This is a genomic window from Kitasatospora sp. NPDC096128 (genome assembly GCF_040303105.1).
GTDB lineage: Bacteria > Actinomycetota > Actinomycetes > Streptomycetales > Streptomycetaceae > Kitasatospora.
The window spans coordinates 319,182-364,920 of the sequence record NZ_JBEOSP010000001.1 but is presented as its reverse complement, the minus strand read 5'-3'; the positions used below and the strand labels follow the sequence as shown (position 1 = coordinate 364,920).

Sequence of the window (45,739 nt, the reverse complement as noted above, 5' to 3'; positions counted from 1 at the left end):
GGGGGTGTGGGTGGGTGGGGCGGCGGCGCGCCGGGCGGGGCCGCCACGGTGGGGTGGCGGCCGCGCCCGCGGTGCGGGATGGTGCGCAGTGGTGCGGGACCCGCGGAGTGCTCCGCGGGGCGGTGCGGGGCTACGAGGTCTTCAGCAGCGACCAGTTCTGGTACGGCCGGCCGTTCGGCTGCTGCAACTCCAGCAGCCAACCACCGTAGTACCAACGGTCGCTGAGCCCGAGCACCAGGCCGGAGCCGTCCGCCGTGAGGGTGAACCCGCCGTCGGTGGGGGTGAGTTGCCACTTCTGCCCGGCGGCGTCGGAGCACGGCTGCTGCGCCAGGTACTGTCCGGCGACCGGGTTGCCGCCGAGCTGCAGGCACTTGCCGGAGCGCGCGGACTTGATCCGCACGGCGCCCTGGCCGGCGTCCTCGAACTGCCACTTCTGGTTGGCGTAGCCGGTGCGCTGGTAGCCGATCGCCACGGTGCCGTCGTTCATCGAGCTGCCCCACAGGTCGGCCGCCTGGCCGGTGAGGCCGTTGACCATGGTGTAGCGGGTGCCGGGCTGCGGGCGGCCGGCGTCGGCGAGGGTGTGGAAGCTCGCCGCGCGTCCGGGCTTGCCGACCGTTCCGGCGGCGTCTCGGACGGCGACGGCCACGGTGTAGCCGGTGCCGGGAGCCAGCCGGACCAGGCCGACCACGGTCGAGCGGACGGTGCCGATGGTCTGACCGTTCAGCTGGACATCGTAGCCGGCGGCCGACGGGACGGGGTTCCAGCTCAGCATGACCGAGTTCTGGGTGATCTGACTGACCGTCATCTCAGGGCTGGTGCCGCCCGTGGTCGGGGTCGCGGTCGGCGAGGGGGAGCCGGTGGGCGTGGCGGTGGGGCCGCCGGTGGGCGTCGGGGACGGCGAGGGCGTGCGGGTGGGCGTGCCCGTAGGCGTCGGTCCCGAGGTCGGGGTGGGGGTGGGGTTCGGACCGGTGCCGCCGCCACCGCCGTTGCCCGCGATGAGGAAGCGGTTGTTGGCGACGTTCCAGTGCGTGGCCAGGTAACTTCCGGGCGCGGGCGCGGTGTTGTAGTAGTCGTCGTGGCCGCAGTCGAGCCGGTCGTCATGCGCGCGGTCCGGGCAGACGACCCGCATCTTCGGGTAGTAGGGGGCGTCCGAGTAGCACATCAGGTCCCAGGTGTCGGTGCAGTGCCCGGCCTTGCTGGAGTTGGGCGCGCTGTTGTTCACCGCGCCCAGGTTGTGCCCGAGTTCGTGCGCGGCGGTGTGCCCGCCCCAGCAGCCCGAGTCGGTCCGGCCGTACGAGGGGCCGAAGTTGCTCAGGTTGTCCTGCCCGGCGCGCTCGTCGCCGGCGAAGGTGCCGATCCCGCAGTACACCTTGGCGTCGGTGAACATCATGTACTTGCGGTCCTTGCGGTTGAACCCCTGCGCGGCCAGGGCGCGGTTGCTCGCGTTGAAGTCCTGGATCTCGGAGTCGGAGATCTGGACGTTCAGCACCGAGGCGGTGCAGTCCGGTTCGGTGACGAAGCGGACGTGCCGCACCCCGCCGGTCTCGGCGGCGCTGGCGTTGTAGATGACGTCGACGTCCGCGGCCCACTTCTTGAACGAGGGCAGGTACTGGGCGAACCGGTCGTTGCCCGGGGTGTGCACGTACACCACCTGGACCCGGTTGCCGCTGCTGCCGTCGCCCTCGCAGACCAGGCCCGACCCGGCGGCCGGTCCGGCGGCCGGGGCCGCGGCGTCCTGCGGGGCCGCGCCCGCACCGGCGTCGCCGAGCAGCGCCTTCTGGGTGGCGTCGAGGACGGGCGCCGCGCCCTTCAGCAGGTCGGCGGCGGCGGGCGGCTGGGCGGCGGACGGCGGGGTGAGCGCGGGCGCCTGGGCGGCCGGGGCGGCGACCGGGGGGACGTCCTTGTGGATGTCCACCTCCTTGGGCGGCGCGTCCGGGCCGTGGCTGCACTGGGCGCTGCCGGTGACCTCCAGCATGTTGCCGCAGCGGTCGCTGGTCGGCAGGTTCAACCCCGCGTAGACCAGGCCGCGGTCGGGCTGGTCCTTGGGTATCGCCTTGGGCGCGGCCGCCTTCTCGTCCCGCTTCGGGGCGGGCGCCCTGGTGGCACCCTCGGCGGTGCCGGTCTCCCCCGACCCGCCGTCGTCCGCGACCGCGTCGACCGGTGCGTCCGCCGCCGTGACGGTGCTGCGCATCGCCCCGGGCTCCAGCGCGGTGCGCAGGCCCAGTGTGCCCGCTACCAGCCCGGCCGCGACCGCCACGGCGACCAGGGCGCTCCTGCGGGTGAGCCTGCGGCGCCTGCGCCGGCGGAGTTCGCTGCTCCGGTGTCCCATCGCGTTCCTTTCCTCGTGCGACGGTCCGGGCCCTGTGGTGAGGGGCTCGGACCTTCCGACACGAGGGAGAGCGGCCGGGGCCACCGGGAATAACAGAAACCTTTTGCGAAAGTCCTGGGCCCGTTCGAGCCGACGACCCGGCGGAGGACTCTTGGGACAGGGGTGGCAAGCCGCGCGGGCAGCGAAGTGCCGGGGAGCGCACTCGGGGGGTACGCGCTCCCCGGCACGGGGGTGGTGGCGGCCACCCGGCCGGAGCCCCGGGGCCTGCGACCCCGGCGGTCGTGTCGAATGCTAGACCTCCCGCGAAGCCGTGGCCAGCGTCCGGGGAGGGGAAGTTCGCAAACCGGATACACCCTCGTCGCAACGGATATGACGATCCGTCATGCGACTCACTCCCCTCCTCAGGCCGCCACCTTGAACCGGCCCGCGCCACCGTCCGCCGGGCCGGTCGCGGGCCCGCTCACCGGGCCGATCGCCGCACCGCTCACCGGGCCGGTCGCCGCACCGTTCGCGGGCCGGTCCACCGCACCGTCGGCCGACCCCGGCAGCGGGCCGCAGCCGCCGCGCAACCGGGCCAGCCCGGCGGCGAGCACCGCGCGGTCCCCGGCGAGCCATACCCGCAGCGCGGCGGAGAGCGCGGCGCTGGCCGGGCCCGCCGCCGGCCCGCCGGTGCGCACCAGCCGCTCGCCGAGCAGCGGCAGCAGGTCCGCGACCGGGGCGGGCAGCCAGAGGGTGACGGCGAAGGGCGCGGGCCGGGCCAGGACCCGCAGCAGCGGCAGCACCGAACCGTCGTCGTGCAGCAAGGGGATGACCTCCAGCAACCCGTCGACCGCGACCCCGGAGAGGTCGCCGCCGTGGCCGCGCGCGAGGTCCCGCAGCAGCGCCCGCTCGGCGGCGGTGATCCGGACGGTCAGCATGACCTCGTCGTCGCAGTCCATGGTCCCGTTTCCCCTGTCGTGGAGTTGGTGAGTCCGGAGGGCGGTGGAGCCTCGCGGATCAGTTCCGCGCCGAGGGGGTTCCTGCCCCGCCGAGGCCGTCCGCTACCGGCGTTATCAGGCCGTAGTGGCCGTCGTAGCGGCGGTAGAGCACCCGGGACCGACCGTCCTCGGGGCCGGTGTGGCAGATGAACGGGCGCGCGGTGAGCCAGAGCCGGCGGGCCGCCTCGGCGAGGTCGAGCACGGGCACCGCGTCGCCGCCCGTGGGCCAGAGCTCCACCGCGCCGCTCAACGGGCAGCGGTGCACCAGGCCGTCCCGTCCGGTGTCGGCATCCAGGAACAGATGGAACCGCCGGTCCAGTGCCAGCAGTTCGCGGGCCGCCTGCTCGGGCGTCCGGCGGGCGAGCACCACCGCCTTGCGCCGGGCGATCCGCCGCCCGGCCAACGGACGGTCGACGTACTGCGGGCGGTACGCGCTCTCGTGGACGGCGGCGAGCCCTATCTCCCCCACTTCGCGCAGCCGCACCGCCCGGCCGGCCAAGGTGCCGAGGACCAGATCGACGGCCTCCCGGGCGGCGCCGGCGGCCAGCTGCACCCGGACCGGGCCGGGGTCGTCCAGTTCGACGTCCGCCTGGGCGAGCGCCGGCCGGGTGAGCGCCCGGTCGCGGGTGCGGGTGAGCCGCAGTCGCAGCGCGCGGGCGTCGGGGCCCAGGATCGCGGCGGTGGCCTGCGCCCGGGCCCGGGCGTACTCGGCGTCCTCGCGGGGCAACTCACCACGGATCTCCACCCGGACGTCGAGGGCGGGCCGGTGGCGCAGACGGGTCATCAGGTTCCTCCTTCTCCGTACACCATGCTGGCCCGCGCGCGGCCGCGCGGCGAGGGTCCAAAGACCCTCCCGCCGGGGTGCCGCACGACCCACCCGGATCCGGGCATCGGCGCAGGTCAGAGCGGTTCAGCGGGCCGTCGTCGGCAGTGCCCGGTCGGACCGGGCGGCGGGGGCCGCGATGATCGTCCGTTGGAGTGATCCGAGCACGTTCGACGCAACGCCCGCCGGACCGGCGCGTTTCCCATGGCGTGCGCCCTCTGCCCCCTGGCGTACGCGGGGTCCGCATTCGCCGGGCCCCGCCACCCGGCCGGCCCGCCGGTGCCCTCCCCCGGTACCGCCGCACCGGCCCCTCTGGTGAGAGGAAGTGTCATGGCCCTGCCGACCAACGCCCTGCTGGCAGAGACACAGAAACGAATCGTCCCCCCGAGACCCACGCCACCCGCCGCACCCGCCCCCCGCGCCGCCGTCCCCCCGCTCGCCCCCGGCGCACTGCCCGGCCTCGGCCACGCCGCCGCCCTGCTGCGCGACCCGCTCGGCTTCCTCGGCTCGCTGGCCCGCCACGGCGGCGTGGTCCGCATCCGGCTCGGGCCGCGCACCGTCTGCGTGGTGACCGACGCCCGGCTGGTCCACGCCCTGCTCGTCGCCCTCGCCCACGACTGCCCGCGCGGCGCCGTCCAGGACACCCTCAAGACCGCCTTCGGCGACGGCCTGCTGATGTCCGAGGGGCAGGCCCACCGCGACCGGCGCCGGATCATCCAGCCGGCCTTCGGCCCGGACCGGATGGCCGGGTACCTGAGCGTGATGCACCAGGTCACCGAGGACCGGGCCGGGCGCTGGCGCCCGGGCCAAGTCCTCGACGTGGCCAAGGAGATGAACCACCTCGCGCTGGAGATCGTCACCCGCTCGCTGTTCGGCGCCCGGCTCACCGCAGACGCCACCCTCGCCTTCCACCGGGCCCTGCCGGACCTGGTGAAGGGCCAGATCGTCCAGTCCCTCTACCCCCACCCGGCCCTCGCCCGGCTCCCGCTGCCCGTCAACCGGCGCTTCGACGCCGCCGTCCGAGTACTCAACCGGGTGGTCGACCAGGCCGTCAACGGCCGTCCCGGACAAGCCCGTTCGATCGAGAGCGGCGGCACCCTGCCCGCCCTGCTGCGCGCCGCCACCGACCCGGCCACCGGTCGGCCGCTCACCGAGGCGGACGTCCGCTCCGAGGCCATCACCATGTTCGGCGCCGGCACCGAGACCGTCTCCACCACGCTCACCTGGCTGCTCGACGAACTGCTGCGCCACCCCGAGGTGGAAGCCCGCGTCCTCGCCGAGCTGGACGAGCACCTGCCCGCCGGCACCACCCCCACCCCCGAGGCGCTCGCCCGGCTCACGTACACCCGCGCCGTCACCCAGGAAGTCGTGCGGCTGCACGCGCCCAACGCCTTCCTGATGCGCACCGCCCGGGTGCCGGTCGACCTCGGCCCGTACCGGATTCCGGCCGGCACCGAACTGCTGTACAGCCTCACCGCGCTGCACCGCGACCCGCTGCGCTACGACGAGCCGCTGAGCTTCCGGCCCGAACGCTGGCAAGACGACGGCGGGCTCGGACGGCACTCCTTCCTGCCCTTCGGGGCGGGCAAGCACAAGTGCATCGGCGAGGCCTTCGCCTGGGCCGAACTGACCGTCGCGGCCGCGGCCATCCTGCGCCGCTGGCGGCCGGTGGCGGTCCCGGGGGCGCGGGCCCGGGAGGTGGTGTGGACCACCGTGCAGGCCCACGGACTGCGGGTCCGGCTGGCAGCCCGCACGGACGGGGTTGCGGCCGCGGCCGTGCGTGACATGCCGGAGGGCGCCGCCACCGGGAAGGTCCCCGCGCCGACCCGGACGGACCGGCCACGCCCGGCGGGCTGCCCGTTCACCGGCGCCGCGGCCGATCCGGGCACCCCCGGCGCCCTACCCGGCACTCCAGCCGCCGTACCGCTGCCGCGCCGCTCCGCCGAACTGCGCGCCGCCGCCGACCGGCACGCCGACTGGGCGGTCCGCCACGGCCTGCTCACCCCGACCGAGCTCCCCGGCTACCGGGCCTACGCCCTGCACGAGCTGATCGGCCACGCCTTCCCGCGCGCCCGCGGCACCGAGCTGGACCTGCTGGTGGACATGCTGGGCTGGTTCACCGTCCTGGACGACCGCTTCGACGGCCCGCCCGGCCGCCGGCCGGCCGAGGCCCACGCCCTGGTCGACCCGCTGATCTCCGCCCTCCACGGCGACGCCCGCCCCGAGCCCCCGGGCGACCGGCTCGTCACCGCCTGGCAGGAACTGTGGGACCGGCAGAGCCGGTCGGCCTCTCCCGCCTGGCGCGCCAGAGCGGCCCGCGAGTGGCACGCCTGCCTGGCCACCTTCCCCGCCGAGGCCGAACACCGCGCCCGCGGTACCGTCCCAGCCCTCGGTCTCGGCCTGGCCGAGACCATGCGGCTGCGCCGCCACGGCAGCTGTCTCTACCCGTTCATGAACATACTGGAACGGGCCCACGGCGCCGACGCCCCCGCCGCCCTGCACGCAGAGCCCGCACTGCACCGCCTGCGTGCCAACACCGCCGACGCCGCGACGCTGATCAACGACCTGTACTCGCTGGAACGCGAGGAGCGGCAGAGCGCCGCCGCCTTCAACACCGTCCTCACCCTGCAACGGGTCCGCGGCTGCACCCGCAGCCGGGCCGTCCGCGCGGTGCGCACCCGGGTCACCACGCTGCGCCGGGAGAACGAACAGCTCTGCCGCGAGCTGGGCCGCCGCCACCCGGCGGGGCGCTGGTACCTGGACGGCACCCGGGAGCTGGTCGCCGGCGTGCAGGCCTGGACCAGCACCAGCGACCGCTACCTGGTGCCGGGCGGCCGGGGCTGACGGAACGCGCCCCCGACGACGACCGGGCGGCCGTGCTACTTGCGGTCGCCGAGCGCGAACAGCAGCAGGACGAAGCCCGCGAACAGGTGGGTGGCGAAGATGTAGATCCCCGCGCGGATCAGCATCGCCTTGCGGCGGCGCTTCTCCTCGCTGGTGCCGTCGGCGCTGCCGGTGCTGCCGGTGCTGCCAGCACTGCCGGTGCTGTCGGCGCTGTCACTCATGGAACTGCTCTCCTCGGGTCGGTCACGGTCGCCGCCGGTGGGCGCGAGGCCCCGGCTCCGGGCTGCGGGCCGCCGGCTGCGGGCTCAGCGGGGCGACCTGCCGCCGGCGGCGCGCAGCTCGGTGAGCAGCGCCCCCTGGTCGGTGATCAACTCGGTCAGGATCCGCCGCGCCGCGCGCAGCAGCTCGGCGACGTCCGGGGTGCTGAGCGCGTACACCACCGTGTTGCCCTCGCGGGTGGCCGTGACCAGCTGGGTGCGGCGCAGCACCGCGAGTTGCTGGGAGAGGTTGGACGGTTCGATCTCGATCTCCGCCAGCAGCTCGCGCACCGGCCGGGGGCCGTCCTGGAGCAGTTCCAGCACCCGGATCCGGACCGGGTGGCCGAGGGTGCGGAAGAACTCCGCCTTGGCCTGGTACAGCGGGACCGGCATGGCCCGTTCCCTCCCTCGATCCGGCTCGGTGGCGACCTGGTCGCCCGGCCGGGCGGGGTCCGTCCGCGGCCGGTAGGCATCATCGCGACAGATGAAGATTTCTTCAAGTCGTCACAGTGGAAGGTGACCACTCCCACATCGACGGCCGGATCGGGACGGCGAAGGGCCGGACCCGGGAGGCTGCCAACTCCCGGGCCCGGCAGTCTGGATGACGAGCCGTCAGCAGGCTACAGGCAGATCCAGGGTGACCGGGGCCGGTCCGCGCAAGCTCCCCTCCACCGAGAAGGAGGCGTGCACGACCGACCCGCAGGGCACAGTGGCGCTCACCCCGTCCACCCGGACGGTGCTGACCCTGAACTCGGTGCGCCCGGCCACCGCACCGAGCGGTCCGACTCCGGCCAGGTCGGCCGACAGCCGGGTGAGCAGCTCCTGCGGCGCCGGGGGCCACGGCGTCCCGGGCGAGGGCGGCCCCGCCAGCCCGATCTGCCCGTACAGCACGACGTCGCCACCGCTGACGTCCGCGCAGACCTTGGTGGACAGTCCGGCCTGCAGGCCGGACCACCCGCAGGTGGTGACGGTGTCGGACTCCTGCCCGGCGGCGAGCGCCGGCACCGGCGCGCCCAGCAGAGCCAGGGCACCGGCCGTGCCCGTCGCGATCCGGATGATGCGGTTCATGACTCCTCCTTCGGAGGGTGTTTCGGAGGGATTCGAGGATTCGGGCCGCGGAATGCGTCATTGCACATATGACATTTCATCCGTGCCACGACCACGACTCTGCCATGTGATTCAAACCCTGAAGGACCATTTCCCCTTCGAACCAGCGCCTCCGACCGAAAGCACGCCTACGATGGCGCGTTCCCGTCCGACCAGGCGAACCGCCGCACCACCCCGGGCGTCGGCCCGCTGAACCCGGGGTGAACCGCCCACCCAGCGCCCGACTGTCGCCCACCCGGCGCCCGACTGTCGCCCACCCGACGCCCACCCAGCGCCCGGCCGTCGCCCACCCGACGCCCGGGCCGAGGAACAGGCCCGCCGTCAGCCCAAGTCCTCCCGCAGCGCGTCCACCCGGGCGACGGCCTCCGCGAAGGCGGCGCGGTCGAGGCCGCCGGAGTCGAGGGCGGCCGCCAGGGCCGTGGTGGCGTCCTCGCCCTGCCGGGCGTCGCGGGCGGAGCAGAGGATGAGGTCCATCCCGGCCGCCGCGGCGGCGACGGCGCGCGGGCCGGTGGGGCCGTACGGGGTGAGGGCTTCGGCCTCCAGGGCGTCGGTGACGGTGACACCGTCGAAGCCGAGGCGCTCGCGCAGCTCGCCCTGGATCACGGCGGGCGACATCCCCGCCGGACGGTCCGGGTCCAGGGCCGGGTAGACCGCCCAGGAGGCCATCACCAGGCGCACGCCCGCGGCGATGGCGGCCCGGTACGGGGCCTCGTCGCGGGAGCGCAGCCGGTCCAGCGGGACGGGCAGGGTGACGGGCCGGGCGTCGGTGTTCTCGTCACGGGCGGCCGCGCCCAGACCGGGGAAGTGCTTCGCGGTGGCCGCCACCCCGAGGCTCTGCTGGGAGACGAGGAAGGCACTGCCCAACTCCCCCACCCGCGCAGGGTCCTGTCCGTAGGAGCGCTCGTAGCGGTCGATGAAGTTGCCGGGGGTGTCGTAGACGTCGAGCACCGGGGCGAGGTTGACGTTCAGCCCGGCCCCGGCGAGCGTACCGGCGGCGCCGGTGCCGGAGTCCACGGCGGCGCCGAGCGGATCCGGGGCCGATCCGGTGCGGCGGGCGGAGAGTTCGGGCGCGCCGGGCAACCGGCGGACCTTGCCGCCCTCCTGGTCGGTCATCAGCAGCAGCGGGCGCGCCTGCGGGGCATCAGCCGCAGCCTGCTTCAACTGGGCCACCGCATCGGCTAGTTGCTCCGGGCTGGTGATGTTCTCGCCGAACAGGATCACCCCGGCGGCCCGGCCCTCCCGGATCGCCCGCAGCACTCCGGGCGGCGGGGTCGGGCCGGGGTAGGAGAGCACGATGCGACGGCCCGCGAGCTGCCGGGAGTCCTGCTGTCCACCGGTCATCGCCGGGCTCCTCTCGCCGGGGAGTTCGCCGCCGCGGGTCACCGACCCGGCGGGGACCGGGCCGAGCGCGGCCGCCGCCACCAGCAGCACCGACGTCAACTGGGCGAGGCGCCGTAACGGGGCCATCCATGCCTCCAGGGTCAGCAACGGCATACGGTCCGTCAGCGTACCCAGGAACCCGCCGCCCGGCAGCACGGAAAACCCCGCGACCGCACCGGCCCCGGGCACCTAGGGTGCCCGCATGTTCGATCACCTGGAGATCCGGCCGGCGGAGCGCGGCGCCCGCTGGCCCCTGGCACGGCTGCTGGTCAACGCCGAGGACGTCATCGCCGAGTCGGTCGGGCCCGAGGGCCGCAGCCGGTCATTGTCGGCCCTCTTCCCCCTCACCCGTCCGAGCCCGCTGCGGGCGGGCCGCCGGCCCCGCCGGGTGAACCTGGGCGAGCCGGACTGCACCGGCGGCTGCTGCGGATACCTCTCCGCCGTCGTGCAGCGGATCGGCGACGTCGTGCTCTGGTCCGACTGGGAACTGCCCGTCGACGCGACCCGCCCGCTGGAGTACACCTTCGAGGCCGCCCGGTACGAGGCCGAACTGGACCGCGCCGAGGCCGACCCCTGGTGGCGGGAGAGCGGCTGAACGCCCGTCTCTCCTCTACCCCCCGGCCTGCTGGTAGAGCGTCACCAGGATGCCGTGCACCGGCTCGCCCTCGGCGTCCTCCTCCGCCTCGTCGACCAGCGCGGCCAGCACCTCGGCGAGCCGCGCCGCCTTCGCCGGGCTGAGCCGGAGGTGGCGCAGGGTCAGGAGGTGGTCGGCGGGCGAGCGGTCCAACTCCTGGGCGACGGCTCCGAACAGCGCGGCCGTGCCCTCGGCCTGCGGTTCGGCGACGTTGAGCCGCTCGGCGCTCCGCCGGTAGTACTTCTCGGTGCCGCCACGCACCGTTCGCGTTCCCGCGCCCTGGACCAGCCCCGCCTCGCACAGCACCTTGAGGTGGTGGGAGACGCCGCCCTTGTTCACGCCCAGCTGCGCGGCGAGCCGACTGATCGTCGACGGGCGGGCGCTCAGGGCGAAGAGCAGGCGCTGGCGCACGGGATGGGCGAGTGCGGTGTGCTGCAGGGACGTGCTGATCTGCTGGACGTCTTGGTCCGGTCGGTGGCTCACCGAATCAAGCGTTAAGTACGTTTGACGCTTTGGCAAGCCGCTGGTCTACTCCCTCCCATGACCTCCACCACATCGCTTCCCGCACTGGACGTCGCCGCCGTCGTCGAGTCGATCGCCGACCTGGTCCGCGAGAACTACGTCTTCCCCGATGCCGCCCGGCAGCTGGCGGACCTGCTGCGGAGCCGGAGCGCCGAGGACTCCTACCGGACCGAATCCGCCGAGGAGTTGGCCGAGGCCGTCACCGCCGACCTGCGGTCCGTCAACGGCGACCTGCACCTGGCCCTCAAGCACCACGCCGTACCGGTGCCGCGTGAGCAGGGTGCCGCGGCGCTCGCCGCGATGCGGCGGGAGTTCGACGCCTCCCTGGGCGGTGTCCCGCGGGTGGAACTGCTCGACGGCGGGGTCGCGGTCCTGGAGATCGGACCCAAGATGTTCCCGCTGGAGGGGGCCGCGCAGCCGCTGGCCGCGGCGCTCTCACTGGTGGCGCCCGCCCGCGCCCTCATCCTGGACCTGCGTCGCAACACCGGCGGCGATCCGGACACGGTCGCCTTCGTCTGCGGCTACCTGCTCGACGGCCGCACCCACCTCAACACCATGCTCTCGCGGCAGGGGGACGTGGCCGAGCAGTCCTGGACGCCCCCCTTCGTACCGGGTGCCCGCTTCGGCAGCAGCAAGCCGCTCTACGTACTGACGAGCGGGAACACCTTTTCCGCGGGCGAGGAGCTCGCCTACGACCTGCAGCAGCTCGGGCGCGCCGAGACCGTCGGCGAGGCCACCCGGGGCGGCGCGCACCCGCGCGACGGCTGGACGGTGCACCCGCACCTGGAGCTGAGCGTGCCCGTCGCCCGCGCGGTCAACCCGGTCTCGGGCACCAACTGGGAGGGCACCGGCGTCCAGCCCGACGTCCCGTGCGACGCCGAGGCCGCGCTCGGCCGCGCCCTGGCCCTGGCCGTGGCGCGCCTGGCGTAGGGCGCCGCTCATCCCGAGGACGACCGGCGCCCCGCCGACCGCACCAACTCCCCCAGCACGGCCACCCCTTCGGCGATCCCGCCCGGTGAGCCGGCCGCGTAGCCGAGCACCAGGCCCGGCGGGCAGGGGAGGCGGGCATGCCAGGACAGCGGCTGGACCTTGACCCCGCGGGCGAGCGCCGCAGTGGCCAACTCCACGTCAGTGAAGCCGAGTTGTTCCGACAGGGTGAGCATCAGGTGCAGCCCGGCGGCCGCGCCGTGCACGGTGGCGGTGGGCAGGTGGGTGCGGATGGCGGCGATCATGGCGTCCCGGCGGCGGCGGTGACGACGGCGCAACAACCGAAGGTGGCGCTCCAGTTCGCCGGACTCCATCAGCCGGGCCAGCACCAGTTGGGGCAGCACCGGGTTGCCGAGGTCGGCGAAGCGCTTGGCGTCGAGCACGGCCGCCCGCAGTCGCGGGGGCACCAGCAGCCATCCGGTGCGCAGGGCGGGGGCGAGCAGTTTGGAGATGCTGCCCGCGTAGCAGACCCGGTCGGGCAGTTCGGCCCGCAGGGCGGGGACGGGCGGTCGGTCGTAGCGGTGTTCGGCGTCGTAGTCGTCCTCGATGACCAGCCCGCCTTCGCCCGCCCAGCGCAGGAGTTCGCGGCGCCGCTCGCCGCCGAGGACGACGCCGGTCGGGTACTGGTGGGCGGGGGTGAGCAGGACGGCGGGGGCGCCGGTGGCGCGCAGCGCGTCGACCCGGATGCCCTCGGCGTCGACCGGGACGGGCGGGGTGGCCTGGAGCCAGTGGGCGAGGTGCTGGCGGGCGCCGAGCGAGCCCGGGTCCTCCACCGCGACCTCGGTGATGCCCACCCGGCCGAGGGCACGGCCGAGCAGCGCGAGCGCCTGGGCCGTGCCGGCCACCACCAGCACCTCGTCGGGGTCGGCGCGGATGCCCCGGTTGCGGGCCAGCCAGTGGGCGACGGCCTGCCGCAGGACAGGGGCGCCGCGGACGTCGCCGTAGCCGAGGTCGGACGCGGCGAGGCCGTCGAGGACGGCCCGTTCGGCGCGCAGCCAAGCGGCACGGGGGAAGGCGGCGAGGTCGGGCACGCCGGGGGTGAGGTCGATCCGGGCGGGGGCGGCGCGCAGCTGGTCGAACACCTCGGCGTCGGGGTCGTCCCGGAACAGCGGCGGAGCCTCACCCAGGACGGCCTGCGGGGCGGGGTACGGGACGGACTGCGGGACGGCGGGCGGGACGGCGGGCGCCGGGCCGAGCACGACCGTGCCGCCCCTCCCCCGCCCGGCCAGCTGCCCCGACTCGGCGAGCCGCCGGTAGGCGTCGGTCACCACCCCGCGGGAGACCCCGAGTTCGGCCGACAGCACCCGGCTGGCGGGCAGCCGGCTGCCCGCCGGGAGCCGCCCGTCGGCGACGGCCTCGCGCAGTCGGCGGGCCAGCCAGTCGGTCAGGCCCCCGGACGGGGCCTCGGCGGTGTCGAGCTGGAGGAAGTCGGCACCGGTCTCCCCGGTCTCCGCAGCTGAGCCGTCCAAGCCGTCCGAACCGGTCGGCCGAGCCGCTTTGGACCTGTGGTTCCCGGTGTCTTTGGACCTGTTCACCGGACCATACTGGCGCGAGGGTGGAGCCATGACCACCGAAACCAGCGCTCACCCCGCCACCCCCTACGTCCACGGCTACTCGGACACCGAGGCGCAGCGCCTCGGCGACCAGGCCGACACCCTCGCCGAGTTGCTGCACGCGGGCACCGCCTACCCGGCGGGCAGCCGGGTGCTGGAGGCGGGCTGCGGGGTGGGAGCGCAGACGGCGCACCTGCTGGCCGCCAGCCCTGGCGTGCTGCTGACGGCGGCGGACGTCTCGGCGGAGTCGCTGGCCCAGGCCCGGGCCCGGATCACCGCCGCGGCGCCGACCGCCCGGGTCACCTGGCACCACGGCGACCTGCACCGACTGCCCTTCCCGGACGGCACGTTCGACCACGTCTTCGTGTGCTTCGTGCTGGAGCACCTGCCCGACCCGGCGGCCGGACTGGCCGCGCTGCGGCGGGTGCTGCGGCCGGGCGGGACGATCACGGTGATCGAGGGCGACCACGGCTCGGCCTTCTTCCACCCGGAGACCCCGGCGGCCCGCCGCACCGTCGACCACCTGGTCCGGCTCCAGGCCGGGTCGGGTGGCGACGCCCTGGTGGGGCGTCGGCTGTACCCGCTGCTGGCTGCGGCCGGCTTCGCGGACGTGACGGTCCGCCCCCGTACGGTCTACGCCGACGGCGGCCGCCCGGCCCTGGTCGAGGGCTTCACCCGGCGGACCTTCGTCCCGATGGTCGAGGCCGTCCGGGCGGAGGCCCTGGCCGCCGGGCTGAGCACCCCGGAGGACTTCGACCTCGGCATCGCCGACCTGCGCCGGGCGGCCGAGCCGGGCGGGACCTTCCACTACACCTTCTTCAAGGCGGTCGCGGTCAACCCCGGCTGGGGCCGGGCCACCGGATCCGCCTCGGGCTCGTCCGTCAGCGGCACCGATGGCCTCAGCGGTCCGGCAGCAGGCCGAGTTCCGTCATCCGGTCGGTGATCACGTCCACGCAGGCGGGGATGCCGGGCGGGGGCTCCGGCGATGCGTCGCGGATCGCCTTGATCGCGTGGACGTGCCGCCGCGCGGCGAGGTGTTCGTCGACCGTGCGGCGGACGGCGGCGGGGAGTGCGGACCAGATGGCGTCGTCCATGGCCGCCATCCAAGGGGAGGGCGGCCGGGCGCGGCAAACGATTTAGGACAGGCCCCGACGGCAGGTCAGCCGGAGGTGTCGTCCCCGAGGTCGGCGAGCAGGGCGCGCATGGCGTCGATCAGCGCGGCCTTGCGGGTCTCGTCGAACCCGGCCAGCATGCGGTGCTCGTTGGCGATGTGGTCGGGGAGGGCACGGTCGATCAGGGCATGGCCCTCGGGAGTGAGTTCGACGTCGCGGCTGCGGCGGTCCTGGTCGCTGCGGGTGCGGGTGACCAGACCGCGGGCCTCCAGGCGGTCGAGGCGCTGGGTGATCGCGCCGGAGGTGACCATGGCGGACTGCATCAGGCCGGTGGGGGTGAGGCGGTAGGGCGGGCCGCTGCGTTTGAGGGTGGCGAGGACGTCGAAGGAGGGCGCGTCCAGACCGTGTGCGGCGAAGGTGCGGTTGAGTTCGGCGTCCACCAGGCGGTAGAGGCGCTTGATCCGGCCGAACACCTCCATCGGGGAGACGTCCAGGTCGGGGCGCTCGGCGTGCCATTGCGCGACGACGCGGTCGAGATGATCTGCCACGGGTCCAGGGTAGGCGATGCCGACCGGATTCCTTAGCAATGAGGTAACTGTGAGCCACATCACCGGTGGAATCCACCGAAGAATGCCTTAGCACTGAGATACATTGCCTTAGTGCTAAGCAATCGCCTCGCCGTCGTGCTGATCACGGCCCTCGCCCCCGCCGTCTGGGGAACCACCTACCTCGCCACCACCGAACTCCTCCCGCCCCACCGTCCGCTCCTCGCCGCCGTCATCCGCTGCCTGCCCGCCGGGCTGCTGCTGATCGCCCTCACCCGCACCCTGCCGAAGGGCGGCTGGTGGTGGCGCGCACTCGTCCTCGGCGCCCTCAACATCGGCGCCTTCCAGGCTCTGCTGTTCATCGCCGCCTACCGCCTCCCCGGCGGGATCGCCGCCACCGTCGGCGCCGTCCAGCCCCTGATCACCGCCGGACTCTCGGCCGGGCTGCTCGGCGACCGGCTCACCCTGCGCACCGTGCTCTCCGGCATCGCCGGCGTGGCGGGCGTCAGCCTGCTGGTGCTGCGCGCCGACGCCCGGCTGGACGCGGCCGGGGTGGCCGCCGCCCTCGGCGGGGCGGTGGTGATGGCCTTCGGCGTCGTGCTCTCCAAGCGCTGGGCCTCCCCCGCGCCGCTGCTCGCCACCACCGGCTGGCAACTCACCGCCGGCGGGCTGCTGCTGGTGCCGGTCACCCTGCTCGGCGAGGGCGCCCCGCCCACCCGCTACACCGCCGACAACCTGCTCGGCTACGCCTACCTCTGCCTGATCGGCGCGGCCCTCACCTACGTGATCTGGTTCCGCGGCCTGCGCGCGCTTCCGCCGACCTCGCTGTCCTTCCTCTCCCTGCTCAGCCCGGTGGTCGCCACCCTGGTCGGCTGGCTGGCGCTCGGACAGGACCTCAGCCCGCTGCAGGCGCTCGGCGCGGCGGTCGTGCTCGGCTCGCTGATCGTCGCCCAGACCCAGCGGACCCGCCCGGCCGCCGCGGCCCCCGCCGGATCGGGGCCGGACCTCCGCCCGGACCCGCTGCGCGAGAACGCCTGACTCCGCACCCCCGCCCGCGCTGGCCGGGACCGGCTGCTGCTGGACGCCGAGGGCGACTCGGCGATCTCGATGGAGGACCTCGCCGTCGTCCTGCTCGACGAGGCCGAGCGGCCCGTGCACCGGCGCACCCGCTTCACCGCCGCCTACTGAGAACCCCACCTACTGAAAACCCCGCTGCTGAACACCCTGCCTACTGAAGCCTCCTGAGGCCCGTGGTGCTGGATACCCCCCGCCCGGGGGTGTATCCAGCACCACCCCGAACACGGTGTCCTGCATCATCGTGCGTCAACCGCCCGGTCGGACAGGATCGTTCCCGTGAACACCACCGCATCCCGCAGCCGCCGCGCGGCCGTCGTCGCCGCCACCGCGCTCCTCGCCGGCCTCGCCCTGCCCGCCACGGCGAACGCCGACTCCGGCCGCAACCCGGGCGACGCCGGGCGCACCCCCGCCCGCTACGCCCAGCAGGCCCTCGACTGGCAGCCCTGCGCGGGGCAGCCCGCCCTGGAGTGCGCCACCATGGCCGTGCCGCGCGACTGGCACCACCCCGGCGTCGGGGCCGATCTGACCATCGCCGTGTCCCGGCACCGCGCCACCGACCCGGCGCACCGCAAGGGCACGCTGATGGAGACGGCCGGCGGCCCTGGCGGGCAGGGCCTGCTGCGGCCGATGGACCTCGTCCAGGGCGCCCCCAAGGTGGCCGCCGCGTACGACATCGTCAGCTTCGACCAGCGCGGCGTCGGCCGCAGCACCCGTGCCGAGTGCCAGACCCCGGAGGAGTTCCAGGAGTTCCTGGCCGGGGACTACCGCGACCAGTCCCCCGAGGCGATCGACCGGGTCATCGCCAACTCCCGCAAGCTGGTCGAGGGTTGCGAGAGGAACAGCGGCGACCTGTTGCCCTTCCTGACCACCGAGCAGACCGCCCGCGACATGGACCTCTACCGCTCGCTGCTCGGCGAGAAGCGGATCAGCTACTACGGCGCCTCCTACGCCACCATGATCGGCGCCTACTACGGGACGCTCTTCCCGCACCGGGTCGAACGGATGGTGCTGGACAGCAACATCGGCTTCGAGGGCACCTGGGAGCAGTACGAGCTGGGGCAGCCGATGAGCTTCCAGCGCCGGTTCGAGGAGGACTTCCTGCCCTGGATGGCCGCCCGGGACGCCATGTACCACTGGGGCTCGACCCCGGCGGAGGTCGGGGCGCACTGGGAGCAGCGCCGCGCCGCCCTGCACGACCAGCCGATCACCGACGGGTCGTTGACGCTCGGCCCGAACCAGCTGGACAACGGCACGATCAACGCGATCTACAGTGAGAAGGCCTTCCCCCTCCTGGCGAGCGGGCTGACCGCCCTGGACGACTGGCAGGGCGCCGATCCGACCGCCAAGGAGACCGCCCGACGGCTGTTCGGCCAGTACCTCAGCCCGGAGTTCCTCGCCGAGTACTTCTCGGTGACGTGCGGCGACACCCCGTGGACGAAGGACCTGAACACCTGGATCGAGCGCGGTGCGGAGAACACCGCCCGCAACCCGCTGATCGGCGCCCGCACGCTCGCGTTCAGCTCGGTCTGCGCACTCTGGCCGACGGCCCCGGCACCCGAGGTCAAGGTCACCGGCGCCCACCTGCCGCCGGTGCTGATGCTCAACTCGCTGCACGACCCGGCCACCTACTACGAGGCGGCGCTCGGCGCGCACCGGGCGCTGCGCAGCTCCGAGCTGGTGACCGTCACCAGCAACGGCAACCACGGCCAGTACCCGGGCTCCGACCCCTGTGTCACGGACACCGTCGAGCGCTACCTGCTGGACGACCGGGCGCCCGGGCACGACCTCACCTGCCCGGCGCCGCAGGCCGGTTGAGACCGGGGCGAGCAACCTCGGGGGCTCCGGCCCGGAGCAGTCAGGAGCGGTGCTTCGGCCGGAGCTTGCCGCGCAGGTGGTCGGCGGCCACGGCCAGGACGACGAACCCGCCCACGGACAGCTTGATCCCCGCCTTGGCGACGATCCAGCCGATGCCAGGAACGGTCCAGCCCAGCCAGTGGAACGAGGCCAGCAGCGCCGCACAACCGCAGGCGATGGCCACCACGGTGGCGGCGACGGCGGCGACCCGCGACAGCTCGCGCGGGTCGCCGTCCTCGCCGGAGAGCGACGCGACCGAGGCGACCGAGGTGCCCGGGGCGTCCGAAGCGGCCTCCGCCACAGCCTCGTTGGCGGCGCCGCGGACGACGCCGTCGGCCGCCGCGCCGCCCGTCTCGTTCGTACCCCGATCACTCATGCGCAGATCATACGACCTCACCGACAGGAGTGGTGGGTGTCCCCGAGGTGCTCCCCGGTCTCGTCGTCGGGGAAGCTGACGGCCATGGTGACGCGGTACTCGAAGACGTCGTCCCGGTGTCCGGGCACCCGCGCCCAGGCGAGCGAGTGCACCTCGGCCTCCGGGGCCTGCCGGCACCAGGCGGCGGCCTCCTCCAGGGCGCGCGCGGCCGAACGCCCCGTGCACACCACGGCGGTGTAGGCGGCGACCGCGACGTCCCCGCCGGTGGCACGCCCGCTCCGCGACACCGCCCGGACGGCGGCGGCGGCCTGGGTCAGGTCACGGGTCAGGTCGCCCACCACCCGAGGGGGTGCCGGCAGGACCACCGCCCCCTCGGCGACGGTCTCCGGCAGGTTCGCGCTCACGGTTTCGGCCTCCATCCGCATGGTCACGCGGCACAGCATGCCGGACCGGGTTTCCTGGCATGCCCACTTTCACCTGAACGTCATCCGTCCAGGGCCGAGTTGGGGACGCCCTCTGGCGCCGGACCGCCCGTCCTGCTAGGGCGGGCCCGCCACATAGACGGACAATCGTGGCAGGTCAGAGGGGTCGACCACGGGCGCCGCCGGGGAGCCCGAAACGACGCCCACGCACCACCCCCGCGCTTCGAACCGCCCGTCCGACCGCCGGGGCGCCCGGACGCCCGGTGTTGGCCTCCCGGCCAACTCCCGGCCCCGGCCGGGGAGATGGGTGCGGGGCGGACCCCCGGGCGCGACCGCGGACCGGCCGGACCCCGGCCGAAGCGCCACGTCAACCCCTCGATGGGTTACGGGCCGCCTCCCGTCCATCCTGTCCCTGTCAGATCGTCGTGATACTAATCGTCCAGGCGGCGAGTACCGCCGATCGGCGGGCGGGCACGATGACGAAGGCTCAACCGTTCCGGGAGCGTCCGGACGGCGACGGGGAGGGGCAGCAGATGGCGGCGAGGATCGGTAGCGCCGGGGGCGGGCGGAAGGTACGGCTCGGCAAGCGGGTCACGGGCACGGCGGCGGCGTTCGCCGCGCTGGCCGCGCTGACCGGCTCTCAGGTGTCGGGCCTCGGACTCGCCCAGGTCGCGGCCGCCGACGCCGGACCGGCCCAGGACGGCACCGCCGCCCAGGCCCAGGGCGCCTCCACCACCCCCTTCGGCGGCCCGGCGGCCGGCGTCCCCGGCACCGCGGCCGACGGCGGCAGCACCGTCCAGCTGCCGCAGCCGCCCGGCACCCAGCCCGGCCTGCCCGCGGCCGGGCCCTTCACCGCCAACGGCCCCTCGCTGCCCGCCACCGTCTTCGCCGCCTACCAGAAGGCCGAGGCCTCGCTGGCGCAGCGCTCGCCGGGCTGCCACCTGCCCTGGCAGCTGCTCGCGGCGATCGGCCAGGTCGAGTCCGGCCAGGCGAACGGCGGCAAGGTCGACGCCGCCGGCACGACGCTCACCCCGATCCTCGGCCCGGTGCTGGACGGCAACGGCTTCGCCGCGATACCCGACACCGACGGCGGCCGTTACGACGGCGACTCCCGTTGGGACCGCGCGGTCGGCCCGATGCAGTTCATCCCCTCCACCTGGGCCGCCTGGGGCGTGGACGCCACCGGCAAGGGCACGGCCGACCCGAACAACATCTTCGACGCTGCCGAGACCGCCGGCCGCTACCTGTGCGCGGGCGGCCGGGACCTCTCCGACCCGTCCCAGCTGGACCGGGCGGTCCTCAGCTACAACAACTCCACCGAGTACCTGCGCACCGTCCGCAACTGGATGGCGCACTACGGCAGCGGCCAGGTGACCACCGTCGCGGACCGCCCGGGCGCCCCGGCCGTGCCCGGCACCTCGCCCTCGCCGTTCCTCAGGCCGTCCGGCGGCACGGGCGGTACCGGCAACTCCGGTGCCACGGGCACCACCCCGGCCGGCGACGGCGGCACGGGCACCGGCCCGACGCCGAGCACCCAGCCGACGGTGCCTCCGGTGACACCGGCTCCGACGCCCACCGACGCGGCCACGCCCACCGGTTCGCCCTCGCCCTCCGCCAGCCCGACGGCCACCTCGACCGGCACGCCGACGACGACGCCGACCACCACGCCGTCCGGCAGCGCGTCCCCGACGGCCACGCCCAGCGGCACGCCGTCCGGCACCCCGACCGCCACGCCGACGTCCTGCCCGAGCCCGACGGCGACCGCCACGCCCACCGACGCGGCCACGCCCACCGGTTCGCCCTCGCCCTCCGCCAGCCCGACGGCCACCCCGACCGGCACGCCGACGGCCACGCCGACCACCGCCCCGAACTGCCCGACGCCCACGCCCAGCGGCAGCCCGAGCGCCACCACGACCCCTGTGGCCGGCTCGTCCACCGCGCCGAGCGGCAAGCCGAGCTCCTCGCTGTCGCCCTCCCCCTCGGCGCCCGTGAAGCAGTAGCCCATGAAGCAGTAGCCCATGAGGCAGTAGCCCATGAGGCAGTAGCACCCGCACACAGCACCGCCGACGGCGGCAGGACGGCCCGAGGGCCGCACTGCCGCCGTCGGCACGTCCGGACGGCTGCCGGACAGGCCCTACATCCCCAGGCCCCGCGCCGCCCGGTGCTCGCGCCAGCGGCCGAGCATCCCGTGCAGCTCGTCGATCATGAACTCGAAGAAGGCCGCGCTCTCCGCGAGCCGCTCCCCCGCGACCGTGCCCCGGCCGACGGTCAGCTCCCCCTCCTTCATCACCCTGATCCAGCGCAGCAGGATTTCGTCGCGCCGGGTCAGCGATTCGAACCAGACGTCGTTGAGCACCCGGTAGCGGTCCCGGCGGGATCCGGGCTCGCGCTCCTTGGCGACCAGGCCGACCTGGATGAGGTAGCGCATCCCCCCGGAGACGGCCGCCGGGCTGATCTGCAGCCGCTCGGAGAGCTCGGCGGAGGTCAGCACACCGCTCTCCTCGGCCATCAGGCAGGAGAAGATCCGCGCGGGCATCCGGCCCATGCCGGCGACCACCAGCTCGGCCGCGAACCGCTCCACGAAGTCCGCCACGGCCTGGTACTCGTGCCACCTGCCCGGCGCCGGTTCCGTGCCCGGCTCCATGTCCGGCTCCACACCCCGCTCCACACCCCGCTCGGCACCCTGCTCCGGCTCCCGCTCCACCGTTCTCCCCTTTCCGGAGATCATCCGCCCTCCCGATCGAACTTTAACGCCTTCCCAATATTCACGTTTTTCTGAAGCTACGGTAGCTTCAAGAGTATGACCAAGGCCATCACCCTGTCCGGCCTGCGCAAGACCTTCGGCCGGACCACCGCGCTGGACGGCCTCGACCTCACCGTCGAGACCGGCGAGGTCCACGGCTTCCTCGGCCCCAACGGAGCCGGGAAGTCCACCACCATCCGGGTCCTCCTCGGCCTGCTGCGCGCGGACGGCGGCAGCGCCCGGCTGCTCGGCATGGACCCGTGGGACGACGCCGTCGAACTGCACCGCCGGCTCGCCTACGTCCCCGGGGACGTCGAACTGTGGCCCAACCTCACCGGCGGCGAGGCGATCGACCTGCTCTCCCGGCTGCGCGGCCGCCTCGACCGGCGCCGCCGGGACGAGCTGATCGAGCGCTTCGACCTCGACCCGACCAAGAAGGGCCGCAGCTACTCCAAGGGCAACCGGCAGAAGGTCGCCATCGTCGCCGCACTCGCCTCCGACGCCGAACTCCTGCTGCTGGACGAACCGACCTCCGGCCTGGACCCGCTGATGGAGGTGGTCTTCCAGGACGTCGTCCGGCAGCTCAAGGCCGAGGGCCGCACCGTCCTGCTCTCCAGCCACATCCTGGACGAGGTGGAGAAGCTGGGCGACCGGGTCAGCATCATCCGGCACGGCCGGGTGGTGCAGAGCGGCACCCTGACCGAACTGCGCCACCTCACCCGCACCACCGTCGAGGCGGAGACCGACCGGCCGGTGGCCGGCCTCGACACGCTGACCGGCGTGCACGCCCTACGCACCGACGGCCGACGCGTCCACTTCGCCGTGGACGGGGCCCGACTCGACGCCGCGGTAAGGAAGTTGAGCGAGGCCGGACTGCGCAGCCTGGTCAGCCACCCGCCCACGCTGGAGGAGCTGATGCTGCGCCACTACGGCGACGAGCTGGCCGCCAACGGGCACCACCCCGACCCCGAGGCCGTCCGATGACCGCCACCGCCGCACCCACCGCCCGGCGCGCCGCGCCGGACCGCGCCGCCGGACCCGCCGTCCTGGCCGGCACCGCCACGCTGCTGCGCTTCGCACTGCGCCGCGACCGGGCCCGGCTGGCCGCCTGGGTGCTCGGCCTCGGGCTGCTCACCCTGGCCACCGCCGACAGCGTCCACACCGTCTACCCGACCGCCGCCGACCGCGCCGCGATCGCGCGCGGCTCGGCCGGCCCGGCCGTGCTCGCGATGACCGGCCCGGCCCGCTACCTGGCCGACTACACCTGGGGCGCGATGCTCGGGCACCGGCTGCTCGGCCTGCTGGTCGTGCTGGCCGGACTGCTGAGCGTGCTGACCGTCACCCGGCACACCCGGGCCGAGGAGGAGAGCGGCCGGGCCGAACTGGTCCGCTCGGCCGCCGTCGGCCGGCACGCCCAGCTGGCCGCCGCGCTGGCCACCGCCGCCGTCGCCGACCTCGCCCTCGGCCTGCTGCTCGCCCTGGGCCTGCCCGCCCTCGGCGTCCCGGGCCTGGGCACCGGCGGCGCCCTGCTCTACGGCGCGGCAACCGCTGTCGGCGGGCTGCTGTTCGGGGCCGTCGCCGCCGTCACCGTCCAGGTCTCCGCGCACGCCCGGACGGCCTCCGGGCTGGCCCTGGCCGTGCTCGGCGCCGCGTACGCGCTGCGCGCCGCCGGGGACGCCGGGAGCGGCGGCCTCTCCTGGGCCTCCCCGATCGGCTGGCTGCAGCGCTGCTACCCCTTCGTCGAGGACCGCTGGTGGCCGCTGCTGCCCGCGCTGGCGCTGGCCGCCGTCACCGCCGTGGCCGGGTTCGCGCTGAGCACCCGCCGCGACTTCGGCGCCGGGCTGCGCGCGGCCCGCCCCGGTCCGGCCACCGGCAGCCCGGCCCTGGGCACCCCGCTCGGTCTGGCGCTGCGGCTGCACCGCGGCCTGATCGGCGGCTTCGCGGCGGCCCTGCTGCTGCTCGGCGCGATGTACGGGTCGCTGCTCGGCGACGCCGACTCGATGCTCAAGGACGTCGACCAGATCAAGGAGGCGTTGGCCCGACTCGGCGGCCACACCCTCGCCGACTCCTTCGCCGCGCTGACGATGCTGGTCGTCGCGGTGGTCGGCGGCGTCTACGCGGTGCTGGCGACGCTGCGTCCGCAGGCCGAGGAGAGCGCCGGGCGGGCCGTGCCGGTGCTGGCCGCCGGGGTGTCCCGGTCCCGCTGGCTGGGCGGGCACCTGGCGGCGGCGCTGCTGGGCTGCACCGCCGTGATGCTGGCGGCGGGCACGGGCTTCGGCCTGGCCGGGGCACTGTCCACCGGGGACGGGGGCGTGTTCCTGCGGCTGGTGGGCGCGGCGCTGGCCTTCACGCCCGCCCTCTGGGTGACGGTCGGTTTCGCGGCCGCCGTCTACGGCTGGCTGCCCCGGGCGCTGCCGCTGGCCTGGGCCGTCCCCGCCTACGCGTTCGTGATCGGCTACCTGGGCCCGCTGCTGAAGCTGCCCGCGGGCCTGGACGGGCTGTCCCCGTTCGGCCGGGTGCCCCGGCTCCCGGCGGCCGGGATGGACTGGACGCCGCTTGCGGTGCTCACCCTGGTCGCGGCGGCGCTGATCGCGCTGGCCCTGGCCGGGTTCCGGCGCCGGGACGTCGAGTGACGGTCGCGGCGCCGGAACCCGGTGCGGGTCACAGGTGCTTGACGAGCTCCGGCATCAGGTCCTGGAAGGTGCGTCCGCCGGCCGGCTGACCGATCGCGGTCATCTGCCAACCGCCCGGCGTGCGCTGCACCTTGGCCATGATCTGGGCGGTGTACGGGCCGCCGCCGGTCAGGGTGTAGCGGGCCAGCTCGACGCCGGTGGTCTCGTCCACCAGGCGGCAGAAGGCGGCCTCGACCTCCTGGAAGGTCTGCCCGGTGAAGGAGTTCACCGTGAACAGGATCTGGTCGACCTCGGCGGCCACCCCGGTCAGGTCGACCGTGATCGACTCGTCGTCGGTGGCGTCGCCCGCGCCGCCGACCAGGTTGTCCCCGCTGTGCCGGACCGAACCGTCGTTGCTGGTGAGGTGCTGGAAGTAGACCACGTCCTGCGGCTTGCCCTGGGCGAACAGCACCGCGGAGGCGTCCAGGTCGATCTCCTGCCCGCCGGACAGCAGCTTGGCCAGGAAGCCCTTGCGCTGCACCGCCCGCCAGCCCAGGCCCATCCGGACCACGCTCAACTGCCCACCGCCCGGCTTCTCCAGGCTGATCTTCTGCCCCTTGGCCAGCGAAACGGCCATCGTGCCCTCCTCGTTCCCGCCGCCATCCTTGCCGTGAACCTATCGCACACAGAGGAACCAGGATCATCGGACGGCCGACTGCTCCGGGCCGGCCTCGCCCCGGTACGCGGCGGTGACCGTCTCCGTGGCGACCGCCCAGGACGGCTCAGGCGTCGCCGTCCAGCAGGTGTTGGCGCACCTCCTGGAAGGTCCAGGCCCCGCCGGCCGGCCGGGAGAAGACCCAGACCAGGTCGAACCGGTCCGGCCAGGTGCCCGGCGCCCCGCTGCCGGCGGCGCCGAGCGCCTCGACGATCCGCGGGATCCGGGAGTGCTCCCAGCAGATCAGCACCGGCTGCGTTCCGGCGAGGGCGGCGCCGGCCAGCTGGGACTCCTGGGACTCGGCGTAGCCGGTGTCCACGGTCAGTCCGAGCTTGGCCCCCAGCGGGGTGACGGTCTGCCGCATCCGGTGCGCCCCGGCCAGCGGGCCCTGGTCGGTGGCGGCGTAGATCCGGGCGGGGGTGCGCAGGCCGGCCGCGGGCGGGGCGAAGAGGGTGGGCAGCGCCTTGGCCCGGTCCCAGCCGCGCTGGGTGAGGGACTTGCCGTCGTGCTTGCCGTTCTCGTCCAGGCCGGGCTGGTTGCCGTCGGGCTTCTCGCCGTGCCGGATGATCATCACGAAGGCCGCGCCGCCCGGGTCGGCGGCCTTGGTCACCGGACCGTTCTTGTCGGCCTTGTCCTTCTTTCCGGAGGAGCAGCCCGCCAGCACCAGGGGGGCGGCGGCCGCGAGGCCGGTGAGGAGCAGCCGGCGACTGGGCAGAGCGGTCACTTGGCACCCCGTTCCAGCCGCACCAGCGCGTCGATCGCGACGCCCGCTGTTCCGCTCGTCGGGCCGCCGCGGTGGCCCGGTTCGGTGTCGACCTCGCGCCGGACGCGTTCGGCGCGCACGGTGTGCAGGCCGTACGGGGCGAGGTCGGCGAGGACGTCCTCCGGGGTGAAGAGCACGGCCGGATCCTGCGGGCCGCCGACGCCTTCGGTGAGGTTGCTCAGGTCGTGTCCGACCACCAGCAGGGTGCCTCCGGGGGCGAGCGCGTCGGCGGCCCGGCGCAGTGCGGCGCGGCGGTCGACGGCGGGAAGCTGGAGGTAGGCGACCAGGACGAGGTCGTAGCCGCCGGCGGGGGCATCGTGGTCGCGGGCGTCGCCGTGGCGCCAGGTGAGGCGGTCGGCGACCTCGTCGGGCAGTTCGGCGGTGAGGCGTTCGGCGCGCTCGAGGGCGACGGCGGAGAAGTCGAGACCGGTGACCTCCCAGCCCTGGGCGGCCAGCCAGATGGCGTTGCGGCCCTCGCCGGTGGCCAGGTCGAGGGCGTGGCCGGGGGTGCGGCCGGTCAGTTCGCGGACCACCCACCGGTTGGGTGCGGCGCCCCACAGCTTTTCGCTCGCGGCGTAGCGGTCGTCCCAGCCCTGACTGTCCATGGGCGCCTCCGTTCGGCGGGTCTGTTCCGTCCCGGTCAACCTACCGGTCCACCGCCGTTCGCGGCCCGGGGCGGTCCAGCCGGTGGACACCCTTGACGGCGAATATTGGTCCAGTCCAATCTGTTCAGTCGAGCACCCGTCAAGCACGCGTCACCAGCCCGGTCGCCCCCACTGCGCCCGGGCCGGCTCCCCACGGCCCGTCCGGGCCACGCACCGCCGGAACCCCCACACATCCGGAGGACACCCCGCATGCACGACCGCGTCCTGCCCGCACGGCCCGACCTGCCCGCCCAGGGGCGTGCCGCCCGCCGGGCCGCCCGGCGCAGACGGGCCACCGCCCTGGCCCTGGCCGCCACGCTGACCACCAGCGGTGCCGCCCTCGCCCTCACCTTCGGCTCCGCCGCCGCCTCCCCGCTGAACCTGCTGGCCAACGGCGACTTCGAGACCGGCACCCTGGCCGGCTGGACCTGCTCCAACGGCTCGGTGGTCACCACCCCGGTGCACGGCGGGAGTTACGCGCTGAGCGGCGCCGCCTCCGGCTCCGACACCGCGCAGTGCCAGCAGACCGTCGGCGTCCAGCCGAACACCACGTACACCCTGGCCGGCTGGGTCCAGGGCAGCTACGTCTACCTGGGCGCCACCGGCACCGGCGTCAACGCCTCCAGCTGGACGCCCGGCGGGACCGGCTGGAACCAGCTCAGCAGCACCTTCACCACCGGTGCCGCCACGACCTCCGTCACGGTCTTCACCCACGGCTGGTACGGCACCGGCACCTACTACGCGGACGACCTCACCCTGACCGGGCCGGGCGGGCCGACCTCCTCCACCAGCCCGACCGCCTCCGGCAGCCCCACGGCGTCCACCAGCCCGACCGCCTCAGGGAGCCCCACGGCCACCGGCTCGCCCAGCGGGAGCCCCACCGCGACCGGCTCACCCAGCGGCAGCCCGAGCGGCAGCCCCACCGGCAGCCCGACCGCGACCGCCACCGCGAGCGGCCCGGCCGGGGACGGCCAGGTCACCACCCCGACCGGCGTCACCATCAGCAAGGTCACCTCCGGCGCCGTCGTGCTCACCTGGCAGCCGTCCACCCTGAACAGCGGCGACGGCCCGGTCGCCTACAAGGTGTGGTCCAACGGCCAGCTGGTCGCCACCTCGATGGGCACCTCGGTCGCCGTCAGTTCACTGCGGCCCGGCCAGGGCTACACCTTCAGCGTCCAGGGCTACTCGGGCGGCCACGCCTCCGCCCAGTCCGCCCCGGTGAGCACCACCACCGCCGCCGCCCCGGCCCGACAGCCGGTCCGCGCGGCCTACTTCGACCAGTGGGGGATCTACGAGAACGCGTACTACCCGAAGAACGTCGACACCAGCGGCGCCGCCGGAAAGCTGGACGTCATCCACTACGCGTTCGCCAACATCGACCCCTCGAAGTTCACCTGCTTCCAGGCGGTGAAGGCCTCCGACTCGGCCAACGACTCCGACCCCAACGCCGGTGACGGCGCGGGCGACGCCTACGCCGACTACCAGGACGGCTACACCGCGTCCACCAGCGTGGACGGCAGCACCGACGGCTGGGACCAGCCGCTCAAGGGCAACTTCAACCAGCTGCGCCAGCTCAAGGCCAAGTACCCGGACCTGCGCTTCACCATCTCGATCGGCGGCTGGACGTACTCCAAGTACTTCTCCGACGCGGCCGCCACCGACGCCTCCCGGAAGGCCTTCGTCTCCTCCTGCGTCGACATGTTCCTCAAGGGGAACCTGCCGACCGGAGTCGCCGGTGACGCCTCCGGCGGGGCGGCCTCGGCGGCCGGCATCTTCGACGGCGTCGACATCGACTGGGAGTACCCGGGCTCGGCGGGCGGCCACACCGGCAACCACTACTCCCCCGCCGACAAGCAGAACTACACCCTGCTGCTCAAGGAGTTCCGCACCCAGCTGGACGCCCTCGGCGCCGCCCAGGGCAAGCGCTTCCTGCTGAGCGCCGCGCTGCCCAGCGGCCAGGACAAGATCGCCCAGCTGGAGACCGACAAGATCGGCGCCTACCTGGACTACGCCGACGTGATGTCCTACGACATGCACGGCGCCTGGGACGCCAAGGGTCCGACCAACCACCAGGACCCGCTGCACGACAGCCCGGCGGACCCCACCACGCCGATCACCCCCGGCACCCGCAAGTACAACGTGGACACCACGCTCACCGCGTACACCACCGGCCTGCCCGAGTACGGCATCCCCGGCGGCTTCCCGGCGAGCAAGATCGTGCTCGGCATCCCGTTCTACTGGCGCGGCTGGACCGGCGTCCCGGCCGGCCCGAACTCCGGCCTGTACCAGAGCGCGACCGGGCCGACGGCCGCCAAGCCGCTCAGCCAGGAGGCCGGTCTGGCCGCCTGGAAGGAGCTCGATCCGACTGCCGCACAGACCCATTGGGACCCGGTGACGGAGAGCAGCTGGGTCTACGACGGCACGAACTTCTGGACCGGTGACACCCCGCAGGCCGTCCGGGCCCGGGGCGCCTACGCCAAGGGCAAGGGCCTGGGCGGCCTGTTCGCCTTCTCCCTGGAGAACGACGACGCCTCCGGCAGCATGCTCAACTCGATTGACAGCAGCCTGCACTGACGCTACATCAGATGAATGCGGACGCCGGTGGCCCCGTTCGGGACCACCGGCGTCCACTCCGGTTCAGCTCTTCAGGTTGAGCGAGGGGAAGAGGTCCGTGAACGGCTGGGTGGTGACCGAGACGCTCCGGGCGAAGGGGTCGTCGAAGTCCCAGATCATGAACAACAGGAACGCGATCAAGGCGCTGAAGCAGGCTGCCAGGATCAACTCCCGCCGGGTGCGCCGGATCTGCAGGGCGAACAGCATGCCGACGGTCACCACGGCACCGGCGATCAGGCCGAACCAGACCACTCCCGGCATGCCCGGCCCGGCATTCTGACCACGTTGGTTGCGCGCGTCGGAGGCCTGGGCGATCCGGTCCGTCATCGGCTGGTAGGCCTGGGCCTCGAGTTCCGAGGCGGGCGGGCGACTGACGACCTCCGTCTGGATCTTGTCCAGCAGCTCGGTGCCCTTGTCGGTGATCTCACCGTTCTTGCCCATGTAGTCCCACTCGACGTTCACCACGTACGTGACGTAGGCATCCACATCGGCCCGGACCTGGTCGCGGAACTCGACCGGGTAGACCACCGCCCGGTCGCTCACCTCCCGCAGTGACTGCGCCTCACGGAACAGGTCGTCCTGGGCGGCGCCGCGCGCCTCCCAGACACCCGCGATGGCGAGGCCGAGGACGATCGCGTAGACCACGCCGATCATCATGGTGATGTACTCGATGACATCGGGCGTCTCGTCGGCGTTCTTCTCGGTGCCCACCCGGCGGTGCCTCAGCAGCACCACCGCCACGACGACGGCACAGGCCGCGGCCATGGCGATGGCCAACGCCACCCACTCGGACATGGGAACTCCCTTCTCTGGCTTGGCTTGTGACGTGAACGGTGAAGTCGGGGCCGCGCCCCGGGACCTCGACGGGCCGACCAGGGCCCGGAGCCCGGACGGTCAGGACCCGGAGCGGCCACGGCCACGGCCACGGCCGGGCCGCAGCGCTGCCGCCGCCAGGATGGCGGGGACGGTGACCAGCAGCATCGTGGTCGTCACCGGAGCGCTGTGGTGGTGCTGAGCGGCGAGCACCGCTCGGGCGGGCCGGGCGTGGAACACCGGCTGCAGGGACGGGCTCGGCCAGCCCGGGCTCGGCAACACGGGGCTGGGTGCCACCACGGCGGGGGCCGTCGGGTCGGGCACCGCCGGGACCGGTACCGCGACGGGCGGAGGCGGCTGCGGGCCGGGCACCGCGGGCGCCGGGGCCGCGGGCGCGGCCGGCACCGCCGGGGGCGGAACGGCCGGCGCGGGGGCGGGCGGCGCGGGGGCGGGCGGCGGCGGAGACGCGGGTGCCGGGGGCGACGGCGGCGGGGTGGGGTCAGGGGTCGGGCTCGGGGGCGCCGCGGTCGGCGTCGGCGTGGGGGTGTGCGTCGGCGTCGGCGTGGGACTGGGGGTGTGCGTCGGGGTCGGCGTCGGCGTGGGGGTGTGCGTCGGCGTCGGGGTGGGAGTCGGGGTGGGGCTCGGGCAGGGGTGCGGATGGTGATGGTGATGATGATGGTGGTGATGCCCCCCGTGCTCCCCCCGTCCATCGTCGCCGCCGTACCCGTCGTCGTACCCGTCGTCGACCGGCCGCCCCGGCTCCGGCCGGAGTCCGGCCGTGCCGGAGGGCGAGGGCGCCGCCGGCAGCGGCGCCACCGCGGGTGACGGGTGGCAGTGGTGGTGGTCGTGCGGCGGCCTGGGCCCGTGGTGCCGGCCGACGTCGGGAGCGACGGTGACGCCGACCTGGACGTCCACGTCCACTCCGACGTCCACTCTGCCGCCGGGGCCGACCGTGGTCGACACGTCCGTCCCGGTGCACACGCAGGTGTCGACGGCCGGGCCGTTCGGGTGTCCGCCGGGGCGTTCGGCGCCGGAGGCGGTGGCGCCGCCGACCAGGGCGCAGATCGCCAGCACGCCGACCGCCGCGCCGATCAGCCGCATCCGTCGCCCGGGGAGCACGCCCCCGCCGCGGTGCCGCGGTATCCGTCGGAACTGCCGGCGCTGCGGCATGGGCTCCACACACCTCTCGGGTCGCCTGGTGAGGACGGAAGGAATCGGTCTGATCAGCCGACGGAAACAGGCAGCACTGGTCGAATCCGGATCAGGACAGATCGGGTACGACCATGCGCATTCAGACGTGATCAGGCGGACGGCCCGCCTCCGGGGCGGGCCGTCCGCCATCAGGTGGAACGATCTTCGCGCCGACCGGTTACGGCCCGCGCCCGCCGTTCTGCGCGCTCAGTGGCGGCGGTGGGCGATCTCGACGTTCTCCAGCACACCGACCGCGTCCGGCACCAGGATCGCGCAGGAGTAGTAGGCGCTGACCAGGTAGGAGATGATCGCCTTCTCGTCGATCCCCATGAACCGCACGGAGAGCGAGGGCTGGTACTCGTCCGGCAGGCCGGTCTGGTGCAGGCCGATGACGCCCTGGTTGTCCTCACCGGTCCGGATCACCAGGATCGAGCTGGTGTTCTCCTTGGTGATCGGGATCTTGCTGCACGGCAGGATCGGCACCCCGCGCCAGGCCGGCACCTGCTGCCCGCCGAGGTCGACGTGGTGCGGGTAGATGCCCCGGGCGTTGAACTCGCGGCCGATCGCGGCGATGGCCTTGGGGTGGGCCAGCAGGTAGTCGGGGTCGCGGCGGCGGTTGAGCAGCTCGTCCAGGTCGTCCGGGGTGGGCGGGCCGGAGTGGGTCTGGATCCGCTGGTCGAAGTCGGCGTTGTTGAGCAGGCCGAACTCCGGGTTGTTGATCATCTCGTGCTCCTGGCGCTCGCGCAGGGCCTCGATGGTCAGCCGGAGCTGGTGCTCGATCTGGTTCATCGGCTGGTTGTACAGGTCCGCGACCCGGGTGTGGACCTTGAGGATGGTCTGGGCGACGCTCAGCTCGTACTCGCGCGGCTTGAGCTCGTAGTCCACGAAGGCGCCGGGGAGTTCGTACTCGCCGTGGTGGCCGGCCGACATCGCGATCTCGGCCTCGCCGCGCTCGTTCTGCGCCTGCAGCGGCAGGGTCAGGAACTCATCCAGGTGCGCCTGGAGGCTGGGGGCGTTGTCCCGGATGCGGGCGAAGTCGTCCCGGCTCAGGGTGAGGGCGACACCGGAGGTGGCGGTCTTCGCGGTGTACTCCCAGACGGCGTCCGGGTTCAGCAGCGAGTCGTCGCCGAAGCGGTCGCCGTCACCGGCCACACCGACCACGGTCTCGTCGCCGTACTTGCCGGTGCCGATCTTGTTGATCTTGCCGTGCGCGATCAGGAAGATCCGGTCGGCCGCCTCGCCCTGGGTGGTGAGCACCTCGCCCGGACCGAAGTCGCGCTGCTGGCAGCGGTCGGCGAGGGCGGTCAGCACCTCCTCGTCCTCGTAACCGCGCAGCAGGGCCAGCTCGCCCAGCTCCTGCGGGATCACCCGGACCTGCGAGCCGGTCTTGATGAACTCCACCACGCCGTTGCCGACGGTGTAGGTGAGGCGACGGTTCACCCGGTACGCACCGCCGTGGGCCTCGACCCACGGGAGCACCTTGAGCAGCCAGCGGGAGGTGATCTCCTGCATCTGCGGGGCGGACTTGGTCGTGGTGGCAAGGTTGCGGGCAGCGGCCGTCGCGAGGCTCTGCTGCCGGTCCTGCTGTGTCTCCGGGCTCGTCGTGTCCACGGGCATCGGCAGGGGTCTCCATTCGTGTGGTCGGATCACGCAGGCAGGGCGATACCGCTCCGTCCTGGGGCGCGCTCCGCAACGGATCATCAGATCCGCGAACTGGTGGGGAAGTTGGCGAGTTTCGAGAGCACGACCGCCATCGCCCGGCGGCCCATCCGGAACCCTAGATCACCAGAACCCGACGGAGCCCGTACGGCGGCCCACTACCCCCCGATAGGGTGAATCTCCGGTGATCCGCCCCCACCGGCGCGATCGCCACCGGAACGCCCGTTCGCGCCCGCGCACCCCGTGCCCCCGGCGCCCTGGGCGCCCACCCGCCCCGGCCCGCCCCGCCCCCCGCCCTCCCCCGCGACGGACGGCCGTCAACCCGGCACACCGCTCAGGCGACCTCCAGACCGTGCCGCACCCGGTCGAAGCGGCCCGCGGCCAGGTCCTCCTCGGTGATCCAGACCGACACGTTGACGAGTTCGCCCCAACTCGCGGCCACCGCCGAGGCCTCGACCTGGAGCAACGGCCGGTGCCCGTTCGGCCGCGTGGTGCTGTCGCTGTCGCACCAGCCGAGGAGTCGGATGTCGGCGCCGCCGAGGTGCTCGCGGCAGGCGTCCGAGACACCCATGGCCACCAGGTAGTCGCCCGCGAAGAGCTCCCTCAGCTCGTCCTCCAGGTAGGAGGGCGCCGACAGCGCCCAGCGGGCCCGGACCGGCCGGCCGGGCAACGGCCCGATCCCGTCCGGATCCGGCGGGGCCGGCCGCTCCGACGAGCCGGGCGGGAGGTGCAGCACCAGGCAGCTCTCCCCGTCGAGATCGGCCGGCATGGAGTCGTGGAAGAACAGCAGCAGCCCCTCGTCCGGCAGCGGCCAGCGCCCGCCGCCGCCCGCTCGGAAGGCCTCCGCCAGCCGGGCGCAGTCGAGTTGGGCGAGCAGCTCCATCGGGTGGCCGTCGCCCTGGGGCCAGTCGATGCCGGGCGGGAGTGCGGCGGGCCCACCGGTCCGGCCGACCGGCGTCCAGCCGGGCACGCCCTCGGCGATCTCCTCGGTGACGCCCTCGACGATCTCCTCGGTGGCGCTCTCGACAACATCCGGGCGCAGTTCCAGCGAGGGCCGCAGCAGCGCGCCGACCCGTGCGATGTGCTCCGGGCCCATCTGCTTCCCCAGGGCGATGTAGAGCCCGTACGGCATCGGCGGGTCGTCGTCGGGGCCGGGCTGGTAGGGCATCCATGCGTAATCGGGCATGGGCCGATGCTGTCACCCGGGTCCGACAAGCACGGAAGGCCCGTCAGGTGCCGGTACGGGGGTGGCCGGCACCTGACGGGTGTACGGGGGGCGCGGCCGCGAGCAGCCGTGCCCGGGGAGGAGAGGCAGCGTCAGCAGGCGACCTGGGTGCCGGGAATGCCCAGGATGCCGGAGTTGTTCGCCAGGCCGCCCTTGTACTCGTAGTACAGATACGAGTACAAGTCGATCCGGACGCCCGGTCCGCAGGCCGAGTCCGGAGCCACGGTGTAGGTGACCGTGAAGCTGCTGCTGGCTCCGGGGGCGAGCGGGACGTCATAGCGGGCGATGCCGCCGTGCACGTTGTCGCTGCAGCCGTTGGTCTGAGCGCCGCAGGCGGTGGCGGTGAACTTGAGCCCCTTCTCCAGGCTGGTGTCGTACGTCTGCTGGACGCTCTGGTAGACGAACTGGATCGGGGTGTCGTACGGGTTGGTGAGCGTCAGGGTCAGCGTGAACTCACCTCCCCGGCCGGTGGTCTGGTGGTCGGAGACGGCCGTCAGGGGCAGCGGGCTGTCGGCCTGGGCGGGCGCCGCGGACAGCAGCAGACCGGCGGCGAGGGCCGGGCCCGCGACGAGCGCGGCACGGCTCGGATGTGTTCTGCGCATGTCCATGGAGCGTAGGGGTCGGCACCGCCCGGGCCGGGCTCCTCCGCACGAAGCCGTACGGGCGTACGAGCGGCGGGCGGACGCCGGGGGCCGACCGTCCGCGTTCCGGCCCGGCGGAACCTCCGGTGGCCTATGCTTCGCCGCTCACCCTCCGGCCCTGATCCGGAACGCCCCACTCAGGCGCGCCCCACTCAGGCGCGCCCCGCTCAGGCCGGCCCCGGCAGGATGTCGCACAGCGCCCCGAGCGCGGCCGGCCAGGCGTGGTCCGGCGGCGTGGCGTAGCCGACCACCAGGCCGTCGACGGCGGGCGTCGCCCCCGGGTCGGCCGCCGGGTGCCGGTAGTCGGCGAGCCCCTCCACGGCCAGGCCGCGGTAGGTCGCGGCCTTGAGGATCGAGCGCTCGGTACCGGGGGCGAGCCGCAGGACGGCGTGCAGACCGGCCGCGATGCCGGACACCTCGACGTGCGGGGCCCGGGCGGCCAGCGCGGCCACCAGCTGGTCGCGGCGGTCCCGGTAGCGGCGCCGCATCCGGCGCAGGTGGCGGTCGTAGCCGCCGGAGTCGATGAACTCGGCGAGGGTCAGCTGGTCCAGGGCGCTGGCCCAGCCCTCGCGTTCGCCCTTGGCCGCGAGCACCCGGTCGACCAGGTGGTCCGGCAGCACCATCCAGCCGAGGCGCAGCGCGGGGGTGAGGCTCTTGCTGGTGCTGCCGAGGTAGACGACCCGGTCGGGGTCGAGTCCCTGGAGGGCGCCGACCGGCTGGCGGTCGTAGCGGAACTCCCCGTCGTAGTCGTCCTCCAGGACGAGTCCGCCGCGTCCGCGGGCCCAGTCGATCACGGCGGCGCGGCGCCCGGCGTGCAGCGGGCCGCCGGTCGGGAACTGGTGGGCGGGGGTGAGCAGGACCGTGCGGGCCTCCGGGTGCCGGGCCAACTCCTCGATCCGGGCGCCCTGTTCGTCGATCGGCAGGGGAAGGGCGGTGACGCCGGCGGCGGCCAGCAGCCCGCGGTGGAAGCCCAGTCCGTACGCCTCGACGCCCAGCGGTCCCTGCTCGGCGGGCGGCAGGACGGGCACGGCACCGTCGAAGAGCAGGCGCAGCGCGTGGGCGAAGCCGGAGCAGACCACGATCCGGTCGGGGTCGGTGCGCACGCCGCGGGCGCGGGCGAGGTAGTCGGCGAGGACGGCGCGCAGTTCGGGCCGGCCCTGGGGGTCGCCCGGCCCGAAGGCCTCGTTGGGCGCGGCGGTGAGGGCCCGGCGGGCGGCGGCCAGCCAGGCGGTGCGGGGGAAGGCGGCGGCGTCGGGCCGGCCCTGGCGCAGGTCGTGCACCGGGCCGGGCCGTCGCGCGGGGCGGCGGGCCTTGGTGGGCGGGACGGGTGCGGCGCGTTCGGCGACGGTGGTGCCGGAGCCCTGGCGGGCGGTGAGCCAGCCCTCGGCGACGAGTTCGGCGTAGGCCTCGGCGGCGGTGTTGCGGGCCAGGCCGAGGTCGGCGGCGAGGGCCCGGTAGGGCGGCAAGCGGGTGCCGGGGGCCAGTCTGCCGCTGCGGATCGCCTCGCGCAGCGCGGCCATCAGTGCGGCGCGGCGGCCGCCGGTGGCGGGCAGGTCCAGGTGCAGGTCGTTACCGGTCGGGTGGGCCGGCTCGGTGGGGTGCGCGCCCGACGTCTCCGTCATGGTCACGCACCCTACCCGCCGTCACGGCGACGCCCTGCGGGCGGTCGGCCCGCCCGGTCCGGCCCCCGGCCGTCAGCCCTGCTGGTACGGGTTCGCCTGGCCGTGCTGCCGGCCGTACTGAGCGGGCTGGCTATACGGCTGGCCGTACTGCTGGGCGGGCTGGCCGTACGGAGCCGGCTGCCCGTACGGAGCCGGCTGGCCGTACGGAGCCGGCTGGCCGTAGGGGTTGGGCTGGCCGTAGCCGGGCGGCGGCGCCTGGTACTGCGGGGCCGGCTGCGGGACAGCCTGCTGAACGGGCTGCGGCGCGACCTGCGGGACGGCCTGCTGCGCGCCCGCGCGGAAGAGCTGGTCGAAGGCGTGGTAGAGCCGCGGCCCGATCTCGCCCGGCGCGGTGAAGTGGGCGAGCGAGTTGTCCGACATGCGCAGCGTGGCACGCAGTCCGCCCTGCGGGTCGATCTGCTGGTAGTCGATCCCGGCGATCCGCTCGACCGACAGCGACCACGGCTTCGAGGCCGACGCCGGGGTGGCGGCCGGGGTGCTGTCCTCACCGCTCCGGAAGAAGGAGAAGAGGAACCCGAAGAAGGAGAAGACGAGGCCGACCAAGCCGATGACCTCGGCGATCTTCGTCCCGATCCAGTACAGGACCATGCACAGAAGCATGAGGCCGAGGCTGCCGGCGGCGATGTAGACGATCGCGTTCGCGACCTTCGGCGGTACGTGCAGTTTCTCGCCCAGGACGCCGACCCCGAGCATCAGCAGGAAGAACAGGAAGGCGACGCCCCCGGTCCCGAGGACCCAGTCACCCAGGCTGGTACGCGCCTTCTTCTCCCCCTCCTGCCCCTCCTCCTGTTTCTTCTGCGGCTCGACGTGGAATTTGCCGTCCTCGAACCGCAGCGTGGCGACGCCGCCGGGCTCGGCCCGGACCCCCGTGATCTCGATCATGAGAGCGGAGGATAGCGGCCCGGCCGAGCCCGTCCCGCACCGGGCTACGGAACGACGGTGACCGGCCAGCGCCCGGCCTTGACCAGCCGGACGGCGACCGAGCCGATCACCTTGTGCCCGGCCTGCTCGGAGACGCCGACCACCACGGCGTCGGCGCGCAGTTCGTCGGCGAGCTTGGCGAGTCCGGTGTAGGGGTCACCGCGCATGGTCAGGAAGCGCCACTCCACTTTCCACACCTCGCTCACCCGGTGCTCGGCCTCGCGCAGCGCGGCCAGCAGTTCGTCGGCGATCTCCTGGGTGGTCTCCTCGACGGCGGCTCCGGCCAGGGCGGTCGCGGCGCCGAGTATCGGCTGGATGTAGGCCACGGCCAGGAGGGCGCCCTGCCTGCGGGCCAGTCCGGCGGCGTAGGCGGTGGCGCGCCAGGAGGAGTCGGAGCCGTCCAGGCCGGCCAGGATCACCTTCGGCCCGTCGGTCCCCAGCTCGAAGCCGCTCGGCGCGACGGCCGGCTCGTGCCGCCCGTCGTCCCCGCCCCGCCCCTGCCGCCCCTGCTGCCGGTGGTCCGCGTCGGCCGGGCGGCCCGCACCCTCGACGGCCCCGGTGTCGGCCGCGTCGCTGTCATTGCTCATGGCCCGAAGGCTATGCCCGCCACCGGGAGTGGACGGCGGGGGCACTCCGGGTGAGGGCTGTGGCGGGGGCCACCCGGGCGGGCGTGCGGGGGCGCCGCGCCGGCACCCGGGGCAGGCGGGTCGTCACGCGCTGTCGACGATGTGCGCGGCCTCACACGGCCGCTGCGGTGACGGGGGCCACTTCCGGACGCGATTTGATCTTGGAAATAGCAGCAAAAGGGGCCAAATCACCTTATTTTCGTGATAGCTACCTGCGGTAACAGGCCTCTGACGTGCCCAAACCTGCGAATCCTTGAAACCGCCGCCACCACCCCCGTACCTTCGAACCCGTTGCACCGAGCGATTCCGCTCCGGCCGGGCCTCACCGCCTCCCGGGCAGGAACGGTGCCGGACCGCGCGAGCGATGTGTACCCGAAACCGACGGCCTTCCGAGGGCCTGGTTCCGCACGCTCGCACACCCTCTCCGAAAGGAACCGCATGACCTTCCGTAACGAGACTGCCGCCACCACCACTGCCACCCCGAAGCGCCGCAACCGCGTCCGGATGGCTCTGATGGCCGGGGCGCTCACCGCCCTGCCGGTGGCCGGCCTCGTCACGGCCACCAGCGCCTCCGCCGCGCCGGCGTCGGTCTGGGACAAGGTCGCCTCCTGCGAGGCGACCGGCAACTGGGCCATCAACAACGGCAACGGCTTCTACGGCGGCCTGCAGTTCACCTCCAGCACCTGGGCGGCCTTCGGCGGCACCTCCTTCGCCCCGCGCGCCGACCTGGCCACCAAGGACCAGCAGATCTCCGTCGGCGAGAAGGTCCTCGCCGCCCAGGGGCCCGGCGCCTGGCCGATCTGCTCCGTCAAGGCCGGCCTGGGCAAGTAAGCCCGCAGCCACCCGCACACGCACGAAGCCGCCGCACCCCTCGGGGTGCGGCGGCTTCGTCGCGTCACCGGGTCATCGGGGTGGCTTCTGTCCCCCGGGCGGGATTCCCGATGGTCACCCTTCGCGACGCAGAGCTGATGATCCTCGGCGGCCGGCTAGGCGTCGAGCTTGCGGGCCGGCCGGTCGGGGAGCGGCAGCGGGAGGGCGGGCAGGCCGTCGATGCTGGTGACGACGAGCGGCTTGCGCTCGCAGTAGGCGCTGAACTCCTCCTCGTCCTTGCGGTCGAAGTACTGGGCGTGCAGGTCGCGGTCGGCCCGGTAGTCCATGAACGGCACGGCGTACCCGCAGGAGTCGCTGACCCGCTCGGCCCGGACCAGCACGATCGCCCGCAGGCCCGATCCGTCCGCACCGGGCTCGAAGCGGGCGAGCAGCTCGGCGAAGCGCGGGTCGTCGCGGAAGACCGGCTCGCCGCGGCCGTGCACCCGGACCACGTTGGGCGGGCCGTCAAAGGCGCACCACATCAGGGTGATCCGGCCGTTCTCCCGCAGGTGGGCGATGGTCTCGGCCTGCGAGCCGCCGAAGTCCAGGTAGGCGAGGGTGAGTTCGTCGATGATCGCGAGGGTGCCGGAGCGCCCCTTGGGCGAGAGGTTGACGTGCCCGTCGCCGGCCAGCGGCGCGGTCGCGACGAAGTAGACGGGCTGGCGTTCGATGAACTGCCGCAGCCGGCCGTCGATGCTTTCGTACTGCTTTCCCATGTGCGCAAGTGTGCCCGCATCTCGCCCTCCGAGAAAGAAAAATCCAGTTCATGAGACGGCAAGCGGCCCGACCGGGCCGGACCAGCCGCCTAGGATGATCCCTCACAGCTGCCACCCGCCGGTCCGAGCACGGGAGTTGAGATGGCCCAGGACACCCTCCACCCCCTCCCGACGACCGAGCCGGAGACGGTGCTCGGCCTGCCCGCCACACCGCTGCGCCGCTACGTACTGGACTACCGCGGCTACCGGATGGACTTGGACCGCCCGCAGCGACGGCTGGAGGTGCCCACCGACGTGGTCACGGTGGCGCTGGCCTTCGAGGGCCGGATGCGGCTCACCGACGCCCTGTCACCCGCCCTCGCCGTCTCCCTGGGCTCGGTCGCCGCCGGGCTGCGCCGCACCGCCACGATCGCCGAACACGGCGGCCTGCTGCACGGGTTGGCCGTCTCGCTCACCCCGCACGGCGCCTTCCGGGCCTTCGGACCGGTGGCCGGGGAGCTCGGCGGCCAGTGGGCCGAGGCCGGGGACGTGCTGGGGCCCCGACTGGGCACGCTGGCGGCCCGGCTGGCCGACGCCCCCGGCTGGCGCACCCGGTTCGCCCTGCTTGACGCCCACTTCGGCGCGCTGTTCGCCGACGGCCCGCTCTGGGAGCCGGACGTCCGCTGGGCCTGGCAGCAACTGCGGCGCTCACACGGGCGGGTCCCGGTGCGCACCCTGGTGGAGGGCACCGGCTGGAGCCGGCGCCGACTGGAACTGCGGTTCCGCGCGCAGCTCGGGCTGGCCCCCAAGCAGGCGGCCGGCATCCTGCGGCTGCAGCGGACGCTGCGGCTGCTGACCGCCCCGGACGGGCGGTTCGCCGGCGCCGACCTGGCCGCGCTCTGCGGCTACTACGACCAGTCCCACCTGGACCGCACCTTCCGCGCCATGGTGGGCCGTTCGCCGCGCGAGTTCCTGGCCTCCCGCCGCTCGGCCGACGCTCGGCAGCAGCCCGCCGACCGGGTCCTCGGGCGGGTCACCAGCGCCGTCCTCGACACGGACTGACCGGCGCCGCTCCCCGGGCCTGCGGGCTGCGCGTTTTTACAAGACGCGCGCGGGCCCCGTCCGGCACCCTCGGAAGGCCCGGCCGGTGCGGGGGGACCGGCCGGTCACAGGCGTTCGGACGGGGCTGCGCGCAGGGCGGGAGCGCGTCACCGCTTCAGGTAGACGCTGTCCATGAACTCGATGATCTGCTGGTCCGTCAGCCGGTGGCCGTCGCGGTGGCCCATCGCCAGGTCCGCCTCGCTGATCATGCCGACCAGCCGCTCCCCGTCGATCACCGGGATGCGCCGGATCTGGTGCTGCTCCATCTTCTTGAGCACCACGTCCATGCTGTCGTCGGCCCGCACGCAGTGCAGGTGCCCGGCCAGTTCGATGGCCGTCATGGCGGCCGGGTCCTTGCCCTCGGCGAGACAGCGCACCACGATGTCACGGTCGGTGATGATGCCGTGGAGCTTCTGGTCGTCGCCGCAGATCGGCAGCGCGCCGACGTTCTTCTCGCGCATCATCCGCGCGGCCTCGTCCAGGGTCTGGTGGGCGCCGATGCACTGGGCGCCGGTGTGCATGATGTCTCGGGCAGTGGTCACGGGGACTCCTTCGTCGGTGTTGCCCCCCGGCGGCCATCCCCCGGCGGCGCACCGCGCCCCTCCCGGGGTGACCGTGCCCTCACCGTAAGCGACCCCGCTCCCGCCCGCGACCGCGGGCGCCGATACTGGGAGCCGTGACGACGCAAGCCGCCGGGGCGGTCGACGAAGCCGTCCGCGCCCGGCCCGCGACGGCGCTGCGCCCCTACGTGGCCTGGTACTCCGGCTACCGCCAGCGCGGCCTGGCCCCGGCCGTGCACCGCGGCCTGCCCTCCCCGTACCTGACCTTCATCCTCACCCTGGACGAGCCGCTGGTGATCGCCGGCCACCCCGACCCGGCGCAGCCGCCGGGCAGCTACCCGACGCTGCTCGGCGGGCTGCACACCTCCCCCGCGCTGATCACCCACGAGGGCGCCCAGTCCGGGGTGCAGATCGCGGTGCACCCGCTCGCCGCCCGGGCGCTGTTCGGGCTGCCCGCCGGGGAGTTGGCCGGGGTCGACCTCCCGGCGGAGGAGGTGCTCGGGCGGCTCGGCCCGGAGTTGCGGGAGCGGCTGCTCGCCGCCGACGGCTGGACGGAGCGGTTCGCCGTGCTGGACGGGGCGCTGTTGCGGGCCGCCCGGCCGTCCGGGGCGGTGCCGCCGGAGGTGGGCTGGGCCTGGCGGGCGCTGCGGCGCAGCGGCGGGGCGCTGCCGGTGGCGGAGTTGGCCCGGGAGACCGGCTGGAGCGCCCGGCACCTCCAGGAGCGGTTCCGCCGGGAGACGGGCCTCACCCCGAAGGCCGCCGCCCGGGTGATCCGCTTCGACCGGGCCCGGCACCTGCTGGCCGCCGGTTCGCCGCCGCCCCGGCTGGCGGAACTGGCGGCCCGCTGCGGCTACTTCGACCAGGCGCACCTGGCCCGGGAGTTCCGCGCCCTGGCGGGGGCGGCGCCGAGCGCCTGGCTGGCGGCGGAGGGGCCGCAGGAGGGCAGGTTCCGAAACGTCCAAGGCGGGGCGGTGGGCGGAGCCGCAGAGTGGGAGGCGTAACCACCCCACCCGAGGAGTGAGAGTCATGGACACCGAGACCCCTGCCCCGCAGGTCTGGCCCACCCTGCGCGCGACCGACGCCCGCGCGCTGATCCGCTTCCTGGTGGAGGCCTTCGGCTTCCAGGAGGTGGTCGGTTACGGGGAGGGCGAGTTCGTCGCCCACGCCGAGCTGGCCTGGCCGGAGGGCGGCGGCGTGATGCTCGGCTCGGTGCGCGAGACCGCGCCGGGCCGGTGGCGGGGCGAGCCGGGCACGTTCAGCGCGTACGTGGTCACCGCCGACCCGGACGGCGTGCACGCCCGGGCCGTCGCCGCCGGGGCCCGGATCACCACCGGGCTGACCGAGACGGACTACGGCTCGCGCGACTTCGCGGCCGCGGACCCGGAGGGCAACCACTGGTACTTCGGCACCTACCCGGGCGCACCCCGGCCGGTCCCGTCCCGGTCGTGACACCGGCCCCCGTGGAGCGGCGGCTGCGGGCGCCGTGCCCCGGGGCCGGGGCCGCCGCCGTCCCGGGCGGTGGCGCCGACGGCGGGGCAGACTGGCTTGCGGGGGCCACCCGCAGCAGCCTTCGGAGACGACCGTGCCGCAGATGACGGTGGACGGACGCACCCTCGCCCTGTCCCACCTCGACAAGGTGTACTACCCGAGCATCGGCACCCTCAAGGGCGACGTGCTGCGCTACTACGCCGCCGTGCACACCGCCCTGCTCCCCCACCTGCGGGACCGCCCGGTCTCCTTCCTGCGCTGCCCGGACGGCGTCGAGGCGGAGGTGTTCGTCGCCAAGAACCCCCCGCCGGGCACCCCGGACTGGGTGCGCACGGTGGACGTACCGAGCACCGCCGGCGAGCTGCGCCAGGTGGTACTGGAGAACGGCGCGGCGCTGCTGGCGGTCGCCAACCTGGGCTGCCTGGAGCTGCACGTCCCGCAGTGGCACGCCGCCGCGCCCGGGCTGGCCGACCGGCTGGTCCTGGACCTCGACCCGGGCGAGGGCGCCGACGTGCTCACCTGCCGGGCGGTGGCGCTGCTGCTGCGCGAGCGGCTGGCCGCGGACGGCCTGTCGGCCTGGGTGAAGACCTCCGGCTCCAAGGGCCTGCACCTGCTGGTGCCGATCGAGCCCACGCCGAGCGCCGAGGTCTCCGGGTACGCGAAGGCCCTGGCCGCCGCCCTGGAGGCGGAGCACCCGGATCTGGTGGTGCACACCATGGCCAAGGCCCGGCGGCGGGGCCGGGTCCTGGTCGACTGGTCGCAGAACAACGCCAAGAAGACCACCGCCGCCCCGTACACCCTGCGCGCCCGGCCGCTGCCGACGGTCTCCGCGCCGCTGTCCTGGGCCGAGCTGGAGGGGGCCCGAGGGGAGGCGGAGCTGGTCTTCACCCTCGCCGAGCTGCCGGGTCGGCTGGCGGCGCACGGCGACCTGTTCGCGCCGCTGCTGGACCCGGAGCGGGCCCGGCCGCTGCCCGCCGCCATCGCCTCGCCGGCCGCCTCGCCGGCCGCAGCGCCGCCGTCCTCCGCCCCACCCGCCACCGCCCGGCCCCGGTCCAGCGCTACCGCCGCCGCCCAGCCGCGGCAGGTGCTGCACCCGCCCGTCGAGGTGATGCGCCCGGCCGCGGTCGGCGCCGTGCCGCCCGCCGACGGGCTGGGCGGGGGCGGCGTGCAGTACGAGCTGAAACTGGACGGCTTCCGCTGCGTCGCCTTCGCCCGCGGCGACCGCCCGGCGTTCCTGCAGTCCCGCGGCGGCCGCGACCTCGCGGAGGAGTTCCCGCCGATCGCCGCCGCCGTCGCCCGGCTGCCCGAGGGGCTGGTGCTGGACGCCGAGCTGGTCGCCTGGCGGGCCGGGCGGTTCGCCTTCGAGGAGCTCCTGCACACCCGCCGGGCCCGGGCCGCCGCCCCGGACGTCGCGCTCGGGCTGATCGCCTTCGACGTGCTCGCCCTGCCCGGCCGGGACGTCCGGCGCCTCCCGCTCACCGACCGGCGCCGCCTGCTGCTGGCCGCCCTCGCCGACGTCCCGCCACCGATCCAGCCCGTCCTGGCCACCACCGACCGGGCGGAGGCGCTGGAGTGGATGACCCGGCTGGCCGACACCGGCGTGGAGGGCCTGGTGTGCAAGGCCGCGGCCTCCCCGTACCGGGCCGGCGGCGCGGGGCGGGCCTGGGTGAAGTACCGGCGCAGCGACACCGAGGACGCCGTCGTCCGCGCGCTCACCGGCCCGGTGGCCCGGCCGCACGCCCTGGTGCTCCAACTCGACGACGGCCGCGTCCTGTTGACCAGCCCGCAACTGACCCCCGTGCAGGCCCGGGAGGTCGCCCGGGCGGCCGGCCCGCTGCTCGGCCCGTCCGCCGTCGACCCCGAGCACGGCCAGGTGCACCCGCTCACCGGCCCGCTGCGCGCCGAACTCACCCTCACCGGCCGCCCGCCCACCGCCACCTTCGTCCGCCTGCGCGGGGACTGACCCGCGCGGGGGCCGCCGGCTCCGACGGCGGTCTTCGGGACCACGGGCTCCGCACCGGCCACGGGCACCGCACCTGGCCCGAACGGCCCCCGCGGGCCGCTCACTTGCGGCGCGCGGCCGCCGCGTGGGCGAACTCGGTGACCAGCGCGTCCTCGAACACCGGCAGGTCCCCCGGCGCGCGGCTGGTCACCAGCGGGCCCGGCCCGTCCCGGCAGACGTGCACCTCCTCGTCCACCCAATGGGCGCCCGCGTTGACCAGGTCCGTGCGCAGGCTGGGCCAGGAGGTGAGGGTCCGGCCGCGGACGGCGTCGGCCTCGATCAGCGTCCAGGCGGCGTGGCAGATCGCCGCGACCGGGCGGCCGGCGGCGCAGCAGGCCCGGACGAAGGCGACGGCCGCCGCGTCGAGCCGCAGTCGGTCCGGGTTGGCGACGCCGCCGGGCAGCACCAGCCCGTCGTACTCGGCCGGGTCCGCATCGGCCACCAGGCCGTCCACGGCGAAGGTGTCGCCGGGCTCGCGGTGCCGGACGGCCTGGACCCGGCCGGGGGCGGTGGAGAGCAGCCGCGGGCGGCCGCCGGACTCGAGGACGGCCTGCCAGGGCGAGGCCAGTTCCTGTTGTTCGGCGCCGTACGGGGCGACCAGGAAGGCGATCGTCCGGCCGGTCAGGGTGGTGGCGGGCCAGCCCGTGGTTCGGCGGTCCACGGCTCAGCGCCGGCGGTCGGGGGTGAGGTGCTCGGCGGGCGGCGGGACGGCGGTGAGCCGGGCCCGCGGGCAGTCGAGGTGGACGACGCGGTCCAGGTGGTCGATCCGGGCGACCAGGCCGACCGGGGCGAGCACCCGCGCGCCCGGCACCCAGCGGCCGGCGTCGACCGTCAGCTGGTCACCGGCGTCCTGTTCGACCCGGCCGAGCGGACCGTCGGTGGCGTGCACCTCGTACCCGGCCAGGCTGAGGTCGGCGGCGGGGTGGGAGCCCGGGCGGTGCTCCCACAGGTCGGTACTCATGCGCACCTCTCGGTGGTTCGGCCCCCCGTCGGGTCACGCCTCCGGGCGGTCCCAGGGCCTTCGTTCACGGCCTTCGCGCCTCTCCCCGCGGTCACGACGGTCGCGGCGTTCCCGGCGTTCGCGCCCGTCGGACCGGTCCGGGCCGGCGCCGTCCGCGACGCCGTCGCCCCGGGAAGCTCCCCGGCGCCGCCGCAGCAGCACCGTGGCGGCCACCGAGGCCGCCACCGAGGCGGCCCAGACCACCCCGAGGGCGGTCAGCACGGCGACGGCCGGGGTGCGCACGCCGATGCCCGCGCAGATCGCCGTCATCACCAGCGCGGTCACCAGCACCCCGGCCGGGATCCGGCGCCCGGCGCCGCGCAGGGCGCCCCGGAACCGGCTCGGCCGCTTGGCCCCCATCGTGCTCAACTTCCGG

Annotated in this window: 44 protein-coding genes and 2 pseudogenes (1 of these 46 running past the window's edge); 16 read left to right on the top strand and 30 right to left on the bottom strand. The window is 74.5% G+C overall.

The features are described from left to right. Positions 1-130: 130 nt before the first annotated feature. The 3 genes from ABTY61_RS01570 to ABTY61_RS01560 all read right to left on the bottom strand — a co-directional run bounded on the left by ABTY61_RS01570 (position 131) and on the right by ABTY61_RS01560 (position 4,090). Complete coding sequence (locus ABTY61_RS01570; RefSeq protein ID WP_350502852.1) at positions 131-2,329, bottom strand: RICIN domain-containing protein; 2,199 nt, start codon at positions 2,327-2,329, stop codon at positions 131-133. Between the two features lie 401 nt (positions 2,330-2,730). After that, positions 2,731-3,267, bottom strand: a complete 537-nt coding sequence (locus ABTY61_RS01565; RefSeq protein ID WP_350502851.1) for a hypothetical protein — start codon at positions 3,265-3,267, stop codon at positions 2,731-2,733. Between the two features lie 58 nt (positions 3,268-3,325). After that, positions 3,326-4,090: a sigma 54 modulation/S30EA ribosomal C-terminal domain-containing protein gene (locus tag ABTY61_RS01560; RefSeq protein WP_350502850.1), complete on the bottom strand. Its 765-nt coding sequence runs from the start codon at positions 4,088-4,090 to the stop codon at positions 3,326-3,328. A gap of 369 nt (positions 4,091-4,459) precedes the next feature. Here ABTY61_RS01560 and ABTY61_RS01555 point away from each other — a divergent pair, with 369 nt between their 5' ends. Further along, positions 4,460-6,973 (top strand): cytochrome P450, encoded by a 2,514-nt coding sequence (locus ABTY61_RS01555; RefSeq protein WP_350502849.1) that lies wholly within the window; start codon positions 4,460-4,462, stop codon positions 6,971-6,973. Positions 6,974-7,008: 35 nt separating this feature from the next. Here the strand turns inward: ABTY61_RS01555 and ABTY61_RS01550 are convergent, their stop codons facing one another. From ABTY61_RS01550 to ABTY61_RS01535, 4 genes are all read right to left on the bottom strand, one after another. After that, entirely contained in the window at positions 7,009-7,194 is a 186-nt protein-coding gene (locus tag ABTY61_RS01550; RefSeq protein ID WP_350502848.1) for a DUF6126 family protein, read from the bottom strand. Positions 7,195-7,278: 84 nt separating this feature from the next. Continuing rightward, entirely contained in the window at positions 7,279-7,623 is a 345-nt protein-coding gene (locus tag ABTY61_RS01545; protein ID WP_350502847.1) for an ArsR/SmtB family transcription factor, read from the bottom strand. Between the two features lie 219 nt (positions 7,624-7,842). After that, positions 7,843-8,298, bottom strand: coding sequence for a hypothetical protein (locus tag ABTY61_RS01540; protein WP_350502846.1), 456 nt, complete (start codon positions 8,296-8,298; stop codon positions 7,843-7,845). Positions 8,299-8,658: 360 nt separating this feature from the next. Continuing rightward, the gene (locus ABTY61_RS01535) at positions 8,659-9,831 is read right to left on the bottom strand and encodes a glycoside hydrolase family 3 N-terminal domain-containing protein (RefSeq protein WP_350502845.1); all 1,173 of its coding nucleotides are present in this window, start codon (positions 9,829-9,831) and stop codon (positions 8,659-8,661) included. A gap of 88 nt (positions 9,832-9,919) precedes the next feature. Between ABTY61_RS01535 and ABTY61_RS01530 the strand changes: the two genes are divergently transcribed. Continuing rightward, positions 9,920-10,312 (top strand): hypothetical protein, encoded by a 393-nt coding sequence (locus ABTY61_RS01530; protein WP_350502844.1) that lies wholly within the window; start codon positions 9,920-9,922, stop codon positions 10,310-10,312. A gap of 15 nt (positions 10,313-10,327) precedes the next feature. Here the strand turns inward: ABTY61_RS01530 and ABTY61_RS01525 are convergent, their stop codons facing one another. Continuing rightward, positions 10,328-10,834, bottom strand: coding sequence for an ArsR/SmtB family transcription factor (locus ABTY61_RS01525; RefSeq protein WP_350502843.1), 507 nt, complete (start codon positions 10,832-10,834; stop codon positions 10,328-10,330). 57 nt (positions 10,835-10,891) lie between these two features. Between ABTY61_RS01525 and ABTY61_RS01520 the strand changes: the two genes are divergently transcribed. Next, positions 10,892-11,803 (top strand): S41 family peptidase, encoded by a 912-nt coding sequence (locus tag ABTY61_RS01520; RefSeq protein ID WP_350502842.1) that lies wholly within the window; start codon positions 10,892-10,894, stop codon positions 11,801-11,803. Between the two features lie 8 nt (positions 11,804-11,811). Here ABTY61_RS01520 and pdxR (ABTY61_RS01515) read toward each other — a convergent pair whose 3' ends face one another. Then, positions 11,812-13,425 (bottom strand): MocR-like pyridoxine biosynthesis transcription factor PdxR, encoded by a 1,614-nt coding sequence (gene pdxR, locus ABTY61_RS01515; protein WP_502895182.1) that lies wholly within the window; start codon positions 13,423-13,425, stop codon positions 11,812-11,814. Between pdxR (ABTY61_RS01515) and ABTY61_RS01510 the strand changes: the two genes are divergently transcribed. After that, the gene (locus tag ABTY61_RS01510; RefSeq protein WP_350502840.1) at positions 13,424-14,356 is read left to right on the top strand and encodes an L-histidine N(alpha)-methyltransferase; all 933 of its coding nucleotides are present in this window, start codon (positions 13,424-13,426) and stop codon (positions 14,354-14,356) included. The two genes, pdxR (ABTY61_RS01515) and ABTY61_RS01510, sit on opposite strands and share 2 nt — an antisense overlap. Here the strand turns inward: ABTY61_RS01510 and ABTY61_RS01505 are convergent. Continuing rightward, positions 14,313-14,507 (bottom strand): hypothetical protein, encoded by a 195-nt coding sequence (locus ABTY61_RS01505; protein ID WP_350502839.1) that lies wholly within the window; start codon positions 14,505-14,507, stop codon positions 14,313-14,315. The genes ABTY61_RS01510 and ABTY61_RS01505 overlap by 44 nt on opposite strands. Positions 14,508-14,572: 65 nt before the next feature. Next, entirely contained in the window at positions 14,573-15,073 is a 501-nt protein-coding gene (locus tag ABTY61_RS01500) for a MarR family winged helix-turn-helix transcriptional regulator (protein WP_350502838.1), read from the bottom strand. A gap of 111 nt (positions 15,074-15,184) precedes the next feature. On the opposite strand from ABTY61_RS01500, the gene ABTY61_RS01495 reads away from it, so the two are divergent. Both ABTY61_RS01495 and ABTY61_RS01490 read left to right on the top strand, forming a co-directional pair. Then, positions 15,185-16,108 carry an EamA family transporter gene (locus tag ABTY61_RS01495; RefSeq protein ID WP_350502837.1) on the top strand — a complete coding sequence of 308 codons (924 nt, stop codon included), beginning with the start codon at positions 15,185-15,187 and terminating at the stop codon, positions 16,106-16,108. Positions 16,109-16,423: 315 nt separating this feature from the next. Next, positions 16,424-17,962: an alpha/beta hydrolase gene (locus tag ABTY61_RS01490; RefSeq protein WP_350502836.1), complete on the top strand. Its 1,539-nt coding sequence runs from the start codon at positions 16,424-16,426 to the stop codon at positions 17,960-17,962. Positions 17,963-18,002: 40 nt separating this feature from the next. Here ABTY61_RS01490 and ABTY61_RS01485 read toward each other — a convergent pair whose 3' ends face one another. Both ABTY61_RS01485 and ABTY61_RS01480 read right to left on the bottom strand, forming a co-directional pair. Beyond that, positions 18,003-18,377, bottom strand: a complete 375-nt coding sequence (locus ABTY61_RS01485; protein WP_350502835.1) for a hypothetical protein — start codon at positions 18,375-18,377, stop codon at positions 18,003-18,005. A gap of 17 nt (positions 18,378-18,394) precedes the next feature. Beyond that, a complete protein-coding gene (locus ABTY61_RS01480) occupies positions 18,395-18,781 on the bottom strand; it encodes a hypothetical protein (protein ID WP_350502834.1) in 387 nt (128 codons plus the stop codon). A 494-nt stretch (positions 18,782-19,275) separates the two neighbouring features. On the opposite strand from ABTY61_RS01480, the gene ABTY61_RS01475 reads away from it, so the two are divergent. Further along, positions 19,276-20,799 (top strand): lytic murein transglycosylase, encoded by a 1,524-nt coding sequence (locus tag ABTY61_RS01475; protein WP_350502833.1) that lies wholly within the window; start codon positions 19,276-19,278, stop codon positions 20,797-20,799. Positions 20,800-20,933: 134 nt separating this feature from the next. Here ABTY61_RS01475 and ABTY61_RS01470 read toward each other — a convergent pair whose 3' ends face one another. Then, positions 20,934-21,527 carry a GbsR/MarR family transcriptional regulator gene (locus tag ABTY61_RS01470; RefSeq protein WP_502895181.1) on the bottom strand — a complete coding sequence of 198 codons (594 nt, stop codon included), beginning with the start codon at positions 21,525-21,527 and terminating at the stop codon, positions 20,934-20,936. A 72-nt stretch (positions 21,528-21,599) separates the two neighbouring features. Here ABTY61_RS01470 and ABTY61_RS01465 point away from each other — a divergent pair, with 72 nt between their 5' ends. After that, on the top strand, positions 21,600-22,526 hold the full coding sequence (locus ABTY61_RS01465) for an ABC transporter ATP-binding protein (protein ID WP_350502832.1): 927 nt from the start codon (positions 21,600-21,602) through the stop codon (positions 22,524-22,526). Further along, the gene (locus tag ABTY61_RS01460) at positions 22,523-24,175 is read left to right on the top strand and encodes an ABC transporter permease (protein ID WP_350502831.1); all 1,653 of its coding nucleotides are present in this window, start codon (positions 22,523-22,525) and stop codon (positions 24,173-24,175) included. The genes ABTY61_RS01465 and ABTY61_RS01460 overlap by 4 nt, the downstream gene beginning before the upstream one ends. A 28-nt stretch (positions 24,176-24,203) precedes the next feature. Here the strand turns inward: ABTY61_RS01460 and ABTY61_RS01455 are convergent, their stop codons facing one another. The 3 genes from ABTY61_RS01455 to ABTY61_RS01445 all read right to left on the bottom strand — a co-directional run bounded on the left by ABTY61_RS01455 (position 24,204) and on the right by ABTY61_RS01445 (position 26,237). Then, a complete protein-coding gene (locus ABTY61_RS01455; RefSeq protein WP_350502830.1) occupies positions 24,204-24,791 on the bottom strand; it encodes a TerD family protein in 588 nt (195 codons plus the stop codon). A gap of 145 nt (positions 24,792-24,936) precedes the next feature. Then, a complete protein-coding gene (locus tag ABTY61_RS01450; protein ID WP_350502829.1) occupies positions 24,937-25,593 on the bottom strand; it encodes a histidine phosphatase family protein in 657 nt (218 codons plus the stop codon). Further along, positions 25,590-26,237 carry a class I SAM-dependent methyltransferase gene (locus tag ABTY61_RS01445; RefSeq protein WP_350502828.1) on the bottom strand — a complete coding sequence of 216 codons (648 nt, stop codon included), beginning with the start codon at positions 26,235-26,237 and terminating at the stop codon, positions 25,590-25,592. The genes ABTY61_RS01450 and ABTY61_RS01445 overlap by 4 nt, the downstream gene beginning before the upstream one ends. 249 nt (positions 26,238-26,486) lie before the next feature. Here ABTY61_RS01445 and ABTY61_RS01440 point away from each other — a divergent pair, with 249 nt between their 5' ends. After that, on the top strand, positions 26,487-28,850 hold the full coding sequence (locus tag ABTY61_RS01440) for a glycosyl hydrolase family 18 protein (RefSeq protein WP_350502827.1): 2,364 nt from the start codon (positions 26,487-26,489) through the stop codon (positions 28,848-28,850). Between the two features lie 63 nt (positions 28,851-28,913). Here ABTY61_RS01440 and ABTY61_RS01435 read toward each other — a convergent pair whose 3' ends face one another. The 8 genes from ABTY61_RS01435 to ABTY61_RS01400 form a co-directional block, all read right to left on the bottom strand. Beyond that, positions 28,914-29,684 (bottom strand): bestrophin-like domain, encoded by a 771-nt coding sequence (locus ABTY61_RS01435; protein ID WP_350502826.1) that lies wholly within the window; start codon positions 29,682-29,684, stop codon positions 28,914-28,916. 99 nt (positions 29,685-29,783) lie between these two features. Beyond that, positions 29,784-30,872: a hypothetical protein gene (locus tag ABTY61_RS01430; protein ID WP_350502825.1), complete on the bottom strand. Its 1,089-nt coding sequence runs from the start codon at positions 30,870-30,872 to the stop codon at positions 29,784-29,786. A 228-nt stretch (positions 30,873-31,100) separates the two neighbouring features. Next, a complete protein-coding gene (locus tag ABTY61_RS01425; protein WP_350502824.1) occupies positions 31,101-32,510 on the bottom strand; it encodes a family 2B encapsulin nanocompartment shell protein in 1,410 nt (469 codons plus the stop codon). 376 nt (positions 32,511-32,886) lie between these two features. Further along, positions 32,887-33,738: a DUF1963 domain-containing protein gene (locus ABTY61_RS01420; RefSeq protein ID WP_350502823.1), complete on the bottom strand. Its 852-nt coding sequence runs from the start codon at positions 33,736-33,738 to the stop codon at positions 32,887-32,889. 131 nt (positions 33,739-33,869) lie between these two features. Next, complete coding sequence (locus ABTY61_RS01415) at positions 33,870-34,379, bottom strand: hypothetical protein (RefSeq protein WP_350502822.1); 510 nt, start codon at positions 34,377-34,379, stop codon at positions 33,870-33,872. A 206-nt stretch (positions 34,380-34,585) separates the two neighbouring features. After that, positions 34,586-36,040, bottom strand: a complete 1,455-nt coding sequence (pdxR, locus tag ABTY61_RS01410; protein WP_350502821.1) for a MocR-like pyridoxine biosynthesis transcription factor PdxR — start codon at positions 36,038-36,040, stop codon at positions 34,586-34,588. 72 nt (positions 36,041-36,112) lie between these two features. After that, entirely contained in the window at positions 36,113-36,982 is an 870-nt protein-coding gene (locus tag ABTY61_RS01405) for a hypothetical protein (protein ID WP_350502820.1), read from the bottom strand. A gap of 44 nt (positions 36,983-37,026) precedes the next feature. Continuing rightward, positions 37,027-37,608, bottom strand: a complete 582-nt coding sequence (locus ABTY61_RS01400; RefSeq protein ID WP_350502819.1) for a universal stress protein — start codon at positions 37,606-37,608, stop codon at positions 37,027-37,029. A gap of 477 nt (positions 37,609-38,085) precedes the next feature. On the opposite strand from ABTY61_RS01400, the pseudogene ABTY61_RS01395 reads away from it, so the two are divergent. Further along, positions 38,086-38,469: pseudogene (locus ABTY61_RS01395) on the top strand (transglycosylase family protein); the annotation flags it as partial. 164 nt (positions 38,470-38,633) lie between these two features. Here ABTY61_RS01395 and ABTY61_RS01390 read toward each other — a convergent pair. After that, on the bottom strand, positions 38,634-39,233 hold the full coding sequence (locus tag ABTY61_RS01390) for a pyridoxamine 5'-phosphate oxidase family protein (RefSeq protein ID WP_350502818.1): 600 nt from the start codon (positions 39,231-39,233) through the stop codon (positions 38,634-38,636). Between the two features lie 141 nt (positions 39,234-39,374). Here ABTY61_RS01390 and ABTY61_RS01385 point away from each other — a divergent pair, with 141 nt between their 5' ends. Next, positions 39,375-40,274, top strand: a complete 900-nt coding sequence (locus tag ABTY61_RS01385) for a helix-turn-helix domain-containing protein (RefSeq protein WP_350502817.1) — start codon at positions 39,375-39,377, stop codon at positions 40,272-40,274. A 146-nt stretch (positions 40,275-40,420) separates the two neighbouring features. Here ABTY61_RS01385 and ABTY61_RS01380 read toward each other — a convergent pair whose 3' ends face one another. Further along, positions 40,421-40,855, bottom strand: a complete 435-nt coding sequence (locus tag ABTY61_RS01380) for a CBS domain-containing protein (protein WP_350502816.1) — start codon at positions 40,853-40,855, stop codon at positions 40,421-40,423. Positions 40,856-40,989: 134 nt separating this feature from the next. Between ABTY61_RS01380 and ABTY61_RS01375 the strand changes: the two genes are divergently transcribed. From ABTY61_RS01375 to ABTY61_RS01360, 4 genes and pseudogenes are all read left to right on the top strand, one after another. Then, positions 40,990-41,874 (top strand): helix-turn-helix domain-containing protein, encoded by an 885-nt coding sequence (locus ABTY61_RS01375; RefSeq protein WP_350502815.1) that lies wholly within the window; start codon positions 40,990-40,992, stop codon positions 41,872-41,874. Positions 41,875-41,899: 25 nt separating this feature from the next. Beyond that, positions 41,900-42,322: a VOC family protein gene (locus ABTY61_RS01370; protein WP_350502814.1), complete on the top strand. Its 423-nt coding sequence runs from the start codon at positions 41,900-41,902 to the stop codon at positions 42,320-42,322. A gap of 142 nt (positions 42,323-42,464) precedes the next feature. Further along, a pseudogene (gene ligD / locus ABTY61_RS01365) lies at positions 42,465-43,334 on the top strand (non-homologous end-joining DNA ligase); the annotation flags it as partial. Between the two features lie 135 nt (positions 43,335-43,469). Then, on the top strand, positions 43,470-44,324 hold the full coding sequence (locus tag ABTY61_RS01360; protein WP_350503074.1) for an ATP-dependent DNA ligase: 855 nt from the start codon (positions 43,470-43,472) through the stop codon (positions 44,322-44,324). A 100-nt stretch (positions 44,325-44,424) separates the two neighbouring features. Here ABTY61_RS01360 and ABTY61_RS01355 read toward each other — a convergent pair whose 3' ends face one another. The 3 genes in view from ABTY61_RS01355 to ABTY61_RS01345 are tightly spaced (at most 33 nt apart) and all read right to left on the bottom strand, a layout consistent with a single transcriptional unit that may run on beyond the window. Further along, positions 44,425-45,024, bottom strand: coding sequence for a type 1 glutamine amidotransferase domain-containing protein (locus ABTY61_RS01355; protein ID WP_350502813.1), 600 nt, complete (start codon positions 45,022-45,024; stop codon positions 44,425-44,427). Between the two features lie 3 nt (positions 45,025-45,027). Then, positions 45,028-45,324, bottom strand: a complete 297-nt coding sequence (locus ABTY61_RS01350) for a PRC-barrel domain containing protein (RefSeq protein ID WP_350502812.1) — start codon at positions 45,322-45,324, stop codon at positions 45,028-45,030. 33 nt (positions 45,325-45,357) lie between these two features. Further along, positions 45,358-45,739 carry the 3' portion of a DUF3040 domain-containing protein gene (locus tag ABTY61_RS01345; protein ID WP_350502811.1) on the bottom strand. It continues 83 nt past the right edge of the window, so only the last 382 of its 465 coding nucleotides appear in the window; the start codon falls outside the window, past its right edge; it ends in the stop codon at positions 45,358-45,360.

Bases quoted from the DNA above. Each gene is read 5' to 3' on its own strand.
- ABTY61_RS01555 (WP_350502849.1), top strand. From the start codon at position 4,460: ATGGCCCTGCCGACCAACGCCCTGCTGGCAGAGACACAGAAACGAATC.
- pdxR (WP_350502821.1), bottom strand. From the start codon at position 36,040: ATGACGGAGACGTCGGGCGCGCACCCCACCGAGCCGGCCCACCCGACC.
- ABTY61_RS01560 (WP_350502850.1), bottom strand. From the start codon at position 4,090: ATGACCCGTCTGCGCCACCGGCCCGCCCTCGACGTCCGGGTGGAGATC.
- ABTY61_RS01520 (WP_350502842.1), top strand. From the start codon at position 10,892: ATGACCTCCACCACATCGCTTCCCGCACTGGACGTCGCCGCCGTCGTC.
- ABTY61_RS01460 (WP_350502831.1), top strand. From the start codon at position 22,523: ATGACCGCCACCGCCGCACCCACCGCCCGGCGCGCCGCGCCGGACCGC.
- ABTY61_RS01360 (WP_350503074.1), top strand. From the start codon at position 43,470: ATGCGCCCGGCCGCGGTCGGCGCCGTGCCGCCCGCCGACGGGCTGGGC.
- ABTY61_RS01545 (WP_350502847.1), bottom strand. From the start codon at position 7,623: ATGCCGGTCCCGCTGTACCAGGCCAAGGCGGAGTTCTTCCGCACCCTC.
- ABTY61_RS01485 (WP_350502835.1), bottom strand. From the start codon at position 18,377: ATGAGTGATCGGGGTACGAACGAGACGGGCGGCGCGGCGGCCGACGGC.
- ABTY61_RS01455 (WP_350502830.1), bottom strand. From the start codon at position 24,791: ATGGCCGTTTCGCTGGCCAAGGGGCAGAAGATCAGCCTGGAGAAGCCG.
- ABTY61_RS01475 (WP_350502833.1), top strand. From the start codon at position 19,276: ATGACGAAGGCTCAACCGTTCCGGGAGCGTCCGGACGGCGACGGGGAG.
- ABTY61_RS01405 (WP_350502820.1), bottom strand. From the start codon at position 36,982: ATGATCGAGATCACGGGGGTCCGGGCCGAGCCCGGCGGCGTCGCCACG.
- ABTY61_RS01510 (WP_350502840.1), top strand. From the start codon at position 13,424: ATGACCACCGAAACCAGCGCTCACCCCGCCACCCCCTACGTCCACGGC.
- ABTY61_RS01535 (WP_350502845.1), bottom strand. From the start codon at position 9,831: ATGCCGTTGCTGACCCTGGAGGCATGGATGGCCCCGTTACGGCGCCTC.
- ABTY61_RS01350 (WP_350502812.1), bottom strand. From the start codon at position 45,324: ATGAGTACCGACCTGTGGGAGCACCGCCCGGGCTCCCACCCCGCCGCC.
- ABTY61_RS01440 (WP_350502827.1), top strand. From the start codon at position 26,487: ATGCACGACCGCGTCCTGCCCGCACGGCCCGACCTGCCCGCCCAGGGG.
- ABTY61_RS01530 (WP_350502844.1), top strand. From the start codon at position 9,920: ATGTTCGATCACCTGGAGATCCGGCCGGCGGAGCGCGGCGCCCGCTGG.
- ABTY61_RS01430 (WP_350502825.1), bottom strand. From the start codon at position 30,872: ATGCCGCAGCGCCGGCAGTTCCGACGGATACCGCGGCACCGCGGCGGG.
- ABTY61_RS01470 (WP_502895181.1), bottom strand. From the start codon at position 21,527: ATGATCTCCGGAAAGGGGAGAACGGTGGAGCGGGAGCCGGAGCAGGGT.
- pdxR (WP_502895182.1), bottom strand. From the start codon at position 13,425: ATGGCTCCACCCTCGCGCCAGTATGGTCCGGTGAACAGGTCCAAAGAC.
- ABTY61_RS01390 (WP_350502818.1), bottom strand. From the start codon at position 39,233: ATGGGAAAGCAGTACGAAAGCATCGACGGCCGGCTGCGGCAGTTCATC.
- ABTY61_RS01570 (WP_350502852.1), bottom strand. From the start codon at position 2,329: ATGGGACACCGGAGCAGCGAACTCCGCCGGCGCAGGCGCCGCAGGCTC.
- ABTY61_RS01565 (WP_350502851.1), bottom strand. From the start codon at position 3,267: ATGGACTGCGACGACGAGGTCATGCTGACCGTCCGGATCACCGCCGCC.
- ABTY61_RS01370 (WP_350502814.1), top strand. From the start codon at position 41,900: ATGGACACCGAGACCCCTGCCCCGCAGGTCTGGCCCACCCTGCGCGCG.
- ABTY61_RS01425 (WP_350502824.1), bottom strand. From the start codon at position 32,510: ATGCCCGTGGACACGACGAGCCCGGAGACACAGCAGGACCGGCAGCAG.
- ABTY61_RS01385 (WP_350502817.1), top strand. From the start codon at position 39,375: ATGGCCCAGGACACCCTCCACCCCCTCCCGACGACCGAGCCGGAGACG.
- ABTY61_RS01435 (WP_350502826.1), bottom strand. From the start codon at position 29,684: ATGTCCGAGTGGGTGGCGTTGGCCATCGCCATGGCCGCGGCCTGTGCC.
- ABTY61_RS01400 (WP_350502819.1), bottom strand. From the start codon at position 37,608: ATGAGCAATGACAGCGACGCGGCCGACACCGGGGCCGTCGAGGGTGCG.
- ABTY61_RS01465 (WP_350502832.1), top strand. From the start codon at position 21,600: ATGACCAAGGCCATCACCCTGTCCGGCCTGCGCAAGACCTTCGGCCGG.
- ABTY61_RS01505 (WP_350502839.1), bottom strand. From the start codon at position 14,507: ATGGACGACGCCATCTGGTCCGCACTCCCCGCCGCCGTCCGCCGCACG.
- ABTY61_RS01540 (WP_350502846.1), bottom strand. From the start codon at position 8,298: ATGAACCGCATCATCCGGATCGCGACGGGCACGGCCGGTGCCCTGGCT.
- ABTY61_RS01445 (WP_350502828.1), bottom strand. From the start codon at position 26,237: ATGGACAGTCAGGGCTGGGACGACCGCTACGCCGCGAGCGAAAAGCTG.
- ABTY61_RS01415 (WP_350502822.1), bottom strand. From the start codon at position 34,379: ATGCGCAGAACACATCCGAGCCGTGCCGCGCTCGTCGCGGGCCCGGCC.
- ABTY61_RS01420 (WP_350502823.1), bottom strand. From the start codon at position 33,738: ATGCCCGATTACGCATGGATGCCCTACCAGCCCGGCCCCGACGACGAC.
- ABTY61_RS01550 (WP_350502848.1), bottom strand. From the start codon at position 7,194: ATGAGTGACAGCGCCGACAGCACCGGCAGTGCTGGCAGCACCGGCAGC.